This is a genomic window from Enterobacter sp. Res13-Sevr-PEC09-46 (assembly GCF_015672585.1).
GTDB lineage: Bacteria > Pseudomonadota > Gammaproteobacteria > Enterobacterales > Enterobacteriaceae > Enterobacter > Enterobacter hormaechei_C.
Window position 1 is genome coordinate 1 of the sequence record NZ_JADABR010000025.1, and the last position, 45,685, is coordinate 45,685.

The window sequence follows — 45,685 nt, forward strand, 5'->3', positions numbered from 1 at the left end:
TAACTTACCTGTTGAAATTCGAACACCCAAACAACTTGTTAATATCTATTCGAAGCGAATGCAGATTGAAGAAACCTTCCGAGACTTGAAAAGTCCTGCCTACGGACTAGGCCTACGCCATAGCCGAACGAGCAGCTCAGAGCGTTTTGATATCATGCTGCTAATCGCCCTGATGCTTCAACTAACATGTTGGCTTGCGGGCGTTCATGCTCAGAAACAAGGTTGGGACAAGCACTTCCAGGCTAACACAGTCAGAAATCGAAACGTACTCTCAACAGTTCGCTTAGGCATGGAAGTTTTGCGGCATTCTGGCTACACAATAACAAGGGAAGACTCACTCGTGGCTGCAACCCTGCTTACTCAAAATCTATTCACACATGGTTACGTTTTGGGGAAATTATGAGGGGATCTCTCAGCGCGCAGCCTATTTTAAACCGTGCGGATAATAACCTGGTTGATGCCTGGGCAAATGAAGCAGCGCTTCGCAACTCCATTATGAACGGGTTAAAGGACGCGGCAGACGACGATCTGATTCTGGTGTCAGACGTTGACGAAATCTTCTCTCCCGACACGGTCAGGGCCATTAATCCGCGCGCGCTCTGCACGACTATTCATCAAAACGTGTTCAACTATCAGTTTAATCTCCAGGTTCACAACACGGATGGTACGCCGAGAAAATGTACCTTGCCCCGCGCAACGTCCTATTACAACCTTAAGCATTTCTTCCACGGTGAACCTGAATCTTTCCGAAACTGGAAGCGTGCGCGCAAAGATAAAAACTGGTCATGGTTTAAATGGAACTGGCTAAAAATCAATAATAAGGTTGTGAAAGATGGCGGCTGGCATTTCTCCTGGGTAATGACCCCAGAAAGAATTTCCGAAAAAATGTCTACCATTTCTCATACCGAATACGATCTGCCGGAATTCAATAACCCGGAACATATTATGAAGGTTATCACTAACGCCGAAGATATCTGGGGACGAGACCGAAAACTGGTCAGGCAAGAAGTATCAAAACGCACCCTGCCTTCTTATCTGGTAGACAATCAGCACCATTATTCGCAATTTATTTTATGACGCAGGCAGGGCTCCAGGACAATTCAGAAAGACAGGGCCAAAAACAAAAGCTTACCCTAACCCTGCTATGCTTACAGTCCACACAGTGAAAAGGAGCTACAGATGAAACGGTTACCCTGGATTACCGCCCTGCTGTTAATGAGTGCTTCACCCGCTCTTCTTGCGGCCCCGGACTCCTGCGAGCGCGTGAAAAGCGACATTCAGCAGAAGATTATCAACAACGGCGTACCGGAGTCTGGCTTTACCCTGAACATCGTCCCGAACGATCAGGCCGATCAGCCGGATGCGCAGGTCGTTGGGCATTGTGCCAACGATACTTTCAAAATTTTGTACACCCGCACCAGTAGCGGCAACTACCCGGTGAGCGGCGCAGGTACGCAAGAGAATGCGCCCGCTGAGCCGCAATGATTTTCCCACTCAATTCCCCTGATTTGACGAGGATTAATATTTAATACCTCTAAATAAGTAACACTCCCCCCATCATTAGCCCGGTTGTAGTCACGGGTGAAAATAATTATTAACAATGATGGGGTGAGTTATGTCCGAAGTTGAACATCACGGCGGTATAAGCCGTCGAACTCTGGTTAAATCTACTGCCATAGGATCCCTGGCGCTTGCCGCCGGTGGGATCGCATTACCTTTTGGTCTGAAAAGCGCCGCCGCCGCTGTGCAGACCGCTATTCAGCCCGCAGAAGACAAAGTCGTCTGGGGCGCCTGCTCGGTGAACTGCGGTAGCCGCTGCGCCCTGCGGATGCACGTTCGCGATGACGAAGTCTACTGGGTTGAAACGGATAATACCGGCGAGGATATTTACGGCAACCATCAGGTTCGCGCCTGTCTGCGAGGCCGTTCAATTCGCCGTCGCATTAATCACCCAGACCGTCTGAACTATCCGATGAAACGCGTGGGCAAACGCGGAGAAGGCAAGTTTGAGCGTATCACCTGGGAAGAAGCGCTGGACACCATCGCCGCGAGCCTGAAAAGCGTGGTCGAAAAATACGGCAACGAAGCGGTCTACATTAACTACTCCTCCGGAATTGTAGGCGGCAACATCACCCGCTCCTCCCCTTATGCCTCGCTGGTCGCGCGCCTGATGAACTGCTACGGCGGCTTCCTCAGCCACTACGGCACCTACAGCACCGCGCAGATCGCCTGCGAAATGCCCTACACCTACGGCAGCAACGACGGCAACAGCACATCGGATATCGAAAACACCAAACTGGTCGTGATGTTCGGCAATAATCCGGCGGAAACGCGCATGAGCGGCGGCGGGATCACTTACTACCTTGAGCAGGCGCGCGAACGGTCAAACGCGCGGATGATCGTTATCGATCCGCGCTACACCGACACTGCCGCAGGGCGTGAAGACGAGTGGATCCCGATTCGTCCGGGCACCGATGCCGCGCTGGTGGCAGGTATTGCGTGGGTGCTGATTAATGAAAATCTGGTCGATCAACCTTTCCTCGATAAATACTGCGTGGGTTATGACGAAAAAACCCTGCCGGAAGGCGCACCGGCTAATGGTCATTACAAAGCCTATATTCTCGGCCAGGGTGATGACAAAACCGCGAAAACCCCGGAGTGGGCGTCTCGCATAACGGGCATCCCTGCCGATCGCATCATTAAGCTGGCCCGTGAAATCGGTTCGGCGGAACCGGCCTACATTTGCCAGGGCTGGGGCCCACAGCGTCAGGCTAACGGGGAGCAAACGTCCCGCGCCATCGCCATGCTGCCGATCCTGACCGGCAACGTCGGCATTAACGGCGGCAACAGCGGCGCGCGCGAATCGACCTACACCATCACCATCGAACGCATGCCGCTGCCGGAAAATCCGGTGAAAACGCAAATTTCCTGCTTCAGCTGGACGGATGCCATCGTGCGTGGACCGGAGATGACCGCCCTGCGCGACGGCGTACGCGGCAAAGATAAGCTCGATGTGCCGATCAAGTTCATCTGGAACTACGCGGGTAATACCATCATCAACCAGCACTCCGATATCAACAAAACTCACGACATTTTGCAGGATGAGAGCAAGTGCGAAACGATCGTCGTCATCGACAACTTTATGACCTCGTCCGCGAAGTATGCCGATATTGTTCTGCCGGACCTGATGACCGTCGAGCAGGAAGATATCATCCCCAACGATTACGCCGGCAACATGGGATACCTGATTTTTCTCCAGCCGGTTACCGCCCCGAAGTTCGAGCGCAAGCCCATCTACTGGATCATGAGTGAAGTGGCGAAACGCCTCGGACCGGATATCCATCAGAAATTCACCGAAGGCCGTACGCAGGAGCAGTGGCTGCGCTACCTGTACGCCAAAATGGTCGCCAAAGATCCGCTGCTGCCATCCTACGATGCGCTGAAAAAAATGGGTATTTATAAGCGCAAAGATCCTAACGGACATTTTGTGGCCTATAAAAAATTCCGTGACGATCCGGATGCCAATCCGCTGAAAACCCCGTCGGGCAAAATCGAGATCTACTCCAGCAAGCTGGCGGATATCGCGGCAACCTGGGAACTGCAAAAAGACGAAACCATCACCCCGCTGCCGGTCTATACCTCAACCTTTGAAGGCTGGGACGCGCCCGAGCGCAGCAAATTCCCGCTGCAACTGTTCGGTTTCCACTTTAAAGCCCGTACCCACTCCAGCTACGGCAACGTGGATGTGCTCCAGGCCGCCTGTCGCCAGGAGGTGTGGCTTAACCCTGTGGATGCTGAGCAACGTGGAATCAAAAACGGGGATAGGGTGCGCGTCTTCAACGACCGCGGCGAAGTGCGTATTGCCGCGAAAGTCACCCCGCGCATCATGCCCGGCGTAAGCGCGATGGGCCAGGGCGCCTGGCATGACGCCAACATGAATGGCGATCGTGTCGATCACGGCTCCTGCATTAATACCCTGACCACGCACCGCCCGTCACCGCTGGCGAAGGGCAACCCGCAGCACACGAACCTGGTGCAGATCGAGAAGGCATAAGGATTAACCGATGACTACCCAGTATGGATTTTTTATTGATTCCAGCCGCTGCACCGGGTGTAAAACCTGCGAGCTGGCCTGCAAAGATTACAAAGACCTGACCCCGGACGTCAGCTTCCGGCGTATTTATGAATATGCAGGCGGCGACTGGCAGGAGGACAACGGCGTCTGGCATCAGAATGTCTTCGCCTATTACCTGTCGATTGCCTGCAACCACTGCGAAGATCCGGCCTGCACCAAGGTCTGCCCGAGCGGGGCAATGCACAAGCGCGACGACGGTTTTGTGGTGGTGGACGAGGATGTCTGCATCGGCTGTCGCTACTGCCACATGGCCTGCCCGTACGGCGCGCCGCAGTACATTGCCGCCAAAGGCCACATGACCAAGTGCGACGGCTGCCACAGCCGCGTGGCGGACGGCAAAAAGCCCATCTGCGTCGAATCCTGCCCGCTGCGCGCGCTGGACTTTGGCCCGATTGAAGAGCTGCGCAAAAAACACGGTCAGCTTGCTGCCGTCGCGCCGCTGCCGTCTGCGCACTTCACGAAGCCGAGTATTGTGATTAAACCTAACGCCAACAGCCGTCCGACGGGTGACACCACCGGCTACCTGGCAAACCCGAAGGAGGTGTGAGATGGGAAGTGGATGGCATGAATGGCCGCTGGTGATCTTCACCGTTTTCGGGCAGTGCGTGGCCGGCGCGTTAATCGTGATGGGCTTCGTCTGGCTTAAGGAAAATGATGACAAGGCCAGCATGCGCATCGTGCGCAGCCTGTTTTTTCTCTGGCTGGTAATGGGTATTGGGTTTATGGCCTCGGTACTGCATCTTGGCTCCCCGCTGCGTGCCTTCAACTCGCTTAACCGCGTGGGCGCGTCAGCGCTGAGTAATGAGATCGCGGCGGGTTCGATCTTCTTTGCCGTGGGCGGTTTCTGGTGGCTGGTGTCGGTTATCGGTAAAATGCCCCCAGCTTTGGGCAAAATCTGGCTGGTTGTCAGCCAGATCCTGGGCATCGTTTTTGTCTGGGCGATGACCCGGGTCTATCAGATTGAGACTGTCCCGACCTGGTATACGGGTTACACCACGCTGAGCTTCTTCCTGACGATGGTTCTGGCTGGTCCTCTGCTGGCCGCGCTGCTGCTGCGCGTTGCAAACGTGACATTCAAAAGTACTCTTGCCGCGTCAGTCAGCGCACTGGCACTTATCGTCTGCGTTGCGGTCGTCGTGTTGCAAAGCAATACGCTGGGGACAATACAGAGTTCCATCCAGCAGGCTAACGCCCTGCTTCCGGATTATGGTTCGCTTCAGGTATGGCGCATCGCGTTGCTGGCGGCGGGTTTAGGCTGCTGGATCTGCCCGCTGATTCGTCGTCAGGAGCCAAAAACGCTCGGCCTGTTTGCAGGTGTCGTGCTGGTGGCGCTGGGTGAACTGATTGGCCGTGGGCTATTTTATGGTCTGCATATGACCGCAGGGTTAGCAATTGCAGGTTAACACAGGTGCGCGGGGCTACCCGCGCGCAAGTAAGGAAAGTTGTAATGAATGACGTCTCACACCGCGAATCGTTCGCGTTCAGCGCCCGGGTACTGGGCGCGCTGTTTTATTTCGCTCCAGACAGCGAGCAGACCGCGCCGCTGGTGAGTGCCCTGACCGCAGGTGACTGGGTTCAGGACTGGCCGCTGGCGGAGGAAAATCTGCTGCCTGTCGCCAGTATGTTTAAGACCCCATCGGATGAAGCGTTGAAAGACGCCTGGCAGCGTCTGTTTATTGGCCCGTATGCCCTGCCCGCCCCCCCGTGGGGCTCGGTCTGGCTTGATCGCGAGTCCGTGCTGTTTGGCGATTCGACCCTCGCGTTGCGTCAGTGGATGCGTGAAAACCATATCGCCTTTGAGATGCAGCAGAATGAGCCCGAAGATCATTTCGGAACGTTGCTGATGCTGGCGGCATGGCTTGCCGAGAACGGTCGCGAAACAGAACGCGACCAGCTTCTTGCCTGGCATCTGCTGCCATGGAGCACGCGTTTCCTTAGCGTATTCGTTGAAAACGCGGCCCATCCGTTCTACACCGCGCTGGGTAAACTTGCCCAGCTGACGCTGGCGGAATGGCAGTCCACTTTGCTGATCCCGATTGTCGAAAAAACGCTGTACCGATAACAGCACCTGGCTTGTCCACCCGTTGTGCAGGCCAGGCTCGCACATTTTTGCTGCAACACAACGTCACAACTGCTATACTGTATATAATTACAGTATACGGGGGTGCACAATGGCTGTTGAAACAAAATTTGTTGTCGTAAGAAAAGGTGAAGAAAAAATGACATTTGCCAGTAAGAAAGAGGCTGACGCTCACGACAAGCTGCTCGATATGGCAGAAGCGTTTACCGACTGGCTGTTGCAAAGCGGAATGCAGATGGATGAAACGCAGGCGGAGAACCTTGGTCTTTATCTCGCCGAGCAGAAAGAGTCCGTGCAGCATATCCTGCGTACCAGCAAGCTTCCCGAGCTCAATGCTGAAACGGATAAAACAGCATCAGATGCGGACAGCAGCAAAAAAATCCGGGCCGTCAAAGCCGCCTGATTGTCAGAACGTCTCATCACCTGTCCTGCCGCCGCGGGCCGGAAACGGCTCGCGGCTTTATTAAGGTCGGCTGAACCTTATATTCATCAACCGTAACCCTGAAAATACGTCCTGTTATCTTGATTTGTCCGCCTCAACGTTTACGCTGATATTCAGCCTTTTTGCTTCCATGGTTATCATTGTTTTGGCCAGGTCCTTATCGCCCCCGTGCACTTTATCTATCAGATCCTGTACAAGGGTCATCATCAGGAAGTTTTTATTTGCAGGATAGAAATCTGTCGTAGTGATCCCGTTATCCTTCAGGCGCTGATGCGCCACCGTCTCTGTATCTGCGATTATTTCAGCTACTTTCTCATGCATGATCTCGATCTGCTCGAAAACAATGCGGTTAATCATTTCAATCTGTTCTGGCGTAAAATTCGGTTCCATTATTTCCCCTCGTCAGGCGTATGTTAAAAACACGTGAATCACACGTTGAGCGCCTCTGAATGGTGCGGTAAATTATCACACAACTCTTGTAACTCGTTGATCAGCCTGGCCACATGGAAACCGTCACAGACAGAATGATGGACCTGAACGGCGAAAGGCAACAAGACTTTTCCATCCTGGTTATAGTATTTTCCAAACGTGAACATGGGCGCAAAAAAATTCCGCATGTTAGCGACGTTGACGTTGAAACTGCTAAAGCTGACCCACGGAATATCCGATATGAAGAATATATTTTCCCGCGACTCTTCCTTAGGCCAATAAGCAAGGATATTGCCATAGCGGGCGACATCTTCTGCATAAACGCGCTGAAAATGGTGAATATTTCCATCGTAATGACTCCATAACGATGAAAATGTCTCCGTTTCTTTATGGAAAAGGGTATAGCTTGGATGAACCTCATTCCATATTACAAGCTCATCATCCTTCATGGCCATACGGAATTCCGGATGCCGGTTTACGACGTCAGAAATAAGGGAAATAATCGCAGGATAAAATTTCCAGCCAACCTCTTTGATATGCTTTAGCAGCACGGTAATGTCCAGCTGAACCGTTTGGTTAAATGTAGATTGAGCAAAGCCCTGAAATACTTCAAAGTGTTCCTTTCTTGCCCAACGTGATAAGTCAACTACCGTATATTCTGGCATTATTTTTGTCATTTCAGAGCCTTAGTTGAGCTGCGCTATATAAAATAGTAGCGTATCACAAACGTAGGGGCTGTATAGACCGTAGCGAAGAGGCACCCTAAATTTTCAGCGTATCAATCACCGCTCTCAGCGCCGGGGATACGTTGCGGTGTGGATAATAGAGGTACAGTCCGTCCATCCGCAGGCTGTAGCGCTGTAAGACGCGTATAAGCGTGCCACGCTCCAGATCGTCAGCCACCAGCTCAACCGGGACATAGGCCAGCCCGAGTCCCAGCCGGGCCGCTTCGGCCTCCATGTAGCTGTCGGAAAAGGCCCATTGCCCCTCCGGGCGGTGAGTAACATGCTTCCCGTCCTGAACAAGCTCCCATTGATAGTGGTTACCGTCGGCAAACTGGTAGGCAATGCAGGGATGAGCATCCAGATCGGCGGGCGTCTGCGGGAAACCATAGCGCCGAAAATGCGCCGGAGCGGCAACCACAGCCATCTCCATATCGGGCGTGATGCGCACGGCAATCATTCCTTGTCCCACCTCCGGCCCAAGCCGGACGCCCGCGTCGAATCGCTCGGCAATGATATCCACGAACCGGCTCTCATTCATCAATTCCAGACGGATATCCGGGTAACGCTGTTTGAAGATAGCGAGCTTTGGCAGCAGGCATTTTTCGATGGCGTGCTGGCTGGCATTAATGCGCACCGTGCCGGATGGCGTCTGGCGGTAATGCGCCAGTCTGGTCAGCCCGGTATCGAGCGCATCAAAGGCTGAACCAGCGGTCTGGTAAAGTTGCTCCCCGGCATGGGTCAGCGACAGTTTGCGCGTGGTACGCACCAGAAGCCGAACGCCCAGCCGCTCTTCCAGCTCGCGAACCGATCGACTGATCCCGGATTGTGCCAGCCCGAGCCGTTGCGCGGCTGCCGTGAAGCTTCCCTCCCGCACCACCTGGATAAACAGATACAGCTCATTGTAGTTTTCCCGCTTCGCCATCATGCCTCATCAATTCATAACAATATGATATTAATCCTAGCAGCCTTTGGCCTCTAATCAGCACTATTTCTGCTAACTATAATGACCGCATTACAACAACACACGGTACCTCTTATGCAAACATTCACCCAAAAACTGTCCGTTGCGCTGCTGCTATGCGCATCATTAAGTGGAGTGACAACAATGAGTTATGCAGAATCACGAAATCCTGCCGCCCCCGTTTCGATGGTGACAACCTGGGATAAGACCTTCGCCGAGAGCAATAAAGTCGACCACCGCAAGGTGACGTTCGAGAACCGATACGGGATCACCCTGGTCGGCGATCTGTACATTCCCAGGAACAGCGGCGACCAGAAGCTGGCGGCGATTGCCGTCAGTGGACCGTTCGGTGCGGTAAAAGAACAATCCAGTGGTCTTTACGCCCAGACTCTGGCTGAACAGGGGTTCGTGACCCTGGCCTTCGACCCATCCTACACGGGTGAAAGCGGCGGCCAGCCGCGTAACGTTGCCTCCCCTGACATCAACACCGAAGACTTTAGCGCCGCAGTGGATTTCCTCGGATTACAGAAAGAAGTCGACCGTAACCGTATCGGCATTCTCGGGATCTGCGGCTGGGGCGGTATGGCGCTGAACGCGGCATCCATGGATACCCGCGTGAAGGCGGTCGCCACCAGCGTAATGTACGATATGAGCCGCGCGATGGGTCACGGCGTGGGCGACGGGAGAGATCGTTATTCAGCGGCCGATCGCCGGGCCGTGTTGCAGTATCTGAACGCGCAACGCTGGAAAGATGCTGAAAGCGGCACCTTCGCCCATGGCGGCCACGATATTTATGTCGATGAAAACGGTAAGGTAACGGCGGCCGGGCGTATTCTGCCGGAAGCATTGCCCGCCGATCCGCATCCGGTACTGAAAGAGTTCTATGATTACTACCGTATGCCGCGCGGCTTCCATGCCCGTTCCGTAAACTCCACCGGCGCATGGACCGCGACCATGCCGTTGTCCTTTATGAATATGCCGCTGCTGAGCTATGCCGGGGAGATCACCATCCCAACGCTGATTGTGACCGGTGAAAACGCGCACTCACGTTATTTTGCGGAAGATGCGTTTAAAGCTGTCGGCAGCAAACAGAAGGAACTGGTGATTGTTCCCGGTGCGAATCACGTTGATCTCTACGATAACGTCGCAGGGAAAATCCCGTTCGCGCAGTTCGGGCAGTTTTTCAAAACCAGTCTGGATTAATTCTCTTAGCCCCCGGCAATCAGGGGGCTTATCTTCTCTTCGCCGTGAATTACACCTATGTCCACACTGAATCAAAGCTCATCCCGTGATGCTGAGCGTGCACACTGGGGCGGTATTTTTGCCATGACCCTGTGCGTTTTTGTCCTCATTGCCTCGGAATTTATGCCCGTCAGTCTGCTCACGCCCCTCGCCAGAGATTTAGGGGTGACAGAGGGGACGGCTGGCCAGGGGATCGCCCTCTCTGGTGCGCTGGCTGTCCTGACCAGCCTTTTTCTTTCCCGGCTTGCCGGGAATATGAATCGCAAACATCTTCTTTCAGGCATGACCGTCCTGATGGCGCTGTCAGGGATCATTATCGCCTTCGCCCCAAACGCTTTGATGTATATGGCAGGCCGGGCGCTGATCGGCATCGCCATCGGCGGTTTCTGGTCGATGTCTGCTGCCACCGCCATTCGGCTGGTGCCTCAGCATCAGGTCTCTCGTGCGCTGGCGATTTTTAACGGCGGCAACGCGCTGGCGACAGTGGTCGCCGCCCCGCTGGGCAGTTATCTCGGCTCGACCATTGGCTGGCGCGGCGCGTTTCTTTGCCTGGTTCCTGTGGCGATTGTGGCGTTCATCTGGCAATATTTTAGCCTGCCCAACATGGGCAGGAACCAGCGGCCGTCGCCACGTAAAAGCGTATTTCGCCTGCTCCACCAGCCTGCGGTTTCGGTGGGTCTGATGGCGTGCGGCCTGTTCTTCATGGGACAGTTTGCGTTATTTACCTATGTGCGCCCCTTCCTCGAAACCGTCACCCACGTCAGTCCTTCCGGCTTATCGCTGATCCTGCTCACTATCGGTATCGCAGGTTTCATCGGCACGCTGATCGTCGCGCTGGTCCTGAATGCCGCGTTTTACCTCACCTTAATGGCCATACCGCTGCTTATGGCGCTGATTGCAGGGGTATTAATGCTCACCGGGGACAGCCTGTGGATCGTGGCCCTGCTGTTAGGTTTCTGGGGAATGCTGGCAACTGCGGCCCCCACGGGCTGGTGGACGTGGATAGCCCGTACGTTACCGGAAGATGCCGAGGCTGGCGGCGGGCTAATGGTCGCGGTGATTCAACTCTCTATTGCGCTTGGCTCAACGGCGGGTGGCGTGGTGTTTGATACCTTTGGCTGGCAGAGCACCTTCGCTTTAAGCAGCATATTACTCCTGAGTGCAGGGGTGCTGACTTTTACGACGTCGCGCCATCGGAAATAAGGCATTATATTAACAGGGTTGTTTTATTTAATTACAAAACCTCGCTCACCTCCCGTTGAAATAATAATTAAGCAATATCCTGGTCAGCCAGCGACATCGCTTTGTTAGCTTGAGCGTTCAGGCAAAGCTCAAACCGGAGGTATTCTTTGCTGATTAAATTAAAGAAAGAACGAACGCATCAGGAGGATCGTCGTCTTGCCCTCTGGCTGGCGACCTCCGCGGGACTGCTGAATGCCATTGCGCTGGGCGCGTTCGGTTTTTTTCCCTCGCATATGACGGGCAATACCTCGCAGCTATCCAGCGAAGTTTCCTCCACCGATCTCAGCGATATTCTTTTCTTTGGCGCCATTATTCTTTCGTTTGTCTCAGGCGCCATCGCTGCGCGGATTATTGTTATCTGGGGGATTATCCATAACGTCAGGCTGGTATTCAGCCAGGTTCTGTTTGTTGAAGGGCTATTATTGGCCGGGGTATCCCTGTACGAAATGTATTTTCACTCCTTCGCCACGAATCAGGAGATTATTATTTTCCTGTGCGGGTTGATGGGAATTCATAATTCCACCTCCACTCAACTATCCGGCGGTCGGGTGAGATCCACGCACATCACCGGCACGCTGACCGATGCGGGCATTTCGCTGGCCTCCGTTATGGTCGCCATGCTGCGCCGGGATTACTCCAAAGATACGGCCGCGCAAAAGAGTCAGCTCAAAACCCATTTAACTACCCTTTTCTCCTTTATCAGCGGCGGGATCGCGGGGCTGATCCTGTTCAGAGAGTTTGGATTCCACGCGATGCTGGCGCTGGGCCTGTTGCTGGTAATCGTCGCCGCCTTCTCTATCGTCCGCATTTCGTGGCGCGTACGCAAGGTGCGCGCCGCGCTCAGTCGACAGGTATAATCAGCACGCCTTATGTGACGTTGTCACGTAAGGCGTGCTTCTTTAAGACTATTCTGCCTGCCCACTGACAGCCCTTATGCCATAAGGCTTCACTCAGGTTGTCACTAATTTCATAGGGTTACTGATTTACCCCCTTCGCTGGAACCCTTCCGTTTCGCTTGCTATAGGTGAAGTACCCCTGCCGAAACATGGCATAACAACAGGCAACCGGTGGTTGCTATAACGCATGCGCACAGGGAGACACACCGCAATGCACCCATTACTTAAACGTTCGCTGCTTTTTGTCGGCGCGATTATCGTGGTTCTCGCTCTCCTCACCTGGGGAATAGGACTGGAAACGATTAAGGCGCGCCAGGTTGACCTGATTTACCTCGGGCAACAGCACCTGATTCTGGTCTTTTCATCAATGTTCTTTGCCCTGCTGGTGGGCATTCCAAGCGGTATTCTGCTGAGCCGTCCGGCCGCGCGTGGTATCGCCGAATATGTGATGCAAATCTTTAACGTGGGCAACACCCTGCCGCCGCTGGCCGTTCTGGCACTGGCGATGGTGGTGATTGGCATCGGTGATAAACCGGCCATTATCGCCCTCTTTCTGGCCTCTCTGCTGCCGATTGTGCGTAACACCTATGCCGGGCTGTGCTCTGTTCCCGCGTCGTTGCTGGAAGCGGCAAACGGTATCGGCATGACCAAATGGCAGCGCCTGCGTCAGGTTGAGATCCCTAACGCGTGGCCGGTGATGCTTTCCGGTATTCGCATTGCCACTGCGATTAACGTCGGTACCGCACCGCTGGCATTCCTGATTGGCGCCAGCAGCTACGGCGAGCTGATTTTCCCTGGGATCTATCTGAATGATTTTCCGACGCTGATCCTGGGCGCGGCGGCCACCGCCCTGTTCGCCCTGATTCTGGATACGCTGCTGGCGGCACTGGGCCGATTACTGAGCCCGCATCTCGCGCGATAATTATAACAAGGAGCTTCTATGAGACTGTTTTCCGGCCTGACGGCGCTATGCGCCGCCGCGCTCTTCACCAGCCAGGCGCTCGCCGCGCCGCTGATCCTGGCCACCAAGAGCTTTACCGAGCAGCACATTCTCTCGGCCATGACCGTGCAGTATCTGCAAAAGAAAGGGTTTCAGGTACAGCCTCAGACCAATATTGCAACGGTGATTTCCCGTAACGCGATGATCAACAAGCAGATTGATATGACCTGGGAGTATACCGGCACCTCGCTGATCATCTTCAACCACATCAACAAACGCATGTCGCCGCAGGAATCGTACGAGACGGTGAAACGCCTCGATGCGAAGCACGGTCTGGTGTGGCTTAAACCTGCCGATATGAACAATACCTATGCCTTTGCCATGCAGCGCAAGCGCGCCGAGGCTGAACATATCAATACCATGTCTGAGATGGTGGCAAAGATTGAGCAGATCCGTAAAACCGATCCGGATAACAACTGGCTGCTGGGCCTTGACCTGGAATTTGCCGGGCGCAGCGACGGGATGAAACCGTTGCAGGCAGCCTACAACATGGAGCTGGACCGCCCGCAGATCCGCCAGATGGATCCGGGTCTGGTCTATAACGCGGTGCGCGACGGGTTTGTCGATGCGGGGTTGATCTACACCACCGACGGGCGCGTAAAGGGCTTCGATCTTAAAGTGCTGGAAGATGATAAAGGCTTCTTCCCGAGTTACGCCGTGACGCCAGTTGTTCGAAAAGACACGCTGGAGGCTAATCCGGGGCTGGAGGAGGCGCTGAACACCCTATCAGCCCAGCTCAATAACGACGTTATCACCGAACTGAATAAGAAGGTGGATATCGATCATCAGTCACCGCAGCAGGTCGCCCGTGATTTCCTGCGTAGCAAACAGTTGCTGTAGGAGGCGCTATGGAGACGATTCACTATATTCTCGACAACTGGGACTATCTCTTAACCCTGACGCTGCAACACCTGTGGCTGGTGGCGCTCGCCGTGGGCCTGGCGATTATTATTGGCGTGCCGCTGGGCATTTTAATTGTCCGCCATAAATGGCTGGCAACGCCGGTGCTGGGGATTGCCACCATTGTGCTCACCATCCCGTCAATTGCGCTTTTCGGCCTGATGATCCCGCTCTTTTCGCTGATCGGTCAGGGCATTGGCGCCCTGCCCGCGATTACGGCAGTGTTCCTCTATTCGCTGCTGCCGATTGTGCGTAACACCCACACGGCGCTCGACAGCCTGCCGCCGGGCCTGCGTGAAGCGGGACGCGGCATCGGCATGACCTTCTGGCAGCGTCTGCGCTGGGTGGAAATTCCGATGGCGTTGCCGGTGATTTTTGGCGGCATCCGCACCGCCGTGGTGATGAACATCGGCGTCATGGCGATTGCCGCCGTGATCGGCGCGGGCGGGCTGGGCCTGCTGCTGCTTAACGGTATTGGCGGGAGTGATATTCGTATGTTGATTGCGGGCGCGCTGATGATTTGTCTTTTAGCGATTGTGCTCGACTGGTTGCTGCACCGTTTGCAGGTGGTACTGACTCCGAAGGGGATTCGATAATGATAAAACTGGAAAACCTCACCAAACAATTTTCACAGAAACACGGCCAGACGTTTAAGGCCGTCGACAACGTCAACCTGAACGTGCCTGAAGGGGAAATGTGCGTGCTGCTCGGCCCGTCCGGCTGCGGGAAAACCACTACCCTGAAGATGATCAACCGTCTCATTACGCCAAGCAGCGGGACGATCCTGATTAACGGCGAAGACACCAGCGGAATGGACACCGTGACCCTGCGTCGCAACATTGGCTACGTGATCCAGCAAATTGGCCTGTTCCCCAACATGACCATCGAAGAGAACATTACCGTCGTGCCGCGCATGCTGGGCTGGGATAAAGCGCGCTGTAAATCCCGTGCCGAAGAGCTGATGGATATGGTGGCAATGGATCCGCATAAATTCCTTCACCGCTATCCGCGCGAAATGTCCGGCGGTCAGCAGCAGCGTATCGGCGTCATCCGCGCGCTGGCAGCGGATCCTCCGGTCCTGCTGATGGATGAACCGTTCGGCGCGGTCGACCCGATTAACCGTGAGGTGATCCAGAACCAGTTCCTGGAGATGCAGCGCAAGCTGAAAAAGACCGTGATGCTGGTGAGCCACGATATTGACGAAGCGCTGAAGCTGGGCGACCGTATTGCCGTCTTCCGTCAGGGACGTATCGTGCAGTGCGCCAGCCCGGACGAGCTGCTGGCGAAACCCGCGAATGAGTTTGTTGGCTCGTTTGTTGGTCAGGACCGGACGTTGAAACGCCTGCTGCTGGTATCGGCGGGCGACGTCACCGACCAGCAGCCTACCATTACGGTACGCGAATCGACGCCGCTGCCGGAGGCCTTCGCCACCATGGATGACAACGATATTCGCGCCATTACCGTGGTTGATGAGCACGGCAAACCGCTCGGCTTTGTGAAGCGCCGCGAAGCGCGTAACGCCAGCGGCAGCTGCGGGGATATTCTGCATCCGTTCCGCATGACCGGTAAGGCCGAGGATAACCTGCGCGTGGTGCTTTCTCGCCTGTATGAGAGCAACACCAGCTGGATGCCGATTGTGGACGAGGACGGACGCTATAACGGCGAAATATCCCAGGATTATATTGCGGAGTATTTGAGCTCAGGGCGTACGCGCCGGGCGTTGAATATTCATAGCGAGAGTTAAGCATTCAGGCCGGGTACTGCCCGGCCTTTTTCCGCACGCATACCTTTTGCTAACCTCCCGATTTACCGCCACAATATTGTATCGTCCCCGTTAAATCACGACTTCATGCAACGTCTTCACGCTTACCCCGACATCCGCGCGATGTTTCGTCGTCTCCTGATTGCTACCGTCACCGGCGTGCTGGCGGCGCTGGCCGTTGCGGTGTTCCGCCACAGCATGTATCTGCTGGAGTGGCTATTTCTCAGCAACGAAAGCGGAAGTCTGGTGAACGCCGCAGCCGCGTTATCACCCTGGCGGCGGGCGCTGACGCCTGCGCTGGGTGGTCTGGCCGCGGGAATGCTACTGTGGGGATGGCAGCGCATGACGGCACAACGTCCCCACGCCCCCACCGATTATATGGAAGCGCTTGAGACGGGTGACGGCCAGTTTGATTACTGCGCCAGCCTGGTGAAATCCCTCGCGTCGTTGCTGGTGGTCGCCAGCGGCAGCGCCATCGGCCGTGAAGGCGCCATGATCCTGCTTGCTGCCCTCGCCGCCTCCTTTTTTGCACAACGTTGTACGCCGAAATCCGAATGGAAACTGTGGATCGCCTGCGGTGCCGCCGCCGGGATGGCCAGCGCCTATCATGCGCCGCTGGCGGGCAGCCTGTTTATCGCAGAGATCCTGTTTGGCACGCTGATGCTGGCCTCCCTCGGCCCGGTGGTGATTGCTGCTGTAGTGGCCCTGCTGACCACGCGCCTGTTAAGTCCCGGCGCGAATACGCTATATGATGTCCATCTCAGCGAGATGCTTACAGCGGTGGATTATTTCCTGATCGTTGGCGTGGGTCTGCTGGCTGGCGTTTGCGGCCCGCTGCTGATGTGGCTGATGGCGGCCAGCCACAGGCTGTTTCTGCGTCTCAAACTTTCACCGCCGTGGCAGCTGGCGCTGGGTGGTCTGATCGTCGGGCTGCTGTCGCTGCTAACGCCGAAGGTATGGGGGAATGGCTATAGCGTGGTTCAGGCGTTTTTGCAGTCACCGCCGCTGCTGTCGGTGATTGCTGGCGTCTTTATTTGCAAGCTGCTGGCGGTGCTGGCAAGCAGCGGGTCCGGCGCGCCGGGAGGCGTGTTCACGCCAACCTTGTTTGTCGGTATGGCAACGGGAATGCTGTTTGCGCAGATCTTTGCGCTGTGGTTTCCTGGCTCTGAGACGGCGATCCTGCTCGGACTGGCGGGTATGGCGACGCTGCTCTCCGCCACAACGCATGCGCCAATCATGTCGGCCTTGATGGTATGTGAGATGACCGGGCAGTATTTTTTACTTCCCGGTTTGCTGGTTGCCTGTGTTGTGGCGTCGGTATTGTCGAGAACGCTACGCCACGACTCGATCTACGGCCAGCATACCGCCGAAAGCCGAGAGATCGATGTAGTGCGCTAATTCGCGCTGCTCGGCGCGGGGCAGATAAGGCAGTTCGCCCACCAGCGGGCCAGGCAGCTTTTTGCTCAGCACATCGATGATTTCAGCGTAGTGCGCAAGGCCCGGGTTAATACGGTTCGCCACCCAACCAATCAGCGGCAGGCCGTCATTAGCGATAGCCTGCGCCGTCAGCAAGGCATGGTTGATGCACCCTTCCTGAATGCCCACGACCATAATCACCGGCAACTGCTCCTGCACCACCCATTCGGAAAGGGGACGTAAATCGTTCATCAGGCTGCGCCAGCCGCCGGTCCCTTCAACGACAACGTGGTCAACCTTTTCACTCAGATTTGCCAGGCCATCAGAAAGCAGGCTGTAGTTGATAAGCCCACTGTGAGCGACGCTGCTTTCCTCTTCGCTTAAGGCGATAGGATTAACGGCATCATAAGGCAGTTCCAGAGACGAGACGCTTTGCAGAACCAGGGCATCCTTATTGCGCAGCCCTTCTGGCGTCTCTTTACTGCCTTTTGCAACCGGCTTGTATCCTGCAACGCGTTTACCGCTTGCCGCCAGGGCCTGAAGTAACGCGCGGGATACGACTGTCTTCCCGACAGACGTATCCGTACCAGTAATAAAGAAACGCTTAAGCATGACTCATTCCACCTCTTGGGTATGCTTCAAAATATAAACCAGGTAAATAATTCAGTGGGGAAAGTCTACGGGATGCGTGCGCTACCGGGCTTGAGATAGCGCAATTTTTCGTACATCTCTGGAAAAGAGTTAGCCCTGTAGCAAACGAATCAGTAACGAGCCGTTGTACATCGCATCTTTTACCAGCGCGGCGCCGGCCATCGTACCCTGGTTGGAAAATTGCGTACTTTCGACCACGATGTTTTTACTGTACGCGGGAAGCGCCTGCTGATTGATGCAGGCGGAAATCGCCGGAAAGAGGATATCCGCCGCCTGGCTGAGCGGGGAGCCGATCAGTATTTTTTGCGGGTTAAACAGGTTCACCATAATGGCCAGAATGCGCCCGACATTATTGCCCACGCCGGTAATAATGTCCTTCGCCAGCAGATCGCCCTGCCTTGCCGCAGCGCACAGTGCCTCGACGCTTAACGGTTGACCGTGCAGCGTGGAGCTCATCGACTGGCTGAGCCGCACCTGCGCCAGCTCCAGCACGCTTTCGACGCTGGCAATCGTCTCCAGACAGCCATGGTTACCGCAGTAGCAGCGTTTTCCGTACGGATCGACCTGCGTATGGCCGATCTCCACCAGGCTACTGCTGCCAGCATGCAACAGACGCCCGTCGGTGATCACACCTGCGCCAACGTTATGATCAATCACCACCTGAATTACGTCGCGCGCGCCCCGGGAGGCACCAAACAATGCCTCCGCCATCGTCCAGGCGCTGATATCATGCTGAATGTAGACCGGCACACCGGTGTGGTTTTCCAGCACGTCGCCCAGCGGCATCTCTTTGACGTTTTCATAAAACGGCATGCGGTGCACAATGCCATTTTCGGTATCAATAATTCCCGGCAGGGTGATCGCAATCGCCGTTAAACGTTCAAGACGCTGCTGGTGACGAATAAAGAACTGGTCGATGTGGGTCAGAATGGCATCGAGAAGTGGTTGCTCTGCATTAAGCGGGAGTTCCAGCCGGTCCTCCACCACCAGCTTGCTGCTGAGGTCGCGCAGCGCGAGGAAGATTTCCCCGCGGCTAATCCGCAGCGACAGGTAGTGCCAGGCTTCCGTTTCCACCACCAGCCCTACCGCCGGACGGCCACGGCTGCCCGGCTCCTGAATTTCTGTTTCCTGAACCAGATGGGCTTCCAGCATTTCGCGGACAATCTTGGTAATACTGGCGGGTGCCAGTTGTGCCAGGCGCGAAAGATCGATACGCGAAACCGGACCAAGCTGATCAATCAGGCGATAAACGGCACCCGCGTTGGTCTGCTTGATCTGATCGATATGCCCTGGCTGACTATCAGCAACCACCTCGTACTCCCTTATTTTCGAGCTTCGAAATAAACTGAGGGCTATGGTGAAGCACTTCAATGGCTGACGTCAAATTTTTACTTAGCCATGTGATTTACTGCACATTTTCGCCCACTTTTCCCTATAAATAATGCCCGCGAGAAGCGGTAATTAATTGTTCTTTGAAACGCTGTGCCGCATGGCTCTGTTCATGATGTTTAGACCACACCAGCCACATCTCTGATACTGCATCCTGCTCGGCTATCTTCACCCAGCGCATTTCCGCCAGTTGTACCCGTTTAAATGAGGCCGGGAGAATCGACACGCCAAGCCCTGCGGCAACGAGACCAATGATCGTCATGGCTTCCCCCACCTCCTGCGCGATAGTCGGGACAAGGCCATATCGCCGCATCAGACCAAGAATATCGTCATACAACCCGGTACCCACCTGTGGGTCAAAAAAGACAAACGGCTCTTTCGCCAGTTCAGCCAGCGTGACGCTGTGCTGCGCGGCGAGCGGATGATCCCGGGGGATCATCGCCATCAGCGGTTCGCGGAGGATCACCTGCCACGCCAGGGTATCAGGCAACTGCGTGTTACGCATCAGCCCCAGGTCGAGCGATCCTTCGTTAAGCGGCGATATCTGCTCCCGGGTATTTATTTCGCGCGTCTGAATATGCACATCCGGAAAGTTACGGCGAAACGAGGATAGCGTTTGTGAAACAGCGCTGATAAAGGGGGCCGATGAGGTAAACCCGATGCGCAGCTCCCCCGTCTCCCCAAGATAAAGCCGTTCCGCTCTGGCGGCGGCGTCCTCCACCATACTCAGGATCTGCCGGCTATCGGCGAGAAACTGTTTTCCCGCCGCCGTCAGGCTCACGCTGCGGTTGGTTCGCGCCAGCAGACGCGCCCCGACCTGCTGCTCCAGGATCTGGATCTGCTGGCTTAGCGGTGGCTGAGAGATATTCAGCCTTGCCGCCGCACGACCAAAATGCAGCTCTTCGGCGACGGCGACAAAATAGCGCAGATGGCGCAGCTCGATATTCATATTTTTAAAGTATCATTTGAGATTATTAATATATTAGACAGAATATTTACATTTTCCTACCCTAATCTTGTGGTCATACCCGTCACCAGAAACCACGGGGATGTTTAAGCAAGGATTATGTGTGAGCCGTACAACGACCGTTGATATCGCGCCGGCCAGCGACATTGATGATTTACCCGCAGCACCGCAGCCGGTTCAGTTTATTAAACGTGGTACCCCCCAGTTTATGCGCGTCACGCTGGCGCTCTTCTCAGCGGGTCTCGCCACTTTTGCCCTGCTCTACTGCGTTCAGCCGATCCTGCCGGTCCTGTCGCATGAATTTGGCGTGTCGCCAGCCAGCAGCAGTATTTCGCTCTCCATTTCAACCGGGATGCTGGCGATCGGTCTGCTGTTCACCGGGCCACTTTCGGATGCCATCGGACGTAAGCAGGTCATGGTAACGGCGTTAATGCTGGCCTCCGTGTGTACCTTGCTGTCCACCATGATGACCAGCTGGCACGGCATTCTGGTCATGCGCGCGCTGATTGGGTTATCCCTCAGCGGCGTGGCGGCGGTCGGGATGACCTATCTCAGCGAGGAGATCCACCCGAGCTTCGTGGCCTTCTCCATGGGGCTATACATTAGCGGGAACTCTATCGGCGGGATGAGCGGACGCCTGCTCAGCGGTGTGTTTACTGATTTCTTTAACTGGCGCATTGCGCTGGCCGTTATCGGCTGCTTCGCCCTCGCTTCGGCGCTGATGTTCTGGAAAATCCTGCCGGAATCGCGCCATTTCCGCCCGACCTCCCTGCGTCCGAAAACGTTATTTATCAACTTTCGTCTGCACTGGCGCGATCAAGGGCTGCCCCGTTTGTTCCTGACCGGTTTCCTGCTGATGGGCTCGTTCGTGACGCTGTTTAATTACATCGGCTATCGTCTGATGCTTTCACCGTGGCATCTTAGTCAGGCATTGGTGGGTTTGCTCTCTGTGGCATATCTCACCGGGACATGGAGTTCGCCAAAAGCGGGCGCCATGACCGCGCGCTTCGGTCGTGGTCCGGTGATGCTGGTTTCCACCGCCGTGATGCTGTTCGGACTGCTGATGACGCTTTTCTCTTCCCTGTGGCTGATTTTTGCCGGAATGCTGCTCTTCTCTGCGGGCTTCTTTGCCGCGCATTCCGTTGCCAGCAGCTGGATTGGCCCACGCGCGCGCCGCGCTAAAGGTCAGGCTTCGTCACTGTATCTGTTCAGTTACTATCTTGGTTCCAGCATAGCCGGTACGCTCGGCGGGGTGTTCTGGCATAACTACGGCTGGAACGGCGTGGGCGGATTTATCGCGCTGATGTTGTGCGCGGCACTGCTGGTGGGCGCGAGCCTGCATAAACGACTGCATTAACATTCAGCCCTCTTCGTGTTTAAATCGAGCCGATGCTAATTTTTGTCATCGGCTGATTCAGACACGAGGACTTCATGAAAAACAATAACTATCAACAACTCACCCGCACCTTCCAGCGCCTCTCCCGCTTCTCGCACCTCTCCTCCATCGCCAGCTGGGACATGTTCACCATGATGCCGCCAGGCGGCAGCGCCGCGCGCGGTGAAGCGCTGGCGGAGATGAGCGTCCTGCAACATCAGATCCTGACCGATAAAAAAGTGGGTGAATGGCTGGCGGCGGCGGCAGACGAAGATCTGAATGACGTTGAGCAAGCCAACCTGCGTGAAATGACACGCCACTACCAGCAGGCCACTTTACTGCCGGAATCGCTGGTGGAGGCCAAATCGCTGGCGGGCAGCAGGTGTGAACACGCGTGGCGCACTCAGCGTCCGGCCAACGACTGGCAGGGCTTTTCAGCCAACCTGAAAGAGGTGGTGAAACTCAGTCGTGAAGAAGCCCGCCTGCGCGCTGAGGCTAAAGGCTGCACGCCTTACGACGCGCTGCTGGATATCTTTGAACCCGACATGACCAGCGCTCGCCTGGATGTGCTGTTCGGCGATCTGAAGTCCTGGCTGCCGGAGCTGCTGGCAAAGGTTGTGGAAAAACAGGCTCAACGATCGTTCGTTCCGCCACAGGGTCCCTTCCCGACCGCCACGCAGCGCGAGCTGGGCCTGGAAGCGATGAAAATGCTTGGCTTCGATTTTAACGGCGGTCGTCTGGACGTTAGCGCCCACCCGTTCTGCGGCGGCGTGCCGGAAGATGTGCGTATCACCACGCGTTACGATGAAGATGAACTGCTCAGCGCGCTTTTCGGCGTGATCCACGAAACCGGACATGCCCGCTACGAGCAAAACCTTCCGCGAGCGTGGGCCGGCCAGCCCGTTGCGCTGGCGCGCTCTACGGCGATCCATGAATCCCAGAGCTTGTTCTTTGAAATGCAGCTGGGCCGCAGCGACGCTTTCCTGAAGCATCTGCTTCCGGCGGTTCATGCCCGTTTCGGTAGCCAGGCGGCATTCAGCGAAGAGAATTTTATTGCCTGGAACCAGCGCGTGAAGCCGGGCTACATCCGCGTTGATGCGGATGAAGTGAGCTATCCGGCGCATGTGGTGCTGCGCTATGAGATCGAGCGCGCGCTAATCAATGGCGAAATTGAAGTCGATGATATTCCCGCGTTATGGGATGAGAAAATGCAGGCCTGGCTTGGGTTATCCACCAAAGATAACTACCGCAACGGCTGTATGCAGGATATCCACTGGACCGACGGCGGTTTTGGCTACTTCCCGTCTTACACGCTGGGGGCAATGTATGCGGCACAGCTGTTCCATACCGCCAAAACTGCGCTGCCCGGGTTGCAGGCATCCATTGCCGGGGGCGATTTCTCGGCGCTGTTTGACTGGCTGCGTCAGAATATCTGGCAGCACGGCAGCCGTTTCAGCACGTCGCAGCTCATCACCCAGGCCACGGGTGAAGATCTGAATATCCGCTACTTCCGCGAACACCTGACGTCCCGCTACCTGTAACCGAACGCGCCGGGGGTCCACCCTGGCGTTGTACATATGGTTACACGCCGATACCAATCACTCACGGAAACCCCGAATTTACAGGGATATAGTTATTTCAACGGCCCCGCAGTGGGGTTAAATGAGAAACCAAATTCGAGGGTATGAAAATGAAAAAAGTATTAGCTCTGGTTGTTGCCGCTGCTATGGGTCTGTCTTCCGCTGCATTCGCGGCTGAAACTACCGCCACCGCAGCGCCTGCGGCATCCACCGCTGCTCCGGCCAAAACGGTTCACCATAAAAAACATCACAAAGCGGCTAAACCAGCGGCAGAACAGAAAGCGCAGGCCGCGAAAAAGCACCATAAAAAAGCGGCAAAACCTGCGGTAGAGCAGAAAGCCCAGGCGGCTAAAAAGCATCACAAAAAAGCAGCAAAACACGAAGCGGCTAAACCTGCTGCACAGCCAGCAGCGTAAGAGTGCAAGCTTAACCGTGCCCTTCGGGGCACGTTGGTAAACCGGCGCTGAACGGGTTTGCGGTCAGCGCCGTTTTTTTATCCGGAGGGCGTATGCTGCGGCGCTATCGGTTTGAGTTCATTCTTATCCTGCTAATTTTATGCGCGCTCATCGCCAGCCACTTTTATCTTTCCTGAATGTAGCACGCTGATTTTACTCCCACTTTCTCGCCGTCGCGTCTATAGTATTTTCATAGGGTTCACTTTTAATAATCATAATTACCCCCACCAGAGTGTGATATGCGTAAATCTGTTGTGTTGTTACTGGGAACGTTTAGCCTTTTTGCTGGCTTTTCACATGCGGATGATGGCGACGATGACGCCATTAGCGCCAAAGAGGTAAAGACGCTGTTTTTTGGTCATGACGATCGTACGCGTGTCACCGATCCTACCGAATCGCCCTGGGATGCCATCGGGCAACTGGAAACCGCCAGCGGCAATTTATGTACCGCGACCCTCATTACGCCACGCCTTGCGCTGACGGCGGGTCATTGCCTGTTAATGCCGCCTGAAGGCAAACCGGATAAAGCGATCGCCCTGCGCTTTGTGTCGCAAAAAGGAATATGGCGCTACGAAATTCACGGTATTGAGGGGCGGGTGGATCCGTCGCTTGGCAAACGCCTGAAACCGGATGGCGATGGCTGGATTGTGCCGCCCGGGGCGGCCTCCTGGGATTTCGGGCTGATCGTTTTACGTTATCCGCCGTCCGGGATCACCCCGCTGCCGCTCTTTGATGGCGATAAAGCCGCGCTCACCGCCGCCCTGAAAGCCGCCGATCGAAAAGTGACGCAGTCAGGCTACCCTGTTGATCACCTCGATTCGCTGTACACCCATACGGACTGCGTGGTGACGGGCTGGGCGCAAAACAGCGTACTGTCGCATCAGTGCGATACGCTACCGGGTGATAGCGGATCGCCCCTGATGTTAAAAACCGATAACGGCTGGCAGCTGATTGGCGTTCAGAGTTCTGCGCCAGCGGCGAAAGACCGCTGGCGCGCCGATAACCGGGCGTTGTCGGTGACCGGTTTTCGCGACCGGCTGGAAGCCCTGGCGCAGCAGTAGGTCACTCAGGCCAGTTTAATCATGATCATACCGGCGAGCAGTAATACCAGCCCTATCCAGCCTTTATTGTTTAAACGCTGCCCGAACATAATCCAGCCTGCCGCCAGGGTGGCGGCAATACCGAAGCCCCCCCACAGCGCATAGGCCACGGACAGATCGATGCCTTTCACCGCCTGTGACAGGGCGCTAAACGCCCCCAGAACCGCGGCAATCGATAACAGGCCGTAGGCTTTACGACGAAAACCGTCGGAGAACTTCAGAAAGACGTTGGCAATAATTTCCAGAACGATGGCGAAAGCCAGCCAGGCCGCGTGGATCCATTCAAACTGCTGCATGGGTCTGCTCCTTCTGCTGTTTTGCCGGTTTGCGTGTACCCGATTTAATCAGCACGATACCTGCGACCAGGGTCGTCAGCCCGGCAATTTTCATTGTCGTCAGGGTTTCATCAAATAACATGACGCTAAACAGCGTAATCAATAAAATACCAATACCTTCCCACAATGCGTATGCCACGCCCAGCGCGATTTTTTTAACCGCAAAAGAGAGGAAAATATAGGAAAGCGTAATCATGACCAGCATCAAAATAAAACCGGTGCTGCCCTCACTCACGCTTGCCCATTTCATCGACAAGGTGCCGGTAATTTCAGCGACGATCGCCAGAGCTAATAAAATCCAGTAAAACATGTTTTTCTCCTGCTTGAGAATATAATCCATCGAGGCTCGCTGCGGACAGCAAACCAAAAAATTGGGAATTAAATCAGTTAGCTAAGCGCATAGCGCCAGCTCAGGCAGAAGACGTGACTATAGCGCGGAACGCCAGTGTTGCTCACCAGAAAGCAGGCAGAGGGAGGTTGAAAACAGAGCAGAGTTGTTTGAAAAATACGTCCTGAACAAATTGTCCATAAAATTACAATTATCCGCGGTGTTGCTTCTCGTCTTTGCGGATGAAAATTGTCCTCGGTAGTTGAACACGCCTGATTTGTATCATAAGCCAGGAATTTACTCAAAGCCTTTTCATTTCTTTACCCAGTCTGTTTGATTTTGGTTAGTTTTTTTAATCCGCTTTCCCCTCTATTATAAATAAAAAACTGTTCAGGAACGTCCATGGCCAAACCTATTATCACCCTCAACGGGCTTAAGATCGTCATCATGCTGGGCATGCTGGTGATCATTCTGACCGGCGTTCGTTTTGCGGCCGATATCATCGTGCCTTTTATCCTGGCGCTTTTTATCGCGGTGATCCTCAATCCGCTAGTGCAGCGAATGGTGCGGCTACGCATCCCGCGTGTGCTGGCGATAAGCCTGCTTATCAGTATTATTATCGTTGCGATGGTGCTGTTAGTCGCCTATCTGGGAACCTCCCTGAACGAGCTGGCGCGGACGCTACCGACATACCGCTCTTCCCTGGCGACCCCGCTGCTGCAAATTGAACCCTGGCTGCAACGCGCGGGTATCGAAGTCTCGGTTGAGGAACTGCTTAAATATATCGATCCGAATGCCGCCATGACGATTGTCACCAGCCTGCTGGCACAACTCTCCAACGCCATGACCTCGATTTTCCTGCTGTTCCTGACGGTTGTGTTTATGCTGCTGGAAGTTCCACAGCTGCCTGCAAAGCTCCAGCACATCATGGTGCGTCCGGTAGAGGGAATGGGCGCCATTCAGCGCGCGCTCGACAGCGTTTCACGCTATCTGGTGCTGAAAACGGCCATCAGCCTGGTGACGGGATTAGTGGTCTGGGGGATGCTCGCCGCGCTGGATGTGCGTTTTGCCTTTGTCTGGGGGCTGCTGGCCTTTGCGCTCAACTATATTCCTAACATCGGCTCCGTGCTGGCGGCGATCCCCCCTATCCTTCAGGTGCTGGTTTTCAGCGGTTTGTATGATGCCCTGATTCTGCTGGCAGGCTATCTGGTGATTAACCTTGTCTTCGGGAACATTCTCGAACCACGGATAATGGGACGCGGGCTGGGGCTTTCAACCCTTGTTGTGTTCCTGTCCCTGATTTTCTGGGGCTGGCTGCTCGGGCCTGTCGGCATGCTGCTCTCCGTTCCGCTGACAATTATTGTCAAAATTGGCCTGGAGCAGACCGCCGGTGGACAAAGTATCGCTGTACTGCTGAGCGACATGAGCCATAAGGCCGATTAATTGTCCATCGACAGCATGGGCTTACCCGTTCTTCCCGCTTCGCGATAGTTGCCCACTGCCCGCTGCCATTCCGACAGCGGGTAGAGGGTGACATCGCTGCACTGGCTGGCGCGCAGTTTAGGCCAGATGCGCCGAAACTCCGCCTGCCACGCCTCAGCGCTCAGCGCGTCCAGATAGTTACGAATGTGAAACCACGCCACGCGCGGCAACGGCCGCTGCTGCCGGAAGGTCTGCCCGGAGAGTAGCCCGTAGCAGACAAAGGTGCCGGTTTCGGGCATCACGCTCAGGATCGTCTCCGCCAGACTGCCGCCCGTGGCGTCGTACACCACCTCCGCTTGCGCGGCGGCAGCGTTGACGGCGGCCGTATCATGTTGCGCAATCGGGACGATCCCCATTTCAGCCAGACGTTGAGCGTGCACGGGCGAGCGATGGATCCCGTAAACCGCCTCTGCGCCCGCCTGGCGTGCCCATTGCCCGAGCAGAACGGCGCAGTCAGAACCGGCAGCGGTGAGCAGCACCGTTTTCCCGACCGGAGGATAGCGGTCCAGCATCATCTGTGCGGCAAGCGGGTTGATATACGCCCGCGCGGCAAGTAGCGAGTCGACGTCGTCCGGGACGGGAACCGCATACGCCGCCGGGCAGTCGACATAGCGCTGCCAGGTTCCCTGCCCCCGTAACGGCAGGACCCGCTTGCCCAGCAGCGCCGGATAAGCGGCGGGCGTTTCGGTCACTATTCCGACCCCTTCATAACCGGCTATCGCAGGCAGCGGCGTGCGATGGCGATATGCTCCGGTGATGGGGATGAGATCGGAGGCGTTCACCGGGGAAAAAAGCATGCGCACACGTATCTCTCCCGGCTGTCGCGGCGACAATGGTGTAGTTTCCGCTTGCAGTACCGATTCAGGCTCACCAAACCGGCGATACCAGAGAGCCAGATTAAGCATTGCGATCGCGCCATCCCATTTCCGGTGCGACATGTTTCAGGATGGACTCGATCACATGTGCGTTGTATTCCACGCCCAGCTGATTCGGCACGGTAAGTAACAGCGTATCCGCTTCCGCGATCGCTTCATCCTTTTTCAACTGTTCAATCAGCTTGTCTGGCTCTGCGGCATAGCTGCGTCCGAAAATGGCCCGCGTTTTCTCATCCAGATAGCCCACGCTGTCGCTCTCATTGCGGCTTGAACCGAAATACATCCGGTCGCGATCGTCCATCAGGGCAAAAATACTGCGGCTGACCGAAACGCGTGGCTGACGGGTATGCCCTGCCTCAGCCCAGGCCTGTCGGTAGGCACGGATCTGTTTTGCCTGCTGAATATGGAACGGCTCGCCGGTTTCATCATCTTTCAGCGTTGAGCTTTGCAGGTTCATCCCCAGTGTTGCCGCCCATACTGCCGTTGCATTAGAGCCAGCCCCCCACCAGATACGATCGCGTAAGCCTTCTGAATGCGGCTCCAGACGCAACAATCCCGGCGGGTTTGGGAACATCGGCTGTGGGTTAGGCTTCGCAAACCCTTCACCGCGTAATACATCAAGCAGTACCTCTGTGTGGCGGCGCGCCATATCAGATTCGTTTTCCCCTTCCTGCGGCACGTAACCAAAATAACGCCAGCCATCAATCACCTGCTCCGGGGAACCCCGGCTGATACCAAGCTGTAATCGCCCGCCGGAGATGAGATCTGCCGCGCCAGCATCTTCCGCCATATACAGCGGATTTTCATACCGCATGTCGATCACGCCCGTCCCGATTTCAATGCGTTTGGTTTTCGCGCCTATTGCCGCCAGCAAGGGGAATGGCGAACTGAGCTGGCGGGCAAAGTGATGCACACGGAAATAAGCCCCGTCCGCGCCCAGCTCTTCGGCGGCGACCGCCAGATCGATGGACTGTAGCAGCGTGTCAGCCGCGGTTCGCGTGCCGGACTGGGGTGACGGCGTCCAGTGACCAAACGACAAAAATCCGATCTTTTTCATAGTGGAGTATCCTGATAAAGCATTGCGTTATCCCTACTCTACGCATTAACGGATGAGAATAAATGGTGATTATTTAACGGAATGCTTCAAATAAACTGACAGAAATACGCAAATCGCACGCTGCCTTCCCGAAGAGGAGGCATTCTCCTGACATCTCATAATGGGATATAGTGTGAACTATTCTCTTTTTAACAGGTAACATCAGCAATGGCTCTGATCCCCAAAAACTACGCACGGCTGGAAAGCGGCTACCGTGAAAAAGCGCTAAAAATCTACCCCTGGGTTTGTGGACGCTGCTCGCGTGAGTTTGTTTATTCAAATCTTCGTGAACTCACGGTTCACCATATCGACCACGATCACACCAATAACCCGGAAGATGGCAGTAACTGGGAGCTGTTGTGCCTGTTTTGTCACGATCACGAACACTCAAAGTACACCGAAGCGGATCAGTATGGCACCACCGTTGTCGCGGGTGAGGATGCGCAAAAAGACGTGGGTGTCGCCACGTTTAACCCCTTTGCCGATCTCAAGGCGATGATGAACAAGAAGAAGTAATATCGACGGCTTCACTGCCCATACCTGTCGTATGGGCACTTATATTCCTTAAACATTTCATTAAATACCCTTTCCGCCAGATTTGCCTCGCCGCCATTCTGAACATAACCCTCTCCCTCCTGCACCCGTACGACGTCACTCCTCGTTCCCCCCTTGATCTTTGCTATCAACATACAATACTGTATATAAATACAGTCTTAATTAACGGTGATCATAATGCAGTTTTTCACCCCTCCTGGCGATACCAGAGCGAGCTGACCATGTTTGCACTGTGTGATGTGAACGCTTTCTATGCTTCCTGTGAAACGGTTTTTCGCCCGGACCTGAAGGGACGACCGGTGGTCGTGTTGTCCAATAACGATGGGTGCGTCATCTCTCGCTCCGCTGAAGCCAAACCCTTTGTGAAAATGGGTGAACCGTACTTCAAACAGAAAGATCTCTTCAGGCATCATGGCGTGGTTTGTTTCAGCAGTAATTATGAACTTTACGCGGATATGTCCAACCGGGTAATGAACACGCTTGAAGAGATGTCGCCTCGTAGCGAAATATACTCAATTGATGAGATCTTTTGCGATCTTACCGGCGTGCGTAATTGTCGCGATCTTTCCGACTTTGGGCATGAAATGAGAGCGACCGTACTGCAACGCACCCATCTGACCGTCGGAGTGGGCATCGCACCCACAAAGACGCTGGCGAAACTGGCAAATCATGCGGCGAAACGCTGGCAGCGCCAGACGGGAGGCGTTGTTGATTTATCCAATGTGGATCGTCAGAGAAAGCTGATGGCGGCGCTACCCGTCGAAGACGTTTGGGGTGTAGGACGTCGCATAGCGAAGAAGCTTGAGATGATGGGGATTAAGACCGTCCTGCAACTGGCAGACACCGATATCCGGTTCATAAGAAAACATTTCAATGTCGTGCTGGAGAGAACGGTGCGTGAATTACGGGGCGAATCGTGTCTTGAACTGGAAGAGTTTGCCCCGGTAAAGCAAGAAATCGTCTGTTCGCGCTCGTTTGGCGAACGCCTCACCGAATATGACGATGTACGCCAGGCCATCTGTAGTTATGCCGCCCGGGCAGCAGAAAAACTTCGCAATGAGCATCAGCATTGCCGCTTTATCTCCGTATTTGTTAAAACCTCGCCCTTCGCGCTTAACGAGCCATATTATGGCAATAGCGCGTCGGTAAAACTGCTCACCCCAACCCAGGATAGCCGGGATATTATCGGCGCATCAGTTCGTTGTCTGGATGCGGTCTGGAAGAACGGCCATCGGTACCAGAAAGCCGGAGTGATGCTGGGAGATTTTTATAGCCAGGGCGTCGCGCAACTTAATCTGTTTGACGACAACGCACCCAGGAAAAACAGCCAAAAGTTAATGGATGTATTAGACCATCTGAATGCTGAAAATGGCCGTGGCACGCTTTACTTCGCGGGACAGGGTATACAGCAGCCGTGGCAGATGAAACGGGAAATGCTTTCACCCCGCTACACCACCCGCTTTGCGGATCTCCTCACTGTTAAGTGATATTAACAATTGCTGCTAAGTTGTAATTTTCCCCTTGCCGGACCGGACAAATCGGTTATCGTGCCAGGCAACTTTCGCAGCAATAAAAGACAGTGGGATGCGCTATGGCGATTTTTGATGGTCACAATGACCTGTTGCTTAATTTATGGCTTCACCATCGCCAGGATCCGGTAACGGCCTTCTTCTCCGGCATTGAGAAGGGACACCTCGATTATCCACGCATGCAGCAAGGCGGATTTTCCGGCGGGCTGTTCGCGCTGTTCGTGCCGCCGCAGGAGTATATCGCCCGCATGGCGCCACAATACGCCAGCGAGCCGTGGCAGCCGGTCGACATTCTCTGGCAGCAGCTGACGATCCTTAAGCAGCTTGTCGCCCACTCCGATGGCCGGGCGCGATTGTGCCTGAGCGCGGCGGATATCGAACGCTGCCGTCAGGATAAAGTGCTGGCGATGGTGGCGCATATTGAGGGCGCGGGCGGTTTTGACGGCGAGGGAGACGATCTACAGGCTTTCTATGCCGCCGGGGTGCGCAGCATTGGGCCTTTCTGGAACATTGCTAACCGTTTCGGCACCGGCGTTAACGGGGCGTTTCCCGGCAGCCCGGACAGCGGCCCAGGGCTTACCGCTGAGGGTATCGCCCTCATTAAGCACGCTAACGCCCTGAACATGCTGATTGACGTTTCGCATATGAATGAAAAAGCGTTCTGGGATACCGCTCGTCATTCCTCTTCACCGCTGGTCGCCACCCATTCCAACGCCCATACGCTGTGCCCGCAACCGCGCAATCTGACCGATCGGCAGCTGCTGGCTATCCGCGACAGCGGCGGCGTGGCAGGCGTCAATTTCGGCAACGCGTTTTTGCGCGCCGACGGTAAACGCGATAGCGATACCCCGCTGAGTACGATTGTTCGCCATATCGACTATCTTATTAACATCATGGGTGACGATCATGTCGCGCTGGGCTCCGATTTTGACGGCATTACGTTGCCTGATGACTTACACGATGTGAGTGGTTTACCGCGGCTAATCAGCGCGTTGCGTGACAGCGGCTATGATCAATTTGTGCTGAATAAGCTGCTGTGGGGCAACTGGCAAAAGGTATTGCAAAATGTTTGGCAACAATAGGTTACGTTGTAAACATTAAGTTAATTCCTTACATCTTTCGGGTTGAGCTTTGCCCTCCTGTGACGCATTATTTGATGACCATCACAAAACTGGCACAAACAATGGCGTTGGTGCTGCTTTTTTAAAGAGGAAAAAACGATGTGGAAGAAACCTGCTTTTATTGATTTACGTCTTGGCCTGGAAGTGACCCTGTACATTTCCAACCGCTAATCGCTCTGCCCGCCATCCGTGCGGGCATTTTTGTTTGACTACCTGGCCCATCTTCATGTTTATTAAAGTCCTCGGTTCCGCCGCTGGCGGTGGTTTCCCCCAGTGGAACTGTAACTGCGCAAACTGTCAGGGTTTGCGCGACGGTACCCTTCAGGCGACCCCTCGCACCCAGTCGTCGATCATCGTCAGCGATAACGGCAAAGAGTGGGTGCTGTGTAACGCCTCCCCCGATATCAGCCAGCAGATTGCCCATACGCCAGAACTGAATAAGAAAGAGGTTCTGCGCGGCACGCATATTGGCGGCATTATTCTCACCGATAGCCAGATTGACCACACCACCGGGCTGCTCAGCCTGCGCGAAGGGTGCCCGCATCAGGTATGGTGTACGCCGGAGGTGCATGAAGATCTTTCCAGCGGATTCCCGATTTTTACCATGCTCCGGCACTGGAACGGTGGCCTGATTCATCACCCGATCGCGCCGCTCACCGCCTTTAGCGTGGAAGCCTGCCCTGATTTGCAGTTTACCGCTGTCCCCATCGCCAGTAACGCACCGCCCTATTCGCCGTGGCGCGACCGCCCGCTGCCGGGGCATAACGTGGCGCTGTTTATCGAAAACCGCCGCAACGGTCAGACGCTGTTCTACGCACCAGGTCTCGGTGAACCCGATGACACCATCCTGCCGTGGCTTAAAAAAGCGGACTGTCTGCTGATTGACGGCACCGTCTGGCAGGACGATGAACTCCAGGCCACTGGCGTCGGGCGCAATACCGGCCGCGACATGGGCCATCTGGCGCTCGGCGATGAACACGGCATGATGGCGCTGCTGGCCTCGCTGCCGGCAAAGCGCAAGATTCTGATCCACATTAATAACACCAACCCGATCCTTAACGAGCAGTCGCCGCAGCGTCACGCCCTTGCGCAGCAGGGAATAGAAGTGAGCTGGGACGGGATGAACATCACGCTTCAGGACTAACTATGCACATTCGCGAAACGCTCTCACCGCAAGAGTTTGAGCACGCCCTCCGGGCGAAAGGCGCCTACTATCATATTCACCATCCGTACCATATCGCGATGCATAACGGCGAGGCCAGCCGCGAGCAGATCCAGGGCTGGGTGGCGAACAGGTTTTACTACCAGACGACGATCCCGCTGAAAGACGCGGCAATTATGGCGAACTGCCCGGATCCGCACACGCGTCGCAAATGGGTGCAGCGGATCCTCGATCACGACGGTAGCAACGGTCATGACGGCGGTATCGAAGCCTGGCTACAGCTGGGCGAAGCCGTGGGGCTCAGCCGCGAGGACTTAATCAGCGAACGCCACGTGCTGCCCGGCGTCCGTTTCGCCGTCGACGCTTACGTTAACTTCGCCCGCCGCGCCAACTGGCAGGAGGCGGCATGCAGCTCGCTCACCGAACTGTTCGCCCCGCAAATCCATCAGTCGCGTCTCGACAGCTGGCCACAGCACTACCCGTGGATCAAAGAGGAAGGCTATTTTTATTTCCGCAGCCGCCTCAGCCAGGCCAGCCGCGACGTTGAACACGGCCTGGAGCTGGCGAAGCGTTACTGCGATAGCGCGGAAAAGCAGAATCGGATGCTGGAGATCCTTCAGTTCAAACTCGATATCCTGTGGTCGATGCTCGACGCGATGACCATGGCCTACGCGCTACAGCGTCCGCCTTATCACACGGTCACCGACAAAGCGGCCTGGCACACAACCCGACTGGTATAAGCATGCAAAAAAACTCCATCGTCGCCTTTCGTCGCGGCTATCGCCTGCAATGGGAAGCCGCTCAGGACAGCCATGTCATCCTCTATCCGGAAGGCATGGCTAAACTCAATGAGACCGCGGCCGCGATCCTCGAACTGGTCGATGGCCAACGCGACGCGGCGGCCATCATTGCCATACTCAACGAACGGTTCCCGGAAGCCGGCGGCGTGGATGACGACGTCGTAGAATTCCTGCAAATCGCTTATCAACAGAAGTGGATTATTTTCCGTGAGCCAGAATAAACCCGCCGTCAATCCACCGCTGTGGCTGCTGGCGGAGCTGACCTATCGCTGTCCGCTACAGTGTCCTTATTGCTCTAACCCGCTGGACTTCGCCCGGCAGGATCAGGAGCTGACCACCGAACAGTGGATTGAGGTTTTCCGCCAGGCGCGGGCGATGGGCAGCGTGCAGATAGGTTTTTCCGGCGGCGAACCGTTGACGCGTAAAGATCTGCCGGAGCTGATCCGCGCCGCTCGCGATCTCGGTTTTTATACCAACCTGATCACCTCGGGAATTGGCCTGACGGAAAGCAAGCTCGACGCGTTCAGCGAGGCCGGTCTGGACCATATCCAGATTAGCTTTCAGGCCAGCGATGAAGTGCTCAACGCTGCGCTGGCGGGGAACAAAAAAGCCTTCCAGCAGAAGCTGGCGATGGCCAGAGCGGTCAAAGCCCGCGATTACCCGATGGTGCTGAATTTCGTCCTGCACCGGCACAATATCGATCAGATCGATAAAATCATCGAGCTGTGCATCGAACTGGACGCCGACGACGTCGAACTTGCCACCTGCCAGTTCTACGGTTGGGCGTTCCTTAATCGTCAGGGGCTTCTGCCGACGCGGGAACAGATCGCCCGCGCGGAACGCGTGGTTGCCGAATATCGGCAAAAAATGGCCGCCAGCGGCAATCTGACCAACCTGCTGTTCGTCACCCCCGATTATTACGAAGAGCGGCCAAAAGGTTGTATGGGCGGCTGGGGGTCGATTTTCCTCAGCGTGACCCCGGAAGGCACGGCGCTGCCCTGCCACAGCGCGCGCCAGCTGCCGGTGGATTTCCCGTCGGTGCTTGAGCAGAGTCTGGAATCCATCTGGTATGACTCTTTCGGCTTCAACCGCTATCGCGGGTTTGACTGGATGCCAGAGCCGTGCCGCTCCTGCGATGAAAAGGAGAAGGACTTCGGCGGCTGCCGCTGCCAGGCCTTTATGCTCACCGGGAATGCGGATAACGCCGATCCGGTGTGCAGCAAATCGCCGCATCATCATAAAATCCTCGAGGCGCGCCGCGAAGCAGCCTGTAGTGATATGAAGATCGGTCAGCTTCAGTTCCGCAACCGTACCCGTTCTCAGCTTATCTATAAAACCCGGGAACTGTAACGATAATGACCACCCGCATCGTGGAACTGGCAGGCGGTTTGCGCGCAACGCTGGTGCATCAGCCGCAGGCGACACGCGCGGCGGCGCTGGCGCGCGTGAGTGCCGGAAGCCATCACGAGCCACCGCGCTTCGCCGGTCTGGCGCATTTGCTTGAGCACCTGCTGTTCCGCGGTAGCCAGCGCTATCAGGGCGATGATCGACTCATGGCCTGGGTCCAGCGCCAGGGCGGCAGCGTCAATGCCACCACGCTGGCTCGCCACAGCGCTTTTTTCTTCGACGTTGCCGCCGATAACCTGTCCGACGGCGTCGCGCGGCTGCGGGATATGTTGCTGGCGCCGCTGCTTTCACCGCATGACATACAGCGCGAAGTGGCGGTCATTGATGCGGAAAACCGGCTCATCCAGCAACATGATTCCGCCAGGCGCGAAGCGGCGGCGCGCCACGCGATGGAAGAACCCGCGGTTTTTCGCCGTTTTCAGGTGGGTAGCAAGGAGTCTCTCGGGCAGGACCCGGTATCGCTGCAAACCGCGTTGCGCGACTTTCATCGTCGCTATTATGTAGCCGGGCACCTGCAATTGTGGCTGCAAGGGCCGCAAACGCTGGATGCGCTGGCCGAGCTTGCCCATACGTTTGCGTCAGGTTTTGCGTCAGGAGGCATGCCTGAAACCGCTCCCCCGTTGCGTCTTAGCGCTGAAGCAGATTATCAGCTGGCGGTAACGGAGCGACCCGCACTGTGGCGTTGTCCGTTAATTCGAAAAAGTGACAACGTCACTTTATTTCGGGAATTTTTACTGGACGACGCCCCCGGAAACCTGATTGCCGGGCTACGGGCGCGTGGACTGGCAGAAGAGGTAGCCCTGAACTGGCTTTATCAGGATGACGATTACGGCTGGCTGGCGCTAACGGTTGATAGCGAACGGCCCGAGGACATTGACCCGCATATTACCCACTGGCTACGGGCGCTACAGCAAACGACGGATGAGCAGCAGCGGCATTATTATCGGCTGGCACAGCAGCGTTTCAGCGCCCTGCCGACGCTGGAGCAGCTGCGCCAGCGGGCATTTGGTTTTGCGCCCGGCGCGGCGCCCGTAGGTTTTTCCGCCTTCTGTGCTGACTTACTGGCGGCGCCAGTCTCGTATCTGGCCTGCAAAAAAATGGAAACCGCTGAAATTATTGCCAGCCAGGGTTTTGCCCTGCCGCTTAGCCATTGGCGTCGCCAGCCGGTTGCAGATGATAGCCCCATCGAGTTTTCCTTCTACCCGCAGACTGCCAGGTATGCTGCGCCAGCCCCGACGTCAGAAGCTGCTCCACTGCTGCATTTGTCGGCGCAGACACAACCGCCGACGCTGATCCTGCGCAGGCCTTTTTATTCGCGCGTGGACAGGTCTCAGGGGGTGGCGATGGGCAAACAGTTACGCCCTCTTCTTGCTGAACTGCGCCATATCGACGGCAGCGGCGAGTGGCAAACGGTTGACGGTAGCTGGCAGCTCACCCTGCGGCTTCCTGACGCCATGGTGACGGCGGAACCCATCATCGGGGCGATAATCGATCGCCTCTCCCACCCCGCACCTGCTATTACGCCAGCGCCAGAAGGCATTGCCATCCGTGAGCTGCTTCAGCAATTGCCTGAACGTCTGGCATCGGACCCGCCACGGGACGGCTGGCTGGCGGCGTTAGTTGGCGGCAGCGCCGGACACGCGCACGGGTTAGCCCGGCAGCTTGGCCTGCTCCGGGTGCCGGTTAACGCTAAGCCGTTGCCGTTAAGCGGTTGTCCCGGCGGGATCGAACACATCCCGCACGCCAGCGCGGATTCGGCGCTGCTGGTGTTTATTCCCCTGCCGCCGGGCGCGTCGCTCGCCGCGCTGCGGCTGCTGGCGTTATGCTCCGAACCGCAATTTTTCCAGCGCCTGCGCGTGGAACAGCAGATTGGCTACGTGGTCAGCTGTCGTTATCAGCGTATTGCCGATCGCGATGGCCTGCTGCTGGCGTTACAGTCGCCTGACCGTTCTCCCGTGAACCTGTTGGGTTGCTGCAAACGATTTTTGCGTGAGCTGACGCCGTGCGATGAGGCAGCGTTCAGCGTGTTGCGACAGCAGCTGGCGACGCAGATCCGCTCACCGATGGATGCCAGCGCCACGGCAGTGGCCGCCCTGCGCCAGCGCTATGGTTTGCCGGTGTTAACGCCGCAGGCTATTGATGCCCTGCAACCTGACGAGATAGTCGCGCTATGGCGCGAGATGACTCGCCGTCGCCGACGCTGGCGGGTGCTTTTCACGGGCTGACCGGAACCGGCGCTTTCTTCCTGTGCGTAGTTTTTAGTCAAAAAAAAAGCCCCGTACTACGACGGGGCCGGGCTGCTTATTTCGCTGTTATTTATCCAGCGCGTAGGCAATCACGTAGTCACCACGATCCGGCGACTGGCGTGCACCGCCGGCAGAGATCAGAATGTACTGTTTGCCGGTTTTCGGTGATACATAGCTGACAGGTCCGCCCTGGCTACCCACCGGGAGACGCGCTTTCCACACTTCTTCCCCCGTGGAGGAATCAAAGGCGCGCAGGTAGTAATCCTGGGTTCCCGCAATGAAGACCAGACCGCCCTGCGTGGCCAGCGTACCGCCCAGCGTCGGCATACCGACAGGCATTGGCATACGCATTTTTACCCCAAACGGACCGGTATCCTGAACGGTACCGACCGGCACCTGCCAGACGATTTTCTGCGTTTTCAGGTCAATCGCGGAGAGGGAGCCAAACGGTGGTTTCTGACACGGAATGCCCAGCGGTGACATGAAACGGTTTTTGTTGACCGAATACGGCGTTCCTTTCATCGGAACGGCGCCCATCCCGGCGTTCACGGCTTCACCGCCCGTGTTTGCCACCGCGCTCTGCGGATCTTGTTTAATCAGCTGGACCCACAGACCCAGACGCATGTCGTTGACGAAGATGTACTGGTTGTTCGGATCCGTGGACAGACTACCCCAGTTCATTCCCCCCAGCGAGCCCGGGAAGCTCAGGGAAATATCGGTTCCCGGCATCGTGTACAGACCGTCATAACGCATTGATTTGAAGCTGATACGGCAGGCCAGCTGGTCAAACGGCGTCGCCCCCCACATATCCGATTCTTTCAGGGTTTCCGCGCCAATCTGCGGCATTCCCACAGAGCGCGGCTGCGTTGCCGGGTACTGTTCACGTGGAATATCCGCTGGTTTTACCGGAACCTCTTTCACTTCAGTGAGCGGTTTACCCGTCAGGCGATCAAGAACATAAATTTGCCCCGCTTTGGTGCCCACCACCACCGCGGGCTTGTTGCCCTCTTTTGTCGGGAAATCAACCAGGCTCGGCTGCATCGGGATATCGAAATCCCAGAGGTCGTTATGCACGGTCTGGTATACCCACTTCTCTTTCCCGGTAGTCGCATCCAGCGCGAGGATTGAGGTGGCGTATTTGTGATCTTCCGGAATACGGTCAGCGCCCCACAGGTCGACAGAGGAACTTCCCATCGGGATAAACACGGTATTCATCGACGCATCCCAGGACATAGGGGCCCAGGAGTTTGCAGAGCTACGTTTGTAGTGTTCGCCCGGTTTCAGAACATAGTTCGGATCCGGATTACGCGGGTCGAACGCCCAGCGCAGCTGGCCGGTGATCACGTCATAACCACGTATAACGCCTCCCGGCATATCGGTGCTGACGTTATCCGCAACGCGGCCGCCAACGACAACCGTCGTACCCGCCAGCGTCGGGGCCGACGTCAGCACGTAGGTGGGATCTGACGCGTCGCCCATCCCTTCATGCAGATTAACGCTGCCGTTAGTACCGAAGTCCGGGCAGAACTTGCCGTTATCGGCGTCTAACGCGATCAGCTTACCGTCGATGGTATTCATCAGGATACGGCGCTGGCATGCAGCGCCCGGTGCGACCTGCGCTGGCAGAACCGGCGTGGAGCCAGCTACCGTTGGCTGTGCCAGCGGTTTGGTGGCATCGAAGTACGCCAGGCCACGGCAGCGCATCCAGATTGCAGACCTGGCGTTGATTTCCGCTTTCCAGATCTCTTTCCCGCTATCGGCATCCACGGCGATCACGTTGTTATGCGGCGTACAGAGGAAGACACGATCGCCCACCTGTAGCGGCGTTTGCTGATCTTCTGCGCCATTGCCGTCCGGACTTTCCGGTACGTCACCGGTATGGTAGGTCCAGACCGGTTTCAGGTTTTTCACGTTGTCACGGGTTATCTGGTCCAGCGCCACAAAGCGACTACCGCCAGCCGTATTACCGTAGTGATCCCAGTTCTGCTGTTTCGCATCATCTTTTACCGGCACCAGCGGGCGTTTTTCACCGCTAAATGGCACGGTCGGATGGGGTTGAAACATCTGAACAAAGGTGACGCCCATGGCGATAATAAGGACCGCGCAGACCCCCACGGCTCCTTTTGCGCAGGACGGTTTTCCTTCACGTTTACGCAATGCAGGCCAGGTGGCGGCTGCCAGCACCATCAGCCCGGCGGGTACCATTAAACGGGAAACCAGCGGCCAGAAGTCGAGCCCGGCATCGAAAAATGCCCAAATCAGGGTGCCAAGAAACACCAGGGCAAACAGCCCCACGGCAGAGGACTTGCGGCGGAAGAACTGAATCGCAGAGAGCAGAGTGATAACCCCGGCGATGAGAAAATACCAACTCCCTCCCAGGGAAACCAGTTTAAAACCGCCGATGGCAAAAAAGAGCCCCGTTACAAGAAGTATCACACCCACCAGCAGGCACCACGGGCCTAACCAGCCGGATGGACGGGGATTATTGTCTGACATAAAAATGAATCTCCTGATTACTTTATAACAGCAGGGTTTTATTGACTGCCACGATGCTAAAACCCTGCATAACATCAATTGTTCGTGTGCGAATCATAAATTAAAATTATAATGTAGACAAAATGTATTCTGTCGGAAGAAAAGAAAACTCACTAAAGTGCAGGAACATAACAAAATAAAAAAATGGGATATCACTCTGTAATTCGCCAATACCAGAATATTTGACCAGTCAGTTCCGGCTTATGCGATGAATATCAGGTTTGCCGACAAGACAGCCCCGATAACGTAAGATTTTTGCATGATGAGAATTAACTTATTGCCTATTAATTAAGCTTCACAAACACGATCAGCTCGCGGATTTCACGATATACGTCACTACACCAAAGATATCGAGCGTATCGTCGCTGCCGACAATAATCGGTGAATAGGCGCTGTTCATGGGGTTGAGTTGAATATTGGGACGCAACTGGAGGCGCTTCACGGTAAATTCGCCCTCTACCGCCGCAATCACGATATCGCCATGCTCAGGCTTGCGGGAACTGTCCACCACCAGCAAATCACCGTTATTGATCCCCCCTTCTATCATCGAGTCACCGGCGGCTTTGACAAAGTAAGTGGAGCTGGGATGGGCGACTAATAACTCGTTTAAATCGATACGCCGCTCTACATAATCCGCTGCCGGGCTGGGGAAGCCGCACTGTACTAAGTCGCTGAAAAGTGGAATAGCAACGATTTCACGCAACTCTGCGGGTCTGAAAAAGATCATGATAAATACCTCCATACTGTTTTTATATACAGTAGTTTTAACTGAGGTATCGATCAAGCCATGTCAGCGTAAGCGGCTGGCTACGCCTTAACCGCTTCGCTTATAACCCCCTATAGCAATGAAGATTATTTGCTTTGTAAATTTTTACGTATGGGCAAGCTTAACGCGTCATAAAACATCACTATCAAATCACTTACTAATGACTTCTAAATACACAAAACACAACTTAGCTTCACTGCACAATCACTATCCATTGACTTTCTATTTAGACTGGCGCATATTTTACAGCACAAATTAACAAGACAATTTTTGGAGGACGTTTTCTATGCCCGCCCGTGATTATCCCGATAAGCGTGTTGCTCGCGGTGTCGCAAAGGAGGCCGAACTCAGGATGTTAAGCGCGCGCATCGATCCTGCGCTGATGGAGTACATCCGCATTACTGCGTATGAAACACGGAAAAGTAAGCAGGAAATCGTGGCGGAAGCATTAGCGCTTCACCGCCAAAGAAGTCAGATTGGATCATAAACAGCAAAAGCCCGAAAAATCCTCCGGGCTTTTGCTGCCATCGGGATTACCCCACCAGCGAATTTAACGTCTCCAGCGCCTCAGGCGGCAATACCAGATCGGCTGCCGCCAGGTTTTCACGCAGATGCGCCACCGACGAGGTTCCCGGGATCAAGAGGATATTTGGCGAGCGTTGCAGCAGCCATGCCAGCGCCACCTGCATCGGCGTCGCGCCCAGTGAATCCGCCACCGCCTGTAGTCCGGAAGATTGCAGTGGCGTGAAACCTCCCAGCGGGAAGAACGGCACCCAGGCAATCCCCTGCTGCGCCAGTGAATCGACCAGCGCATCGTCACCGCGATTCACAACGTTGTACATGTTCTGTACGCACACCACGGAAACCATCTTCTGCGCTTCAGCGACCTGCGAAGCGGTGACGTTGCTCAGCCCAATATGGCGAACCAGCCCCTGCTGTTGCAGCTCCGCAAGGGTACTCAGCGGCGCGGCAATCGAGCCTTCCGCCGGTCCGTGGGTGCTAAACATGATCCGCAGGTTAACCACGTCCAGCACATCCCGCTTCAGGTTACGCAGGTTGTCATGCACCGCCTGCGTCAGCTCCTGCGCGGAAAACGCCGGCAGCCAGGAGGCATCCTCGCCGCGTCGGGCTCCGATCTTGGTCACAATCGTAAGGTCGTCCCGGTACGGATGAAGCGCCTCGCAGATAAGCTGGTTGGTCACATGAGGTCCGTAAAAATCGCTAGTATCAATGTGATTCACACCCGACGCCACCGCTTCACGCAGCACCGCCAGCGCCGCATTTTTGTCTTTTGGCGGACCAAAAACGCCAGGCCCGGCAAGCTGCATCGCGCCATAGCCAAATCGTTTAACCGTACGCGTTCCGAGCGTGAACGTTCCGCTTTTATCTATGCTGCTCATGCTGACCTTCCTCATAAAAAATGATCCGGATTTACAACAGGTTCCGCAACGAAACCATTAGTTAAGCAATAGTAAAATTAAAGTTTAAATTCGCTACGACGATAGTATTGATGTAACCCTGCCTCTTCTCTTACGGATGACCGCCATGCTGAAAAATCTGCACGTGATTACCGGTATTATCTTTGCCCTAACCATATTCTGTCTGCTGCAAGTTGTCACGGGAGGGTTGTTCTACTCTGCCGTTAACAACGATCGTCACAACTTTCAGAACTCCGGGTTACTCAATGCCCAACAGGAGAGCCTGAGCGACAGCGTGAACACGCTGGTGAAAACGCGCGTTACCGTCACCCGCGTGGCGATCCGCTACCTGAAAAACCAGCGCGATCCGGCCTCTCTCGCAGCAATCAACACGCTGTTGGGCACCGCGAACGGTTCGCTGACCAAAGCCGAAGACTATTACAAAAACTGGCAGGCGATTTCGCAGGTGAAGGGCCAGAATGCCGCGCTCACCGAAGAGATGCAGAAAGCCTGGAAGCAAATGCACGAGGTGATGCGCTTGTCCATTGAGTATCTGCGCGCCGATAACTATCAGGCCTATGGCGACCTGGACGCCCAGCAGGCGCAGGATGAGATGGAGGCGGTCTATACCCGCTGGCGCGCTGAAAACAACGTGCTGCTGAAAGCCGCCGCCGAAGAGAATCAGAGCAGCTTTACCCAGATGCAGTGGACGCTGGCGGCGATCTTCCTGACTGTGATCGCCGTGCTGGTGGTGATCTGGCAGGGTTTACAGCACCTGCTCCTGAAACCGCTCAACGCCATCATGAACCATATTCGCACCATCGCGAGCGGCGATCTGACGCAAAATGTCGCGATTACCGGGCGCAACGAGATGGGCCAGCTGGCTGCTGGTCTGCACGAGATGCAGCAGTCGCTGGTGAGCACCGTCAGCGCCGTACGCGGCAGCACCGATTCGATCTACACGGGCGCAGGAGAAATTGCCGCCGGGAGTAACGACCTTTCCGCGCGAACCGAGCAGCAGGCAGCCTCGCTGGAAGAGACCGCCGCCAGCATGGAAGAGCTGACTGCCACGGTGAAACAGAACTCGGATAACGCCCGTCAGGCGACGCTGCTGGCGAAGAATGCGTCTGAAACCGCCGCACGCGGCGGTCAGGTGGTGGATAACGTGGTGCGTACCATGAATGACATTGCCGACAGTTCTCAGCAAATTGCGCATATTACCGGCGTTATCGATAGCATTGCCTTCCAGACCAACATTCTGGCGCTCAACGCGGCGGTTGAAGCCGCCCGTGCCGGGGAACAAGGTCGCGGCTTTGCGGTCGTGGCAGGTGAAGTACGGACGCTGGCCAGCCGCAGCGCGCAGGCGGCAAAAGAGATCAAAGGGCTTATCGAGAACTCTGTCAGCCGGGTGAATACCGGCTCGGAACAGGTGAGCGAGGCGGGTGCGACCATGAAAGAGATCGTCGCGGCCGTGACGCGCGTAACCGATATTATGGCTGAGATTTCCTCGGCGTCTGACGAGCAGAGCCGCGGTATAGAGCAGGTCAGCCTGGCGGTCTCGCAGATGGACAGCGTCACGCAGCAAAACGCCGCGCTGGTACAGGAGTCGGCAACGGCGGCGGCAGCGCTGGAAGATCAGTCTGAACAGCTGCGTCAGGCCGTGGCGGCATTCCGGCTGAACGCTCAGGCATCGCTGGCGGCTCGCCCTAAAAACGTGAAAACGCCCGTACTGCTGCGCCCGTCAGCGGCAGGCGCGAATACAGCTGACGCGAACTGGGAAACCTTCTGAGTGACAGGCGGGCATCTCGCCCGCCCTCCTGATTAGCGGCTGCGCTTGGCGTGGCGCTCCCAGTTATCTCGCTTCGCATCCTCTGACTTACGCAACGAGACATAGCATGCTCCGCTGCCGCCGTGATGCGGCTGCGCTTCGCAAAAGGCCTGTACTTCGTCGAACTCGGTCAGCCAGCGCGCAAGATAGCTGCGCACCACGTTAGGATGCGACTGCTGTTCACGCCCTTTACCATGCACGATGATCAGGTTGCGTAGCCCGTCACGTCCGGCCTGGCGAATAAAGGAATAGACCAGCTGGCGGCATTGCTCCGCAGGCTGGCGTAACAGCGTTAAGCTGGCCTGACGGGAATATTTGCCGGAACGCAGCTTATCAAATACCCCCTGCTGTACCCCTTCGCGCTGGTACATGAGCGGCTCGGCAAGGGGTAACAGTTCCAGAAACCCCAGCGTCAGAAAGTTATCGAGCTGCTCAGTATCTATTTCCTGACGCGCCCGCGTGTTGCGGCTCTGCTGCCAGTGAATATCCGCGCAGCGTTTGAGCGGCTGGACATCCTCCATGGCGTCAAGAAAAAGGGATTTGTCGTCAGGGTTCATGGAAATCCTCCGGCTACATCTGAGTGATGTACTATACCTGCGCCCGTTGCGGGTCTCAATCATCCAGGCACGGGTTCAAATAATGGCTTAAGGAACAGATAATCGCAGACGCAATAAATTTAATCTAACCTTAACTTAAATTTCAGCCGTAATTAATTAAATAATTTACGTTAAAAAATCGTGAAATCAATCACTCAACGTCCTTCTCTTTTAAGAAAAAGCTGTTATAACTTAATAAACCTGCCCAATGGATAATGCATGTAGGATCCGCGAAAGGATGCACGACTGTGTGTACTGTGGAGTCTGTCTGATGTCGGACAGACTCTATTTTTTTATTGTTGTTATTTTGATTAAATTAATTTTCTGGCTTCCCTTCGAAACTGCGTGATTAATGATTCGGCAAGCGGTGTCTGGCGAGAATCACGACGCTGAATTAAATAATATGCTGCTTTAGGCAGGGTTTCGACAACCGGCAGCATTATCAGACGGTGCGCCAGAAGCGGATCGCAGCCCAGCTCCTGCGGTAAAATGCTGATGAAATCGCTTTGTGCGACGAGGCTAATACAGGAGGAAAAGGTCTCACAGACAACGCCAATTCGCGGTATTTGAGAGCGGTGGTTAAAAGTATCCTGCAACTGTTTATAATAACTTCCCCGGGGCGTAGGCATCGTCCAGTTATATTGCAGAAGCTCATTAATTGAGGTCGCCCCTGTCGCCGGATGCCCTGCCCGACAAAATACGGCAAAAGGCTTTTCGAACAGCTTTTCAAACGTAAATTCGTGATCGTACGGCCCCTGATAATAGGTATTGATGGTAAAGTCCAGCTCACCCTGACGTAATTCATTAATCATCGACACCAGCTGGCCTTCCATAATCCGGACGTTGACCTGAGGATGCT

The 45,685-nt window shown here is 55.5% G+C and carries 47 protein-coding genes; 32 read left to right on the top strand and 15 right to left on the bottom strand.

Annotated elements, in window-relative coordinates:
- The 8 genes from IMQ56_RS16980 to IMQ56_RS17015 all read left to right on the top strand — a co-directional run.
- The coding region (locus IMQ56_RS16980) for a transposase (protein WP_157900903.1) at positions 1-403 on the top strand (403 nt) is incomplete at its 5' end.
- Positions 400-1,077, top strand: coding sequence for a benzoate transporter (locus IMQ56_RS16985; RefSeq protein WP_230326220.1), 678 nt, complete (start codon positions 400-402; stop codon positions 1,075-1,077). The genes IMQ56_RS16980 and IMQ56_RS16985, both read left to right, overlap by 4 nt.
- 102 nt (positions 1,078-1,179) lie before the next feature.
- Positions 1,180-1,485 (top strand): DUF1161 domain-containing protein, encoded by a 306-nt coding sequence (locus IMQ56_RS16990; RefSeq protein WP_003857424.1) that lies wholly within the window; start codon positions 1,180-1,182, stop codon positions 1,483-1,485.
- Between the two features lie 130 nt (positions 1,486-1,615).
- The gene (ynfE, locus tag IMQ56_RS16995; RefSeq protein ID WP_196064101.1) at positions 1,616-4,054 is read left to right on the top strand and encodes a selenate/tellurate reductase subunit YnfE; all 2,439 of its coding nucleotides are present in this window, start codon (positions 1,616-1,618) and stop codon (positions 4,052-4,054) included.
- 10 nt (positions 4,055-4,064) lie between these two features.
- Positions 4,065-4,682, top strand: coding sequence for a DMSO/selenate family reductase complex B subunit (locus tag IMQ56_RS17000; protein ID WP_196064102.1), 618 nt, complete (start codon positions 4,065-4,067; stop codon positions 4,680-4,682).
- 1 nt (position 4,683) lies between these two features.
- Positions 4,684-5,538, top strand: a complete 855-nt coding sequence (locus tag IMQ56_RS17005) for a dimethyl sulfoxide reductase anchor subunit family protein (RefSeq protein WP_032648194.1) — start codon at positions 4,684-4,686, stop codon at positions 5,536-5,538.
- A 44-nt stretch (positions 5,539-5,582) separates the two neighbouring features.
- Positions 5,583-6,197, top strand: a complete 615-nt coding sequence (gene dmsD / locus IMQ56_RS17010; protein ID WP_017384547.1) for a Tat proofreading chaperone DmsD — start codon at positions 5,583-5,585, stop codon at positions 6,195-6,197.
- Between the two features lie 109 nt (positions 6,198-6,306).
- Positions 6,307-6,618 (top strand): YebG family protein, encoded by a 312-nt coding sequence (locus IMQ56_RS17015; RefSeq protein ID WP_017384548.1) that lies wholly within the window; start codon positions 6,307-6,309, stop codon positions 6,616-6,618.
- 114 nt (positions 6,619-6,732) lie between these two features.
- Here IMQ56_RS17015 and IMQ56_RS17020 read toward each other — a convergent pair whose 3' ends face one another.
- The 3 genes from IMQ56_RS17020 to IMQ56_RS17030 form a co-directional block, all read right to left on the bottom strand.
- Positions 6,733-7,047 (bottom strand): hypothetical protein, encoded by a 315-nt coding sequence (locus IMQ56_RS17020; RefSeq protein ID WP_017694081.1) that lies wholly within the window; start codon positions 7,045-7,047, stop codon positions 6,733-6,735.
- Positions 7,048-7,085: 38 nt separating this feature from the next.
- Positions 7,086-7,763: a type A chloramphenicol O-acetyltransferase gene (gene catA / locus IMQ56_RS17025; RefSeq protein WP_015570622.1), complete on the bottom strand. Its 678-nt coding sequence runs from the start codon at positions 7,761-7,763 to the stop codon at positions 7,086-7,088.
- An 85-nt stretch (positions 7,764-7,848) separates the two neighbouring features.
- Positions 7,849-8,733, bottom strand: coding sequence for a LysR family transcriptional regulator (locus tag IMQ56_RS17030; protein WP_017384550.1), 885 nt, complete (start codon positions 8,731-8,733; stop codon positions 7,849-7,851).
- 114 nt (positions 8,734-8,847) lie between these two features.
- Between IMQ56_RS17030 and IMQ56_RS17035 the strand changes: the two genes are divergently transcribed.
- From IMQ56_RS17035 to clcB, 8 genes are all read left to right on the top strand, one after another.
- A complete protein-coding gene (locus IMQ56_RS17035; RefSeq protein WP_196063565.1) occupies positions 8,848-9,975 on the top strand; it encodes an alpha/beta hydrolase in 1,128 nt (375 codons plus the stop codon).
- Positions 9,976-10,032: 57 nt separating this feature from the next.
- Entirely contained in the window at positions 10,033-11,217 is a 1,185-nt protein-coding gene (locus tag IMQ56_RS17040) for an MFS transporter (protein WP_196063566.1), read from the top strand.
- A gap of 146 nt (positions 11,218-11,363) precedes the next feature.
- The gene (locus IMQ56_RS17045; RefSeq protein ID WP_017384553.1) at positions 11,364-12,113 is read left to right on the top strand and encodes a YoaK family protein; all 750 of its coding nucleotides are present in this window, start codon (positions 11,364-11,366) and stop codon (positions 12,111-12,113) included.
- 250 nt (positions 12,114-12,363) lie between these two features.
- Positions 12,364-13,074: an osmoprotectant ABC transporter permease OsmY gene (osmY, locus tag IMQ56_RS17050; protein WP_003857442.1), complete on the top strand. Its 711-nt coding sequence runs from the start codon at positions 12,364-12,366 to the stop codon at positions 13,072-13,074.
- An 18-nt stretch (positions 13,075-13,092) separates the two neighbouring features.
- A complete protein-coding gene (gene osmX, locus IMQ56_RS17055; protein WP_017694085.1) occupies positions 13,093-13,992 on the top strand; it encodes an osmoprotectant ABC transporter substrate-binding protein OsmX in 900 nt (299 codons plus the stop codon).
- 8 nt (positions 13,993-14,000) lie between these two features.
- A complete protein-coding gene (osmW, locus tag IMQ56_RS17060; protein ID WP_006808875.1) occupies positions 14,001-14,648 on the top strand; it encodes an osmoprotectant ABC transporter permease OsmW in 648 nt (215 codons plus the stop codon).
- Positions 14,648-15,796, top strand: a complete 1,149-nt coding sequence (gene osmV, locus IMQ56_RS17065) for an osmoprotectant ABC transporter ATP-binding protein OsmV (RefSeq protein WP_003857446.1) — start codon at positions 14,648-14,650, stop codon at positions 15,794-15,796. The genes osmW and osmV overlap by 1 nt, the downstream gene beginning before the upstream one ends.
- A gap of 105 nt (positions 15,797-15,901) precedes the next feature.
- Positions 15,902-17,212, top strand: a complete 1,311-nt coding sequence (gene clcB / locus IMQ56_RS17070; RefSeq protein ID WP_196063567.1) for a voltage-gated ClC-type chloride channel ClcB — start codon at positions 15,902-15,904, stop codon at positions 17,210-17,212.
- Here clcB and bioD read toward each other — a convergent pair.
- The 3 genes from bioD to IMQ56_RS17085 form a co-directional block, all read right to left on the bottom strand.
- On the bottom strand, positions 17,147-17,842 hold the full coding sequence (gene bioD, locus IMQ56_RS17075; protein ID WP_015570628.1) for a dethiobiotin synthase: 696 nt from the start codon (positions 17,840-17,842) through the stop codon (positions 17,147-17,149). The genes clcB and bioD overlap by 66 nt on opposite strands.
- Before the next feature lie 129 nt (positions 17,843-17,971).
- Positions 17,972-19,192: a sugar metabolism global transcriptional regulator Mlc gene (mlc, locus tag IMQ56_RS17080; protein WP_003857451.1), complete on the bottom strand. Its 1,221-nt coding sequence runs from the start codon at positions 19,190-19,192 to the stop codon at positions 17,972-17,974.
- Positions 19,193-19,313: 121 nt separating this feature from the next.
- The gene (locus IMQ56_RS17085; protein ID WP_017694088.1) at positions 19,314-20,219 is read right to left on the bottom strand and encodes a LysR family transcriptional regulator; all 906 of its coding nucleotides are present in this window, start codon (positions 20,217-20,219) and stop codon (positions 19,314-19,316) included.
- A 121-nt stretch (positions 20,220-20,340) separates the two neighbouring features.
- On the opposite strand from IMQ56_RS17085, the gene IMQ56_RS17090 reads away from it, so the two are divergent.
- The 4 genes from IMQ56_RS17090 (at position 20,341) to IMQ56_RS17105 (ending at position 24,708) form a co-directional block, all read left to right on the top strand.
- Positions 20,341-21,594: an MFS transporter gene (locus IMQ56_RS17090; RefSeq protein ID WP_017384556.1), complete on the top strand. Its 1,254-nt coding sequence runs from the start codon at positions 20,341-20,343 to the stop codon at positions 21,592-21,594.
- Between the two features lie 74 nt (positions 21,595-21,668).
- Positions 21,669-23,153, top strand: coding sequence for a carboxypeptidase M32 (locus IMQ56_RS17095; protein ID WP_196063568.1), 1,485 nt, complete (start codon positions 21,669-21,671; stop codon positions 23,151-23,153).
- 149 nt (positions 23,154-23,302) lie between these two features.
- Positions 23,303-23,608: an acid resistance repetitive basic protein Asr gene (gene asr / locus IMQ56_RS17100; RefSeq protein ID WP_003857459.1), complete on the top strand. Its 306-nt coding sequence runs from the start codon at positions 23,303-23,305 to the stop codon at positions 23,606-23,608.
- A 278-nt stretch (positions 23,609-23,886) separates the two neighbouring features.
- On the top strand, positions 23,887-24,708 hold the full coding sequence (locus IMQ56_RS17105) for a serine protease (RefSeq protein WP_003857461.1): 822 nt from the start codon (positions 23,887-23,889) through the stop codon (positions 24,706-24,708).
- A gap of 5 nt (positions 24,709-24,713) precedes the next feature.
- Here IMQ56_RS17105 and mdtI read toward each other — a convergent pair whose 3' ends face one another.
- Together mdtI and mdtJ are read right to left on the bottom strand one after the other, a co-directional pair.
- Positions 24,714-25,043 carry a multidrug/spermidine efflux SMR transporter subunit MdtI gene (mdtI, locus tag IMQ56_RS17110; protein ID WP_003857463.1) on the bottom strand — a complete coding sequence of 110 codons (330 nt, stop codon included), beginning with the start codon at positions 25,041-25,043 and terminating at the stop codon, positions 24,714-24,716.
- Entirely contained in the window at positions 25,030-25,392 is a 363-nt protein-coding gene (gene mdtJ, locus IMQ56_RS17115) for a multidrug/spermidine efflux SMR transporter subunit MdtJ (protein WP_017384557.1), read from the bottom strand. The genes mdtI and mdtJ overlap by 14 nt, the downstream gene beginning before the upstream one ends.
- Before the next feature lie 420 nt (positions 25,393-25,812).
- Here mdtJ and IMQ56_RS17120 point away from each other — a divergent pair, with 420 nt between their 5' ends.
- Positions 25,813-26,853 (top strand): AI-2E family transporter, encoded by a 1,041-nt coding sequence (locus IMQ56_RS17120; RefSeq protein WP_003857467.1) that lies wholly within the window; start codon positions 25,813-25,815, stop codon positions 26,851-26,853.
- On the opposite strand, the gene IMQ56_RS17125 is transcribed toward IMQ56_RS17120, so the two are convergent.
- Both IMQ56_RS17125 and IMQ56_RS17130 read right to left on the bottom strand, forming a co-directional pair.
- Complete coding sequence (locus tag IMQ56_RS17125; RefSeq protein ID WP_039270868.1) at positions 26,850-27,797, bottom strand: zinc-dependent alcohol dehydrogenase family protein; 948 nt, start codon at positions 27,795-27,797, stop codon at positions 26,850-26,852. The two genes, IMQ56_RS17120 and IMQ56_RS17125, sit on opposite strands and share 4 nt — an antisense overlap.
- Positions 27,790-28,824, bottom strand: coding sequence for an LLM class flavin-dependent oxidoreductase (locus IMQ56_RS17130; protein WP_017384559.1), 1,035 nt, complete (start codon positions 28,822-28,824; stop codon positions 27,790-27,792). Before IMQ56_RS17130 ends, IMQ56_RS17125 begins: the two co-directional genes overlap by 8 nt.
- A gap of 207 nt (positions 28,825-29,031) precedes the next feature.
- Here IMQ56_RS17130 and yajD point away from each other — a divergent pair, with 207 nt between their 5' ends.
- The 9 genes from yajD (at position 29,032) to pqqF (ending at position 37,662) form a co-directional block, all read left to right on the top strand.
- Positions 29,032-29,379 (top strand): HNH nuclease YajD, encoded by a 348-nt coding sequence (gene yajD, locus IMQ56_RS17135; protein WP_006808895.1) that lies wholly within the window; start codon positions 29,032-29,034, stop codon positions 29,377-29,379.
- 260 nt (positions 29,380-29,639) lie between these two features.
- Complete coding sequence (locus IMQ56_RS17140; protein WP_023303648.1) at positions 29,640-30,905, top strand: Y-family DNA polymerase; 1,266 nt, start codon at positions 29,640-29,642, stop codon at positions 30,903-30,905.
- Positions 30,906-31,009: 104 nt separating this feature from the next.
- On the top strand, positions 31,010-32,029 hold the full coding sequence (locus tag IMQ56_RS17145; protein WP_032653397.1) for a dipeptidase: 1,020 nt from the start codon (positions 31,010-31,012) through the stop codon (positions 32,027-32,029).
- A gap of 138 nt (positions 32,030-32,167) precedes the next feature.
- Complete coding sequence (pqqA, locus tag IMQ56_RS17150) at positions 32,168-32,239, top strand: pyrroloquinoline quinone precursor peptide PqqA (protein ID WP_002905689.1); 72 nt, start codon at positions 32,168-32,170, stop codon at positions 32,237-32,239.
- Positions 32,240-32,294: 55 nt separating this feature from the next.
- Complete coding sequence (gene pqqB, locus IMQ56_RS17155) at positions 32,295-33,212, top strand: pyrroloquinoline quinone biosynthesis protein PqqB (protein ID WP_017384563.1); 918 nt, start codon at positions 32,295-32,297, stop codon at positions 33,210-33,212.
- Between the two features lie 2 nt (positions 33,213-33,214).
- Positions 33,215-33,970, top strand: a complete 756-nt coding sequence (pqqC, locus tag IMQ56_RS17160; protein WP_003857506.1) for a pyrroloquinoline-quinone synthase PqqC — start codon at positions 33,215-33,217, stop codon at positions 33,968-33,970.
- Positions 33,971-33,972: 2 nt separating this feature from the next.
- Positions 33,973-34,251, top strand: a complete 279-nt coding sequence (gene pqqD / locus IMQ56_RS17165; RefSeq protein ID WP_003857508.1) for a pyrroloquinoline quinone biosynthesis peptide chaperone PqqD — start codon at positions 33,973-33,975, stop codon at positions 34,249-34,251.
- Positions 34,238-35,380 (top strand): pyrroloquinoline quinone biosynthesis protein PqqE, encoded by a 1,143-nt coding sequence (gene pqqE / locus IMQ56_RS17170; RefSeq protein ID WP_023296519.1) that lies wholly within the window; start codon positions 34,238-34,240, stop codon positions 35,378-35,380. Before pqqD ends, pqqE begins: the two co-directional genes overlap by 14 nt.
- Positions 35,381-35,385: 5 nt before the next feature.
- Positions 35,386-37,662, top strand: a complete 2,277-nt coding sequence (gene pqqF, locus IMQ56_RS17175) for a pyrroloquinoline quinone biosynthesis protein PqqF (RefSeq protein WP_103269719.1) — start codon at positions 35,386-35,388, stop codon at positions 37,660-37,662.
- Positions 37,663-37,749: 87 nt separating this feature from the next.
- Here pqqF and IMQ56_RS17180 read toward each other — a convergent pair whose 3' ends face one another.
- Positions 37,750-40,179 carry a glucose/quinate/shikimate family membrane-bound PQQ-dependent dehydrogenase gene (locus tag IMQ56_RS17180; RefSeq protein ID WP_045329293.1) on the bottom strand — a complete coding sequence of 810 codons (2,430 nt, stop codon included), beginning with the start codon at positions 40,177-40,179 and terminating at the stop codon, positions 37,750-37,752.
- 346 nt (positions 40,180-40,525) lie between these two features.
- On the bottom strand, positions 40,526-40,945 hold the full coding sequence (locus tag IMQ56_RS17185; protein WP_003857514.1) for a translesion error-prone DNA polymerase V autoproteolytic subunit: 420 nt from the start codon (positions 40,943-40,945) through the stop codon (positions 40,526-40,528).
- A 325-nt stretch (positions 40,946-41,270) separates the two neighbouring features.
- On the opposite strand from IMQ56_RS17185, the gene IMQ56_RS17190 reads away from it, so the two are divergent.
- Positions 41,271-41,471, top strand: a complete 201-nt coding sequence (locus IMQ56_RS17190) for a hypothetical protein (RefSeq protein ID WP_003857516.1) — start codon at positions 41,271-41,273, stop codon at positions 41,469-41,471.
- A gap of 46 nt (positions 41,472-41,517) precedes the next feature.
- Here the strand turns inward: IMQ56_RS17190 and IMQ56_RS17195 are convergent, their stop codons facing one another.
- Entirely contained in the window at positions 41,518-42,384 is an 867-nt protein-coding gene (locus IMQ56_RS17195; RefSeq protein WP_023296516.1) for an aldo/keto reductase family oxidoreductase, read from the bottom strand.
- A 145-nt stretch (positions 42,385-42,529) separates the two neighbouring features.
- On the opposite strand from IMQ56_RS17195, the gene IMQ56_RS17200 reads away from it, so the two are divergent.
- A complete protein-coding gene (locus tag IMQ56_RS17200; RefSeq protein ID WP_017384568.1) occupies positions 42,530-44,191 on the top strand; it encodes a methyl-accepting chemotaxis protein in 1,662 nt (553 codons plus the stop codon).
- Positions 44,192-44,223: 32 nt separating this feature from the next.
- Here IMQ56_RS17200 and smrA read toward each other — a convergent pair whose 3' ends face one another.
- Positions 44,224-44,787: a DNA endonuclease SmrA gene (gene smrA, locus IMQ56_RS17205; RefSeq protein WP_015570640.1), complete on the bottom strand. Its 564-nt coding sequence runs from the start codon at positions 44,785-44,787 to the stop codon at positions 44,224-44,226.
- 350 nt (positions 44,788-45,137) lie between these two features.
- A partial coding sequence (locus IMQ56_RS17210; protein ID WP_230326200.1) for a LysR substrate-binding domain-containing protein occupies positions 45,138-45,685 on the bottom strand: 548 nt, incomplete at its 5' end.

Excerpts from the sequence above, each read along its gene's own strand:
- IMQ56_RS17035 (WP_196063565.1), top strand. The coding sequence starts at position 8,848 with ATGCAAACATTCACCCAAAAACTGTCCGTTGCGCTGCTGCTATGCGCA.
- mdtJ (WP_017384557.1), bottom strand. The coding sequence starts at position 25,392 with ATGTTTTACTGGATTTTATTAGCTCTGGCGATCGTCGCTGAAATTACC.
- IMQ56_RS17185 (WP_003857514.1), bottom strand. The coding sequence starts at position 40,945 with ATGATCTTTTTCAGACCCGCAGAGTTGCGTGAAATCGTTGCTATTCCA.
- IMQ56_RS17140 (WP_023303648.1), top strand. The coding sequence starts at position 29,640 with ATGTTTGCACTGTGTGATGTGAACGCTTTCTATGCTTCCTGTGAAACG.
- IMQ56_RS17145 (WP_032653397.1), top strand. The coding sequence starts at position 31,010 with ATGGCGATTTTTGATGGTCACAATGACCTGTTGCTTAATTTATGGCTT.
- IMQ56_RS17040 (WP_196063566.1), top strand. The coding sequence starts at position 10,033 with ATGTCCACACTGAATCAAAGCTCATCCCGTGATGCTGAGCGTGCACAC.
- IMQ56_RS16985 (WP_230326220.1), top strand. The coding sequence starts at position 400 with ATGAGGGGATCTCTCAGCGCGCAGCCTATTTTAAACCGTGCGGATAAT.
- bioD (WP_015570628.1), bottom strand. The coding sequence starts at position 17,842 with ATGCTTAAGCGTTTCTTTATTACTGGTACGGATACGTCTGTCGGGAAG.
- IMQ56_RS17200 (WP_017384568.1), top strand. The coding sequence starts at position 42,530 with ATGCTGAAAAATCTGCACGTGATTACCGGTATTATCTTTGCCCTAACC.
- pqqF (WP_103269719.1), top strand. The coding sequence starts at position 35,386 with ATGACCACCCGCATCGTGGAACTGGCAGGCGGTTTGCGCGCAACGCTG.
- IMQ56_RS17005 (WP_032648194.1), top strand. The coding sequence starts at position 4,684 with ATGGGAAGTGGATGGCATGAATGGCCGCTGGTGATCTTCACCGTTTTC.
- IMQ56_RS17085 (WP_017694088.1), bottom strand. The coding sequence starts at position 20,219 with ATGAATATCGAGCTGCGCCATCTGCGCTATTTTGTCGCCGTCGCCGAA.
- dmsD (WP_017384547.1), top strand. The coding sequence starts at position 5,583 with ATGAATGACGTCTCACACCGCGAATCGTTCGCGTTCAGCGCCCGGGTA.
- IMQ56_RS17125 (WP_039270868.1), bottom strand. The coding sequence starts at position 27,797 with ATGCTTAATCTGGCTCTCTGGTATCGCCGGTTTGGTGAGCCTGAATCG.
- IMQ56_RS16990 (WP_003857424.1), top strand. The coding sequence starts at position 1,180 with ATGAAACGGTTACCCTGGATTACCGCCCTGCTGTTAATGAGTGCTTCA.
- IMQ56_RS17030 (WP_017384550.1), bottom strand. The coding sequence starts at position 8,733 with ATGGCGAAGCGGGAAAACTACAATGAGCTGTATCTGTTTATCCAGGTG.
- osmV (WP_003857446.1), top strand. The coding sequence starts at position 14,648 with ATGATAAAACTGGAAAACCTCACCAAACAATTTTCACAGAAACACGGC.
- osmX (WP_017694085.1), top strand. The coding sequence starts at position 13,093 with ATGAGACTGTTTTCCGGCCTGACGGCGCTATGCGCCGCCGCGCTCTTC.
- pqqB (WP_017384563.1), top strand. The coding sequence starts at position 32,295 with ATGTTTATTAAAGTCCTCGGTTCCGCCGCTGGCGGTGGTTTCCCCCAG.
- IMQ56_RS17015 (WP_017384548.1), top strand. The coding sequence starts at position 6,307 with ATGGCTGTTGAAACAAAATTTGTTGTCGTAAGAAAAGGTGAAGAAAAA.
- mdtI (WP_003857463.1), bottom strand. The coding sequence starts at position 25,043 with ATGCAGCAGTTTGAATGGATCCACGCGGCCTGGCTGGCTTTCGCCATC.
- IMQ56_RS17190 (WP_003857516.1), top strand. The coding sequence starts at position 41,271 with ATGCCCGCCCGTGATTATCCCGATAAGCGTGTTGCTCGCGGTGTCGCA.
- IMQ56_RS17120 (WP_003857467.1), top strand. The coding sequence starts at position 25,813 with ATGGCCAAACCTATTATCACCCTCAACGGGCTTAAGATCGTCATCATG.
- ynfE (WP_196064101.1), top strand. The coding sequence starts at position 1,616 with ATGTCCGAAGTTGAACATCACGGCGGTATAAGCCGTCGAACTCTGGTT.
- smrA (WP_015570640.1), bottom strand. The coding sequence starts at position 44,787 with ATGAACCCTGACGACAAATCCCTTTTTCTTGACGCCATGGAGGATGTC.
- IMQ56_RS17020 (WP_017694081.1), bottom strand. The coding sequence starts at position 7,047 with ATGGAACCGAATTTTACGCCAGAACAGATTGAAATGATTAACCGCATT.
- pqqC (WP_003857506.1), top strand. The coding sequence starts at position 33,215 with ATGCACATTCGCGAAACGCTCTCACCGCAAGAGTTTGAGCACGCCCTC.
- IMQ56_RS17095 (WP_196063568.1), top strand. The coding sequence starts at position 21,669 with ATGAAAAACAATAACTATCAACAACTCACCCGCACCTTCCAGCGCCTC.
- IMQ56_RS17180 (WP_045329293.1), bottom strand. The coding sequence starts at position 40,179 with ATGTCAGACAATAATCCCCGTCCATCCGGCTGGTTAGGCCCGTGGTGC.
- IMQ56_RS17000 (WP_196064102.1), top strand. The coding sequence starts at position 4,065 with ATGACTACCCAGTATGGATTTTTTATTGATTCCAGCCGCTGCACCGGG.
- osmY (WP_003857442.1), top strand. The coding sequence starts at position 12,364 with ATGCACCCATTACTTAAACGTTCGCTGCTTTTTGTCGGCGCGATTATC.
- clcB (WP_196063567.1), top strand. The coding sequence starts at position 15,902 with ATGCAACGTCTTCACGCTTACCCCGACATCCGCGCGATGTTTCGTCGT.
- yajD (WP_006808895.1), top strand. The coding sequence starts at position 29,032 with ATGGCTCTGATCCCCAAAAACTACGCACGGCTGGAAAGCGGCTACCGT.
- osmW (WP_006808875.1), top strand. The coding sequence starts at position 14,001 with ATGGAGACGATTCACTATATTCTCGACAACTGGGACTATCTCTTAACC.
- catA (WP_015570622.1), bottom strand. The coding sequence starts at position 7,763 with ATGACAAAAATAATGCCAGAATATACGGTAGTTGACTTATCACGTTGG.
- asr (WP_003857459.1), top strand. The coding sequence starts at position 23,303 with ATGAAAAAAGTATTAGCTCTGGTTGTTGCCGCTGCTATGGGTCTGTCT.
- IMQ56_RS17105 (WP_003857461.1), top strand. The coding sequence starts at position 23,887 with ATGCGTAAATCTGTTGTGTTGTTACTGGGAACGTTTAGCCTTTTTGCT.
- pqqD (WP_003857508.1), top strand. The coding sequence starts at position 33,973 with ATGCAAAAAAACTCCATCGTCGCCTTTCGTCGCGGCTATCGCCTGCAA.
- IMQ56_RS17130 (WP_017384559.1), bottom strand. The coding sequence starts at position 28,824 with ATGAAAAAGATCGGATTTTTGTCGTTTGGTCACTGGACGCCGTCACCC.
- IMQ56_RS17195 (WP_023296516.1), bottom strand. The coding sequence starts at position 42,384 with ATGAGCAGCATAGATAAAAGCGGAACGTTCACGCTCGGAACGCGTACG.